The 55,616-nt window shown below is 64.1% G+C and carries 56 protein-coding genes and 1 other RNA gene (1 of these 57 running past the window's edge); 21 read left to right on the forward strand and 36 right to left on the reverse strand.

What is annotated here, in order from left to right:
- Positions 1 to 79 precede the first annotated feature (79 nt).
- Entirely contained in the window at positions 80 to 805 is a 726-nt protein-coding gene (locus QLQ86_RS09985; RefSeq protein WP_282737070.1) for a tellurite resistance TerB family protein, read from the reverse strand.
- A 352-nt stretch (positions 806 to 1,157) separates the two neighbouring features.
- Positions 1,158 to 1,254, reverse strand: an RNA gene (gene ffs / locus QLQ86_RS09990) — signal recognition particle sRNA small type.
- Between the two features lie 210 nt (positions 1,255 to 1,464).
- Here ffs and QLQ86_RS09995 point away from each other — a divergent pair.
- The 3 genes from QLQ86_RS09995 to QLQ86_RS10005 all read left to right on the forward strand — a co-directional run bounded on the left by QLQ86_RS09995 (position 1,465) and on the right by QLQ86_RS10005 (position 5,556).
- The gene (locus tag QLQ86_RS09995) at positions 1,465 to 2,688 is read left to right on the forward strand and encodes an ATP-grasp domain-containing protein (protein ID WP_282737069.1); all 1,224 of its coding nucleotides are present in this window, start codon (positions 1,465 to 1,467) and stop codon (positions 2,686 to 2,688) included.
- A 64-nt stretch (positions 2,689 to 2,752) separates the two neighbouring features.
- Positions 2,753 to 4,771, forward strand: a complete 2,019-nt coding sequence (locus tag QLQ86_RS10000) for a hypothetical protein (protein ID WP_282816859.1) — start codon at positions 2,753 to 2,755, stop codon at positions 4,769 to 4,771.
- Positions 4,772 to 4,788: 17 nt separating this feature from the next.
- Positions 4,789 to 5,556 (forward strand): TlyA family RNA methyltransferase, encoded by a 768-nt coding sequence (locus tag QLQ86_RS10005; RefSeq protein WP_282816799.1) that lies wholly within the window; start codon positions 4,789 to 4,791, stop codon positions 5,554 to 5,556.
- A 47-nt stretch (positions 5,557 to 5,603) separates the two neighbouring features.
- Here QLQ86_RS10005 and mscK read toward each other — a convergent pair whose 3' ends face one another.
- The gene (mscK, locus tag QLQ86_RS10010) at positions 5,604 to 9,008 is read right to left on the reverse strand and encodes a mechanosensitive channel MscK (protein ID WP_282816800.1); all 3,405 of its coding nucleotides are present in this window, start codon (positions 9,006 to 9,008) and stop codon (positions 5,604 to 5,606) included.
- A 205-nt stretch (positions 9,009 to 9,213) separates the two neighbouring features.
- Here mscK and QLQ86_RS10015 point away from each other — a divergent pair, with 205 nt between their 5' ends.
- From QLQ86_RS10015 to QLQ86_RS10035, 5 genes are all read left to right on the forward strand, one after another.
- Positions 9,214 to 10,260, forward strand: a complete 1,047-nt coding sequence (locus tag QLQ86_RS10015; RefSeq protein ID WP_282816860.1) for a phospholipase A — start codon at positions 9,214 to 9,216, stop codon at positions 10,258 to 10,260.
- An 82-nt stretch (positions 10,261 to 10,342) separates the two neighbouring features.
- Positions 10,343 to 10,675 carry a DUF883 family protein gene (locus tag QLQ86_RS10020; RefSeq protein WP_282737066.1) on the forward strand — a complete coding sequence of 111 codons (333 nt, stop codon included), beginning with the start codon at positions 10,343 to 10,345 and terminating at the stop codon, positions 10,673 to 10,675.
- The gene (locus QLQ86_RS10025; protein WP_282737065.1) at positions 10,675 to 11,070 is read left to right on the forward strand and encodes a phage holin family protein; all 396 of its coding nucleotides are present in this window, start codon (positions 10,675 to 10,677) and stop codon (positions 11,068 to 11,070) included. Before QLQ86_RS10020 ends, QLQ86_RS10025 begins: the two co-directional genes overlap by 1 nt.
- On the forward strand, positions 11,057 to 11,335 hold the full coding sequence (locus tag QLQ86_RS10030) for a YqjK-like family protein (RefSeq protein WP_282737064.1): 279 nt from the start codon (positions 11,057 to 11,059) through the stop codon (positions 11,333 to 11,335). Before QLQ86_RS10025 ends, QLQ86_RS10030 begins: the two co-directional genes overlap by 14 nt.
- A 75-nt stretch (positions 11,336 to 11,410) precedes the next feature.
- On the forward strand, positions 11,411 to 11,866 hold the full coding sequence (locus tag QLQ86_RS10035) for a CopD family protein (protein WP_282816801.1): 456 nt from the start codon (positions 11,411 to 11,413) through the stop codon (positions 11,864 to 11,866).
- A 12-nt stretch (positions 11,867 to 11,878) separates the two neighbouring features.
- On the opposite strand, the gene QLQ86_RS10040 is transcribed toward QLQ86_RS10035, so the two are convergent.
- Together QLQ86_RS10040 and QLQ86_RS10045 are read right to left on the reverse strand one after the other, a co-directional pair.
- Entirely contained in the window at positions 11,879 to 12,526 is a 648-nt protein-coding gene (locus tag QLQ86_RS10040; RefSeq protein ID WP_282816802.1) for a TetR/AcrR family transcriptional regulator, read from the reverse strand.
- A 64-nt stretch (positions 12,527 to 12,590) separates the two neighbouring features.
- Positions 12,591 to 13,772: a BaiN/RdsA family NAD(P)/FAD-dependent oxidoreductase gene (locus QLQ86_RS10045; protein WP_282816803.1), complete on the reverse strand. Its 1,182-nt coding sequence runs from the start codon at positions 13,770 to 13,772 to the stop codon at positions 12,591 to 12,593.
- Positions 13,773 to 14,198: 426 nt separating this feature from the next.
- Here QLQ86_RS10045 and QLQ86_RS10050 point away from each other — a divergent pair, with 426 nt between their 5' ends.
- Entirely contained in the window at positions 14,199 to 14,972 is a 774-nt protein-coding gene (locus QLQ86_RS10050; protein WP_282816804.1) for a helix-turn-helix transcriptional regulator, read from the forward strand.
- A 200-nt stretch (positions 14,973 to 15,172) separates the two neighbouring features.
- Here QLQ86_RS10050 and QLQ86_RS10055 read toward each other — a convergent pair whose 3' ends face one another.
- The 13 genes from QLQ86_RS10055 to QLQ86_RS10115 form a co-directional block, all read right to left on the reverse strand.
- Positions 15,173 to 16,432 (reverse strand): pilus assembly protein TadG-related protein, encoded by a 1,260-nt coding sequence (locus QLQ86_RS10055; RefSeq protein ID WP_282816805.1) that lies wholly within the window; start codon positions 16,430 to 16,432, stop codon positions 15,173 to 15,175.
- Between the two features lie 2 nt (positions 16,433 to 16,434).
- On the reverse strand, positions 16,435 to 16,887 hold the full coding sequence (locus QLQ86_RS10060; RefSeq protein WP_282816806.1) for a TadE family protein: 453 nt from the start codon (positions 16,885 to 16,887) through the stop codon (positions 16,435 to 16,437).
- A gap of 47 nt (positions 16,888 to 16,934) precedes the next feature.
- Positions 16,935 to 17,876, reverse strand: coding sequence for a tetratricopeptide repeat protein (locus tag QLQ86_RS10065; RefSeq protein ID WP_282816807.1), 942 nt, complete (start codon positions 17,874 to 17,876; stop codon positions 16,935 to 16,937).
- Positions 17,877 to 17,926: 50 nt separating this feature from the next.
- Positions 17,927 to 18,898, reverse strand: coding sequence for a type II secretion system F family protein (locus QLQ86_RS10070; RefSeq protein WP_282816808.1), 972 nt, complete (start codon positions 18,896 to 18,898; stop codon positions 17,927 to 17,929).
- A 12-nt stretch (positions 18,899 to 18,910) separates the two neighbouring features.
- A complete protein-coding gene (locus tag QLQ86_RS10075; protein WP_282816809.1) occupies positions 18,911 to 19,906 on the reverse strand; it encodes a type II secretion system F family protein in 996 nt (331 codons plus the stop codon).
- Entirely contained in the window at positions 19,897 to 21,261 is a 1,365-nt protein-coding gene (locus QLQ86_RS10080; protein ID WP_282816810.1) for a CpaF family protein, read from the reverse strand. The genes QLQ86_RS10075 and QLQ86_RS10080 overlap by 10 nt, the downstream gene beginning before the upstream one ends.
- A gap of 83 nt (positions 21,262 to 21,344) precedes the next feature.
- Complete coding sequence (locus tag QLQ86_RS10085; RefSeq protein WP_282816811.1) at positions 21,345 to 22,532, reverse strand: AAA family ATPase; 1,188 nt, start codon at positions 22,530 to 22,532, stop codon at positions 21,345 to 21,347.
- A 65-nt stretch (positions 22,533 to 22,597) separates the two neighbouring features.
- Complete coding sequence (locus QLQ86_RS10090) at positions 22,598 to 22,912, reverse strand: hypothetical protein (RefSeq protein ID WP_282816812.1); 315 nt, start codon at positions 22,910 to 22,912, stop codon at positions 22,598 to 22,600.
- A 41-nt stretch (positions 22,913 to 22,953) separates the two neighbouring features.
- Entirely contained in the window at positions 22,954 to 24,513 is a 1,560-nt protein-coding gene (locus tag QLQ86_RS10095) for a type II and III secretion system protein family protein (RefSeq protein WP_282816813.1), read from the reverse strand.
- Positions 24,514 to 24,617: 104 nt separating this feature from the next.
- Complete coding sequence (gene cpaB, locus QLQ86_RS10100; protein WP_282816814.1) at positions 24,618 to 25,445, reverse strand: Flp pilus assembly protein CpaB; 828 nt, start codon at positions 25,443 to 25,445, stop codon at positions 24,618 to 24,620.
- Positions 25,442 to 26,821: an AAA family ATPase gene (locus QLQ86_RS10105; RefSeq protein ID WP_282816815.1), complete on the reverse strand. Its 1,380-nt coding sequence runs from the start codon at positions 26,819 to 26,821 to the stop codon at positions 25,442 to 25,444. The genes cpaB and QLQ86_RS10105 overlap by 4 nt, the downstream gene beginning before the upstream one ends.
- Before the next feature lie 93 nt (positions 26,822 to 26,914).
- Positions 26,915 to 27,460 (reverse strand): A24 family peptidase, encoded by a 546-nt coding sequence (locus QLQ86_RS10110; RefSeq protein WP_282816816.1) that lies wholly within the window; start codon positions 27,458 to 27,460, stop codon positions 26,915 to 26,917.
- A gap of 73 nt (positions 27,461 to 27,533) precedes the next feature.
- The gene (locus tag QLQ86_RS10115) at positions 27,534 to 27,716 is read right to left on the reverse strand and encodes a Flp family type IVb pilin (protein ID WP_282816817.1); all 183 of its coding nucleotides are present in this window, start codon (positions 27,714 to 27,716) and stop codon (positions 27,534 to 27,536) included.
- A gap of 347 nt (positions 27,717 to 28,063) precedes the next feature.
- On the opposite strand from QLQ86_RS10115, the gene QLQ86_RS10120 reads away from it, so the two are divergent.
- Together QLQ86_RS10120 and QLQ86_RS10125 are read left to right on the forward strand one after the other, a co-directional pair.
- On the forward strand, positions 28,064 to 29,155 hold the full coding sequence (locus tag QLQ86_RS10120) for an efflux RND transporter periplasmic adaptor subunit (protein WP_282816818.1): 1,092 nt from the start codon (positions 28,064 to 28,066) through the stop codon (positions 29,153 to 29,155).
- A complete protein-coding gene (locus tag QLQ86_RS10125; RefSeq protein WP_282816819.1) occupies positions 29,155 to 32,268 on the forward strand; it encodes an efflux RND transporter permease subunit in 3,114 nt (1,037 codons plus the stop codon). Before QLQ86_RS10120 ends, QLQ86_RS10125 begins: the two co-directional genes overlap by 1 nt.
- Positions 32,269 to 32,338: 70 nt before the next feature.
- Here the strand turns inward: QLQ86_RS10125 and QLQ86_RS10130 are convergent, their stop codons facing one another.
- The 10 genes from QLQ86_RS10130 to cuyA all read right to left on the reverse strand — a co-directional run bounded on the left by QLQ86_RS10130 (position 32,339) and on the right by cuyA (position 42,342).
- A complete protein-coding gene (locus tag QLQ86_RS10130) occupies positions 32,339 to 32,764 on the reverse strand; it encodes a DUF3617 domain-containing protein (protein WP_282816820.1) in 426 nt (141 codons plus the stop codon).
- A gap of 162 nt (positions 32,765 to 32,926) precedes the next feature.
- Positions 32,927 to 33,487 carry a flavin reductase family protein gene (locus QLQ86_RS10135; RefSeq protein ID WP_282816821.1) on the reverse strand — a complete coding sequence of 187 codons (561 nt, stop codon included), beginning with the start codon at positions 33,485 to 33,487 and terminating at the stop codon, positions 32,927 to 32,929.
- 285 nt (positions 33,488 to 33,772) lie between these two features.
- Positions 33,773 to 34,828, reverse strand: coding sequence for a YeiH family protein (locus QLQ86_RS10140; protein ID WP_282816822.1), 1,056 nt, complete (start codon positions 34,826 to 34,828; stop codon positions 33,773 to 33,775).
- A 153-nt stretch (positions 34,829 to 34,981) separates the two neighbouring features.
- Positions 34,982 to 35,731, reverse strand: coding sequence for a cysteate racemase (cuyB, locus tag QLQ86_RS10145; protein ID WP_282816823.1), 750 nt, complete (start codon positions 35,729 to 35,731; stop codon positions 34,982 to 34,984).
- Positions 35,732 to 35,752: 21 nt separating this feature from the next.
- Positions 35,753 to 37,033, reverse strand: coding sequence for a TRAP transporter large permease (locus tag QLQ86_RS10150; protein WP_282816824.1), 1,281 nt, complete (start codon positions 37,031 to 37,033; stop codon positions 35,753 to 35,755).
- A gap of 5 nt (positions 37,034 to 37,038) precedes the next feature.
- Positions 37,039 to 37,599 (reverse strand): TRAP transporter small permease, encoded by a 561-nt coding sequence (locus tag QLQ86_RS10155; RefSeq protein ID WP_282816825.1) that lies wholly within the window; start codon positions 37,597 to 37,599, stop codon positions 37,039 to 37,041.
- A gap of 74 nt (positions 37,600 to 37,673) precedes the next feature.
- A complete protein-coding gene (locus QLQ86_RS10160) occupies positions 37,674 to 38,663 on the reverse strand; it encodes a TRAP transporter substrate-binding protein (protein WP_282816826.1) in 990 nt (329 codons plus the stop codon).
- A 31-nt stretch (positions 38,664 to 38,694) separates the two neighbouring features.
- Entirely contained in the window at positions 38,695 to 39,903 is a 1,209-nt protein-coding gene (locus tag QLQ86_RS10165) for a DegT/DnrJ/EryC1/StrS family aminotransferase (RefSeq protein WP_282816827.1), read from the reverse strand.
- A gap of 10 nt (positions 39,904 to 39,913) precedes the next feature.
- Entirely contained in the window at positions 39,914 to 41,230 is a 1,317-nt protein-coding gene (hisD, locus tag QLQ86_RS10170; protein WP_282816828.1) for a histidinol dehydrogenase, read from the reverse strand.
- A gap of 98 nt (positions 41,231 to 41,328) precedes the next feature.
- Positions 41,329 to 42,342 carry a D-cysteate sulfo-lyase gene (gene cuyA / locus QLQ86_RS10175; protein ID WP_282816829.1) on the reverse strand — a complete coding sequence of 338 codons (1,014 nt, stop codon included), beginning with the start codon at positions 42,340 to 42,342 and terminating at the stop codon, positions 41,329 to 41,331.
- A 213-nt stretch (positions 42,343 to 42,555) separates the two neighbouring features.
- On the opposite strand from cuyA, the gene QLQ86_RS10180 reads away from it, so the two are divergent.
- The 4 genes from QLQ86_RS10180 (at position 42,556) to QLQ86_RS10195 (ending at position 45,494) form a co-directional block, all read left to right on the forward strand.
- On the forward strand, positions 42,556 to 43,461 hold the full coding sequence (locus tag QLQ86_RS10180) for a LysR substrate-binding domain-containing protein (protein WP_282816830.1): 906 nt from the start codon (positions 42,556 to 42,558) through the stop codon (positions 43,459 to 43,461).
- A gap of 136 nt (positions 43,462 to 43,597) precedes the next feature.
- A complete protein-coding gene (locus tag QLQ86_RS10185) occupies positions 43,598 to 44,089 on the forward strand; it encodes a universal stress protein (protein WP_282816831.1) in 492 nt (163 codons plus the stop codon).
- 536 nt (positions 44,090 to 44,625) lie between these two features.
- Entirely contained in the window at positions 44,626 to 44,841 is a 216-nt protein-coding gene (locus tag QLQ86_RS10190) for a hypothetical protein (protein WP_282816832.1), read from the forward strand.
- A 2-nt stretch (positions 44,842 to 44,843) separates the two neighbouring features.
- Positions 44,844 to 45,494, forward strand: a complete 651-nt coding sequence (locus tag QLQ86_RS10195; protein WP_282816833.1) for a hypothetical protein — start codon at positions 44,844 to 44,846, stop codon at positions 45,492 to 45,494.
- A gap of 31 nt (positions 45,495 to 45,525) precedes the next feature.
- Here the strand turns inward: QLQ86_RS10195 and QLQ86_RS10200 are convergent, their stop codons facing one another.
- Together QLQ86_RS10200 and QLQ86_RS10205 are read right to left on the reverse strand one after the other, a co-directional pair.
- Positions 45,526 to 45,660 (reverse strand): hypothetical protein, encoded by a 135-nt coding sequence (locus QLQ86_RS10200; protein WP_282737054.1) that lies wholly within the window; start codon positions 45,658 to 45,660, stop codon positions 45,526 to 45,528.
- 41 nt (positions 45,661 to 45,701) lie between these two features.
- Positions 45,702 to 46,682, reverse strand: a complete 981-nt coding sequence (locus tag QLQ86_RS10205; protein ID WP_282816834.1) for a LysR substrate-binding domain-containing protein — start codon at positions 46,680 to 46,682, stop codon at positions 45,702 to 45,704.
- Positions 46,683 to 46,902: 220 nt separating this feature from the next.
- Here QLQ86_RS10205 and QLQ86_RS10210 point away from each other — a divergent pair, with 220 nt between their 5' ends.
- Both QLQ86_RS10210 and QLQ86_RS10215 read left to right on the forward strand, forming a co-directional pair.
- Positions 46,903 to 47,793: a DMT family transporter gene (locus QLQ86_RS10210; RefSeq protein WP_282816835.1), complete on the forward strand. Its 891-nt coding sequence runs from the start codon at positions 46,903 to 46,905 to the stop codon at positions 47,791 to 47,793.
- 562 nt (positions 47,794 to 48,355) lie between these two features.
- Positions 48,356 to 49,546, forward strand: coding sequence for a tyrosine-type recombinase/integrase (locus QLQ86_RS10215; RefSeq protein ID WP_282816836.1), 1,191 nt, complete (start codon positions 48,356 to 48,358; stop codon positions 49,544 to 49,546).
- Positions 49,547 to 49,629: 83 nt separating this feature from the next.
- Here the strand turns inward: QLQ86_RS10215 and QLQ86_RS10220 are convergent, their stop codons facing one another.
- A complete protein-coding gene (locus QLQ86_RS10220) occupies positions 49,630 to 49,908 on the reverse strand; it encodes a helix-turn-helix transcriptional regulator (RefSeq protein WP_282816837.1) in 279 nt (92 codons plus the stop codon).
- A gap of 723 nt (positions 49,909 to 50,631) precedes the next feature.
- Positions 50,632 to 50,826 (reverse strand): antitoxin Xre/MbcA/ParS toxin-binding domain-containing protein, encoded by a 195-nt coding sequence (locus QLQ86_RS20155; protein ID WP_407650080.1) that lies wholly within the window; start codon positions 50,824 to 50,826, stop codon positions 50,632 to 50,634.
- Positions 50,827 to 51,060: 234 nt separating this feature from the next.
- Between QLQ86_RS20155 and QLQ86_RS10225 the strand changes: the two genes are divergently transcribed.
- Positions 51,061 to 51,837: a contractile injection system protein, VgrG/Pvc8 family gene (locus tag QLQ86_RS10225; RefSeq protein WP_282816838.1), complete on the forward strand. Its 777-nt coding sequence runs from the start codon at positions 51,061 to 51,063 to the stop codon at positions 51,835 to 51,837.
- A gap of 161 nt (positions 51,838 to 51,998) precedes the next feature.
- Positions 51,999 to 52,133 carry a hypothetical protein gene (locus QLQ86_RS10230; RefSeq protein ID WP_282816839.1) on the forward strand — a complete coding sequence of 45 codons (135 nt, stop codon included), beginning with the start codon at positions 51,999 to 52,001 and terminating at the stop codon, positions 52,131 to 52,133.
- 228 nt (positions 52,134 to 52,361) lie between these two features.
- Here QLQ86_RS10230 and QLQ86_RS10235 read toward each other — a convergent pair whose 3' ends face one another.
- Positions 52,362 to 52,715, reverse strand: a complete 354-nt coding sequence (locus tag QLQ86_RS10235; protein WP_282816840.1) for a LexA family protein — start codon at positions 52,713 to 52,715, stop codon at positions 52,362 to 52,364.
- Between the two features lie 155 nt (positions 52,716 to 52,870).
- Here QLQ86_RS10235 and QLQ86_RS10240 point away from each other — a divergent pair, with 155 nt between their 5' ends.
- Positions 52,871 to 53,311 (forward strand): LexA family protein, encoded by a 441-nt coding sequence (locus QLQ86_RS10240; RefSeq protein WP_282816841.1) that lies wholly within the window; start codon positions 52,871 to 52,873, stop codon positions 53,309 to 53,311.
- Positions 53,312 to 53,319: 8 nt separating this feature from the next.
- Positions 53,320 to 54,636, forward strand: a complete 1,317-nt coding sequence (locus QLQ86_RS10245; RefSeq protein WP_282816842.1) for a Y-family DNA polymerase — start codon at positions 53,320 to 53,322, stop codon at positions 54,634 to 54,636.
- Between the two features lie 20 nt (positions 54,637 to 54,656).
- On the opposite strand, the gene QLQ86_RS10250 is transcribed toward QLQ86_RS10245, so the two are convergent.
- The 3 genes in view from QLQ86_RS10250 to QLQ86_RS10260 are tightly spaced (at most 54 nt apart) and all read right to left on the reverse strand, a layout consistent with a single transcriptional unit that may run on beyond the window.
- The gene (locus QLQ86_RS10250) at positions 54,657 to 54,827 is read right to left on the reverse strand and encodes a hypothetical protein (RefSeq protein ID WP_282816843.1); all 171 of its coding nucleotides are present in this window, start codon (positions 54,825 to 54,827) and stop codon (positions 54,657 to 54,659) included.
- A gap of 54 nt (positions 54,828 to 54,881) precedes the next feature.
- Positions 54,882 to 55,490: an SOS response-associated peptidase gene (locus tag QLQ86_RS10255; protein WP_282816844.1), complete on the reverse strand. Its 609-nt coding sequence runs from the start codon at positions 55,488 to 55,490 to the stop codon at positions 54,882 to 54,884.
- A gap of 25 nt (positions 55,491 to 55,515) precedes the next feature.
- Positions 55,516 to 55,616: the 3' end of a hypothetical protein gene (locus QLQ86_RS10260; protein ID WP_282816845.1), read on the reverse strand. The gene runs 1,192 nt beyond the window's last position; the window shows 101 of its 1,293 coding nt (coding positions 1,193–1,293); the start codon falls outside the window, past its right edge; it ends in the stop codon at positions 55,516 to 55,518.

The raw sequence follows: 55,616 nt of genomic DNA on the forward strand, positions 1-55,616 counted from the left end.
CGGCGCCCCCTTCTTGTACTTTTCCGGTCAGGGCGAACTCAAGACACGATGCCCCGACGACGACCCAGACAGTATCGGCCTACGCCGCCCCCAGCGCCTGGCGCTCGAGTTCCTGCCTCATGCCGTCGTCGAGCCCCAGCGCGCCACCCAGCTGGTCGAGCCAGGCCCGCTCCATGGGGTTCTGGGCGTCGGCCACCGCCACGCTGACCAGGTAGATCTCGCGGGCGGCCTGGGGCGAGTCCGCCTGCCGGGCCAGCGCCACGGCATCCAGTGGCGCCTCGAGCTGACGCTGTACCCAGTCGTGCAGCTCGGCATCCGCGCCCAGGCCGTCGATCTGCTCGGTGATCAGGGCGCGCTCGCGGTCATCGATGTGGCCATCGGCCCGCGCCGCCATGATCACTGCCTGCAGCAGCTCCAGGCTGCGCTGCTCCCGCGCATCGCCCTCCAGTTGCTCCATGGCATGGCCTTCCCGGGCGGTGTCGGCCTGCGCATCGCCCCGGGAGTTCTGCCAGGCCTTCCAGGCCAGCATGCCGACGCCGGCAATGGCGCCGTACTTGATGGCCTTGCCGCCCAGCTTGCGGCCACGCTTCGAGCCGACCAGCAGGCCCAGGGCACCGCCGCCGAGCAGGCTCTTCACGTCGACCCCGCTGCCCTGCCCCGACTTCCGGCCGCCACTACCGCCGAGCTGCGAGGAGAGGCTATCGATCATCCCCTGGACATCCAGGCCGCCGCCCGACTGGCCGCTGCCCTGCCGGCTACCGCCGGCCTGTTTCATGATCTGGTCGAGAATACGGCTCGCGTTCATGGTGGTTCACTCCCGGTGACAGGCAGGATAAGACCCAGAGGGCGGCTCTATGCTCTCGGGGACACGAGATTAGCACCCCGCGTCGCGAGGCAGGAAGCAGGTCGCGTCACGGTGGGCAGCGCGATGAGCAAGGCACCTCATTACTGACACCGCTGGGAACGAATCGGTCGACACGTCGTGACCCCCGGCTGACAGGAGGGGCTGATGATACCGAAATGGAATAGGCGCTGACGGGTGCGAATGATGCAGGGAGGGAGTCTGGCAGGCGTCAAGTGTCTGCGGATTGTCTTCTTGACGAAGCCGGTGGCGAAAAAAGCCTTTGAATCAATTGGATGCCTAGAAATGGAGGCGGCCCCGACAGCCACATCCCGGCACACGCGTCCACCACTACCGTTGCTCCCTTCCGGGCCTGGCGGGGTTTGCGGTCTAGCGTTGCGGGAGGACCGACGGGGCCACCACAGCAGGATGCCGATGGCATCGCTCGTTCGAGGTCGGTTCGAGCCGGCATCGAGCGGTGCGCACTATATCAACGCCCGGCCCCGGCCACAAGGGCCGAGGGCATTCAGCCTGGCTGGCCGGCGCCGCAAGGATGAGGAAATCGCTTTGCTCGTGTATGGTGAATGAACAATTTACGCCAATGCTTATCACGGAGGCGCACCATGAAGAAGGATCCGAACAAGGGCTATATTGCCCTGCTGGGCTGGAGCCTGAATGCCATCGAGGCCGCCGAGAACTTCGATCGACGCTATGTCGTGGTCGCCCCTGACTGGGCAGAGGAGTACTGTCAGAAACACGATATTCCCTATGTGCCCTGGAACTTCGAGCGCCTCAATGATCGCTCGATGGAGATCGCCGAGACCCTCAACGAGATGGGCGTCGACGTGGCCATCCCGATGTTCGAGGAGACCGTGGAGTGGGCCGGTGCCATCAACTCGGTGCTGCTCGACAACCCGCGCCTCTATGGCCAGTCACTGCTGCTGCGCGACAAGGCGCTGATGAAGCGTCGTGCCCAGCTCGGGGGCATCCGCGTGGGCATCTTCGAGGAAGCCCACGACAAGGAGGATGTCGTGCGTTTCCTCAAGCGGGTCAACCAGACCCTGCTCAAGCTCGACGGCGATCCCAACGACCCCATCCACCTCAAGGCGTTCGACAAGGCCGGCTGCCTGGGGCACCGGGTAATCCGCACCCCGGACGAGGTCGATACCATCCCCGACGAGGAATTCCCGGTGCTGATGGAATCGCACCTCGATGGCTGGGAATTCGCCGTGGAGGCCTGGATCCACGACGGCAAGATCGTCTTCCTCAACATCTCCGAATACGTGACGCTGGGCTACTCGGTATTCGTGCCGGCCTCGCCGGAACTCGAGAAGTACCGCCCCCAGATCACCGCCCAGATCGAGAAGCTGATCAAGACCTTCGACATCGAGTTCGGCCTGATCCACCCCGAGTACTTCGTCACCAATGACGGCGAGATGTACTTCGGCGAAGTGGCCTACCGTCCGCCGGGCTTCAAGGTCTTCGAACTGCTTGAGCGGGTCTATGGCTTCAATGCCTATCAGGCCTCTATGCTGGTGTTCGACCCCAAGTCCACCGACGAGGAGGTAAAGGCCTTCTTCCCGAAGGAGGTGGTAGATGCCGACGGCTACGCCGGCTGCTTCGGGGTCTATCCGCGTCGCCGCGTGGTCAGCAAGCTGGAGATTCCCGAGGAGGTCGAGGACGACCCCTACTTCGAGTCCCACGAGCTGACGCCGCCCATGGAGGAAACCGTCACCAAGCGGACCGCCTTCGGTACCCACTGGGGCCTGGTCTACTTCAAGGGCGACGAGGCAGCGCGCATGAAGGAACTGCTCAAGCACATGGAAGAGCTTGATTTCTATGTCTGACACAGGCGTCATGGAAAGTGTGACAGCCTGACGACAAGGAGTCGGCGTGACTACGCCTCGAGATATGCAAGACGCCAGTACGCCGCAACCGGCCAGCGACAAGCTCGCTGGCCTGCTCAAGAAACTCGATGAAGCCATCACCCTGCTGGCCGAGTCACGCGAGTTCGCCAAGCCGGGCAAGCTGCCCAGGGTCCTGGATACGGCTCGACGGGTCATGCTGCAGGAGGGCGGCTGCGAAGCCATCGAGCAGCGGGCGCGGATTCTCGAGGAGGCGGGGGTCTTTCTCGGCTCCGACTGGGAGACCCCTCAATACCTGGTACCGTCACTCACCACCCATGCGCTGAAGAGTCCCGACGCCAATGTCGTGGTGATCGAGGCGATCAGCGAGCTACGCATCCTCGCCGTGGCCAAGGGTGACTACCTTCACCCTCTGCTCTCCGAGGAGCAGGCCCACCATTACCTTACCCAGGTGATGGCGCTCAATCTCTGGCTGCTGTTCGGCGCGCCCACCGAGGCCGAGCGGGAGACCCAGGGGCGTCTGGCACAGATTCCCCGCCACCTGTTCCACCACCTGGCCGAGCGCATCGGCTATGAACACGTGATCGACCGGCTGATCGCCGAGATCTGGCGGATCCTGCAACAGCGGCCGATCCAGGTGGACACGATCAAGCAGATGATTACCCAGATCGCCATCTGCCAGGCCAATCCCGAGATCGACCTGGGGTCCAGCGGCCAGGGGGCCGACCGCCTGGTCAGCTCCCTGTACGGCCCTACGCTCGCGTGCCGCGAGGATCCCGGCATCGAGACCTACCGCGAGCGCCTGTCGAGCATGGACTGCGGCGCCCTGCAGTACGAGGCCACCGGGTTTGCCCGGGCCATGCACGATACCAGCCTGGTCTCGCCCTACCACGCCGTGTTGCTGCGCTACCTGCTCGACCACAGCGACCACCTGCTCGCCGAGGCCCTGGGGCTCTCGTCCACCGGGCGTGACTGCCTGCTCTGCTATCGCGAACTGGTCCATGCGTTGATCCGCGGGGCGGTGTATCCAACCACGCCCCAGGCAGTCTACGGGCTGGCCCTGATGCTCGAGCGCGGCATCCTCTACCAGCCACCGGTGGCTCCGGCCATGTGGCGCCAGCTGGGGCTGAGGCTGTCGGACTGGTCCGAGGCGAGGCTCAACCTGGCCTTCGGCGACAGCGCCTCGCCGCGTGCCCGCCTGCTGGAAGGTGTGCTGTGCATGCTCGGCCTGCCACTGGGCGTGGGACAGGGTAACAACCCGACCTGCCAGTCCGCCCGTGCCCTCTCCATGTGGGCCTACAATGACCCGGACTACCTGCTGCAGATGGTCACCTGGGCGGCGCGTGACGACGAGATCATCATGCACTTCGAGGGCATGCCCCTCTCCTCCATGGCCAGCCTCTCCGGGGTGGCCAAGGAGCTGCCGATGGACCTGGACCCGGTCTCGCTGCTGGTCGTGCCGCATCTGGATCGCATCTATGCCGAGATGGGCCGGCGCTGCAGCGACCGCGAGGGCGACCCCCACCGCTGGGTCAATCCGGAGTTCCACGGCTGGTGGTCGGGACGCGGCTTTCGCATCAACGTCGACGTGGCCACCGGCCAGTTGCACGACCTGGACGACTTTCTGCGCCACTTCTATGCCAGCTATCACCCCTACTACAACGGCAACCAGCCGCTGATACATCCCCAGCCGGCCGGCATTGCCGTGACCGACAGCGCGGCCCGCTTCATCGGCTGGCATGCCATCACGCTGCTGCGCGTCACGCTCGACCCCAGCGATACCATGCGCGTCTACTTCTACAACCCCAACAACGACAGCGGCCAGGACTGGGGCGATGGCATCAAGGTCAGTACCGCCGGCAGCGGCGAACGCTTCGGCGAGTCCTCGCTGCCCTTCGAGCAGTTCGCCTCGCGCCTCTACATCTTCCACTACGACCCGCTGGAGCGGGGCGAGCTGGCCAGGATCACCCAGGAGGAACTCGACCGGGTAACCGGTTACATCCACCGCAGCTGGGGTGCCGACCGGATTTCCCCGACCGAGCTGCAGGCCGACGAGGGGCCGTAAGGCCCCCTGACCCGGCCATGCAACGCCGCCTCGACCAGTTGCTCGTCACCCAGGGCCTGGCACGTTCCCGTACCCGCGCCCAGCGCTTGATCCGCCATGGTCGGGTGCGCCTGGCCGACTCCGGCAAGGTGCTCACCAAGCCGGGGGAGAAGCTTGCCGACGAGACTCGACTTGACGTAGACGGAGACCCCGAGGAGCGCTATGTCTCCCGGGCGGGCCTCAAGCTGGAGGCGCTGATCGAGGCGCTCGAGCTGACGCTCGATGACCGCCTGGTGCTCGACGTCGGCCAGTCCACCGGCGGCTTCACCGACTGCGCCCTGCGCTTTGGTGCCTGCCACGTGATCGGGGTGGAGGTCGGCCATGACCAGCTCGACCCGTCACTGCGTGACGATCCCCGCGTGACCTGCCTGGAAGGGCTCAATGCGCGCGCCATGGCCGGCGAGCCCCGACTTAAGGCGGCCTTCGATGGCCTGGCCGCCGCGGGCCCTGACCTCGCCGTGATGGATGTCTCCTTCATCTCACAGACGCTGATCCTGCCCGATCTCGCCGCCCTGCTGCCGCCAGGCGGCGAGCTGCTGAGCCTGGTCAAGCCACAGTTCGAGCTGGGGCCAGGCGGCGTCAACCCACGCGGCCTGGTAATAGACTCCGGCCGTTATGCCGAGGTGGAGGCGCGTTTGCGCGACTGCTGCGCCGGGCTCGGCTTCGAGGTCCTGCACTGGCAACCGAGCCCCCTGCTCGGCGGGGACGGCAACCGGGAGTTCCTCCTCCACGCCGTAAGGCGCTGACAGCGGCGCTCTCCTTCATACAACCCCTTGGTACCAGGGCCTGCCGCTTAACGTCCGGCGTCGCTCCCACCGCCATCACCGCCATCGAAATTCCCCGGATCACCACCGGCCCCGGGCGGAGGATGCTCGGGGGGAATCACCGGACCGGCAGAGACGCTCTGGACCCGGTTCGTCTCGCCGCCGGCACGGTGCAGCCAGACATCGAGCTGGTTGAAGGCGATGTCGAGGCCGTGCTCGGCGAACAGCTCGCCTACCCGGCAGTTGATCTCGTCGGTGGCAAAGAGCCGGTCGCCGAGGCTGTTGACGAAGATGCGCAGTTCGAAATCCAGGGTGCTATCGCCGTAGCTCATGAAGAACACCTGAGGCTCGGGGTCGATCAGCACCCTCGGATTCTCGTCGGCGGCCTGCCTCAGCAGGCGATGCACCAGGCGATGATCCGAACCGTAGGCGACCCCGTAGCTGAGCACGACCCGGGTGACCGTGTCGGAGAGCGACCAGTTGATCAACTGGTCGGTGATGAAGGTCTTGTTGGGGATGATGATCTCCTTGCGGTCGAAATCGGTCACCGTGGTGGCACGGATGCGGATCTTGCTCACCGTGCCGGTGAGGTTGCCCAGGGTGATGGTGTCGCCGATGCGCACCGGCCGCTCGAAGAGGATGATCAGCCCCGAGACGAAATTGGCGAAGATCTCCTGCAGGCCGAAGCCCAGGCCCACACCCAGCGCCGCCACCAGCCACTGCAGCTTGCTCCAGGAGACGCCCAGGGTCCCCAGGGCAGTCACCACCCCCCCGCCGACGATGGTGTAGGCGAGCAGCGAGCTGATGGCATAGGCGCTGCCCTGCTTGAGCTCCAGGCGGGAGAGTACACTCACCTCGAGCAGCCCAGGAAGGTTGCGCGCCATCATCAGCGTCAGCACCACTACCAGCAGTGCGGTGATGATGTCGGCCACCGAGACCATGCCCGCCACCGTCTCGCCCTCTCCTGGCTCGATGAGGGTGACCTGTTCCAGGTAACTGAAGACGGAGAGCAGGTCGGACCACACCAGGTAGAGCACCAGGATGAAGCCGATCAGCAGGATCAGCTTGGAGAGGCGCAGCGACTGCTGGTTGACCTGCTCCATGTCCAGGGGAGGCTCCTCGACCACCTCCAGGCCACCCTCTGCGCTCTCCTGGGCCTGGGCCCGCCGCCGCGCCAGGGCCCGGCGATAGGCCAGACGGCGGGCCGCCACGGCCAGGCCACGGATCACCGTGGCTTCAACCAGGATCCAGAGTCCCAGCAGGTAGAGAGTGATCACGAAGCGCCCCAGCAGGCTGAGCGCCGTGTATTCGAAGCCATAGACGATCAGCCCGGCCAGCACCAGCGGGACCAGCGCGATGGCCAGGCCGAGGACCAGCCGGAACAGCTTGACCCCGAAGAAGGGCACGTGGGCCAGGATCAGCTTGGTCAGCACCAGGCTCATGGCCAGCAGACCGCTCAGCAGCAGACCCAGGGCCAGCGGCCGCTGGTTCAGGTCGACCCCGGCATCCCGGGCCAGGGGACCGATCAGCAACACCGGCACGAGGGCCACCCCCAGCCACCGAAGCCAGCGGCGCAGGGCCGCGGCATAGCCGGGAGGCCAGAAGAAGTGGCGGGTGGCCACCCCGCCCTGGAACAGCAAGTTACGCGCCCAGGCAATCACGGCCCAGGCCAGTGCCAGGTGGAGCAACGCGTGCCCTGTGCCTTGAGCCACCCCCTCGGTGCCCACCAGCAGGGCCAGGCCTACGGCCAGCACACACAACGGCCCGAACAGGGCCAGCAGGGCATTGAGGGCCACCGCCTGGGGGGTATGCGCCTGGGAGTCACTCTTGAGATGGCCGACCTCCTGATGCAGGCGTGTCAGGCGGGCGCGGATCCGCCGTCGACCGGCGACCAGCCCCAGCGCCGCCAGCAGCACCGGCAGGCCGAGCAGAGCCTGGGCATCCGGTAGCCGCCAGTTCACCGGCAGTGCCGCGCGCCACTCTCCCTCGCGCCACTCCATGGCGAGGTTCTCCGGCAGGTTGCCCAGCCAGGCAAGGCCCAGGGGCCGGCTGTTGGCGATCCAGAAAAGCTGCTCGTTGATAGTGGCACGCAACTCCTGGCTGGTGGCCAGCAGCTGCTGCTGGTTGAGCTGCAGGTCGATAGCCGCGCTGAGCATCTCGCCATAGGCCTGTTCCAGCTGGTCGACCAGCTCGCGACGGGCCTGGTAGAGCTCGAGCAGCGAATCGACCAGGGCCGGCGAGGCTTCGGCGTCGCCCTCCTCGATCCGCTGGCGCGCCAGCTTCTCGCCCTCGCGCAGCTGTTCACGCTGTCGGCCTAGCTCGAACTGCTTGAGTCGAAGATCGGCGATCTCGTCCTGCAGGCCGCGCCGTTCCTCCACCCGGGGCAGCGTCTGGCGTTGCTCGCGCAGGATCCGCGACAGCAGCATGCTGCCGCGGATGGCGTCGATCTGTTCGTTGAGGCTGCGCTGCAGTTGGCGTACCCGGTCGAACTGGCGACGCACCTCCAGGCCCTCCCGGACCAGGCGATTGGCACGGTCGGTGGCGCGCAGCAGCTCCAGACTCATGGTACGGTTGATCTCCCGGGCCTGGCGTACCACGGGATGGCCGATGACGCCCTCCCCCTCGTCGTCGCTGACCGCCTCGGCGATGGCCTGTTCGGACTCCTCGCGACGGCGTCGATCGATGATGCCCTGCAGCATGGCCAGCCGGGCCTCCTGGCTGGCGACCTGGCGCTCGAGAAGGTCGCGATGCTCCTGGTCCAGCTCCCGCAGGCGAGTGTTGGTGGCCAGTTCACGCTGATGAAGCTGCAGGGTCTGCTCGGCCAGTTCGCGTTGGATGCGCAGCTGCCAGCGACTCGGATCATCCTCGGCGACCTGGCTGTCGTCCAACTCCTCCAGCCGTCGCCGACTCTCGTCGGCCTGCTGCATCGCCTCGCCGATGGCCTGCTGGGCCCGATCCGGCAGGGTCTGGGCACTCAGCAGCCTCGTGGAGACCTCGGCTAGACGATCCCGGAAGCCCGACAGGGCCTCCTCGGCCTCCTTGCGGCGCTCCTCCAGCGCCTCGAGGGAGAGGGCTTCCAGCTCATCGAAGGTCTCTTCCTGGTCCGCCCGCTCCATCTCGCGCAGCTCGCGCTGCAGGCGCTCGAGTTCCTGGGGCGCCTCCTGGACGCGCGTCTCGAGGCGGGACAGCTCCTCCCTCACCGCCTCGAGCCGCTGCAGGGCCTCGAGGGCGGCATTCAATGCCTCGATCTCCTGCTGCGCGCCCTCTCCGGCGGTCTCGCCCTCTGCCGGCTGGCGCTCCTCCAGGCGCGACTCGATCTCCTCACGCGAGGGCAGTTCCGGAGGGGGCTCCTCCAGCGGGGCGACGTCCTGGGCCAACGTGGGGGAGGAGGTGGCAATCCCCAGCCACCCCAGCCCGCTCAGGAGCACGAGCATCAGGACGCGCCGGAAGGCAACGCTCAAGCGGCAGTGATGTTCAAAGGCATTCAATGGGCGGCCTCGGTTATGATGGACCCGTGCACGATTCTCGGCCCGCGGGGCCTGCATGGCAATGCTGCCCTGTCGCCATGGCGGTACAGTTGACTTGCCACACTGGCGTGATAGAAACGGCCTTTTGACCCTTACCAGGTGCCTGACCATGATGTCTGCCCGATTTCCGCTCCTCGCCGCTGCCCTGACGCTGGCAGGCCTGAACGCGACCGCCATGGCCGCCGAGCCGTTGAGCGAGGCCGAGCGCGAGGCCATCGAGGCCCGCATCGCCGCCCTGCAGGAGGAGATGGGGGAACTGCGTCGACAGCTGACCGCCGCCGATGGCCAGGGCACCCAGGCCGCCGCCCTCGTCGAAGAGGCCGCCGACCAGGAACTCGAGGAGGCGGTGGACGAGCGACGCCAGCTCGAACGCGAGTCCGCGCAGAACCCCTTCGCCATCACCACCCACCGGCGCAACTACTGGTTCCCGCTGAGCTACAACGCCAGTACCAACGACGAGATCTTCCGCACTATCAGCGACCGCAGCTCGCCTGACCGGGCGGAGATGAAGTTCCAGTTCAGTGCCAAGTTCAACCTGGTGGATGACCTGTTCGGCGACTACGGCGGCGACCTGCACTTCGCCTATACCCAGCGCAGCTGGTGGCAGGCCTTCAATGCGGATGCCTCCTCGCCCTTTCGCGAGACCAACTACGAGCCGGAAGTCTTCATCGATTTCGAGAACCGCTGGTCACTGCTGGGCTGGACCAACATCAACAACCGTCTGGCGTTCAACCACCAGTCCAACGGACGCTCCGACCCGCTGTCACGCAGCTGGAACCGGCTGATCCTCGAGTCCACCATTGTCAACGACGACTGGGCCCTGACCCTGGCGCCTCACTGGCGCATCCCGGAGTCCGAGGACGAGGACGACAATCCCGATATCCACAAATACCTCGGCTATGGTGACATCACCCTGGCGCATCGGCTCAACGGCGACAACGAGCTGAGCCTGATGCTGCGCGGCAACCCCAGCGACAGTCGCATGGGCACCCAGGTGGACTACTCCTGGCCCCTGTTCGGCAGCATCCGCGGCCATGTGCAGTATTATTACGGCTATGGGGAGAGCCTGATCGACTACGACCGGCGCAATCACCGCCTGAGCCTGGGGTTCAGCCTCAATCCGCTGTTCTCCGCCGGCAGCCTGGAACCCCAACGCTGACCCGGGCCAAGGTCGGATGCATTGAAGTCGCCCCGCCGACTGCTATGCTGAGCCTGTCATTCACCGTCAGAGGAAGACCCCGATGGCCAATAAAGCGCCCCGTGCCAGCGAATCCACCCAGCAGCTCAAGGAAGACCTGCACCACCTCACCCAGACCATCGAGGAGCTGGTCAACGCCACCGCCGATGACTCCCGCAGCAACATCAAGGAACTGCGCGACCGCGCCGAGAAGCGCCTTAAAGAGACCCGCGAACGTCTCGAGAGCCGCGGAGAGCGCCTCTACGGCGAGGCCCGGGATAATGTCACCCAGCAGGCCGAGGCCTGTGACCGCTACGTCCACGAAAACCCCTGGACCAGCATCGGCATCGGCGCTGGCGTGGGGGTTGTCGTCGGCATGCTCATCGGGCGGCGCTGATGTCGGCGAGCCAGGGACCGGCTCAACGCCTGTTCGCTGCCGGTAAGCGGCTGCTCGGCAGCCTGCTCGACATCGGCGAGACGCGCCTGCGCCTCGCCGTGCTCGAGCTCGAGGAGGAACGCGCCCGGCTGATGGGCCTGATGATGCTGGCCGGGCTGAGCCTGATCCTGCTGCTGCTGGGCATCGGCGTCCTCACCACCCTGGTGATTGTTGCCTTCTGGGAGACCCATCGGCTGGCCGCCATCGGGGTGAGCGCCCTGGTGCTGCTGGGCAGCGGGAGTCTGCTCGCCCTGAGGGTGATGCAGCTGGCACGGCGCCGTACCCTGCTGGCCGGCACCCTGCGCCATCTGGCCAGCGACCGCGAGCTGGTGGAGACGTCGCGTGAATCGCGCTGAACGCCGGGCCCGCAAGGCCGAACTCGAACACGCCATCGAGCAGCAGCGCGTGGACCTGCTGGTGGCTGCCAGCCGCTGGCAGTCGGCGAGCCGGTCCATTGACCGGGGATGGCACACCCTGATGCGCTTCAGGACCCCGCTGCTGGCGGTGGGGGGGCTGCTGCTCTACCGCGGCGTGCGACGCCCCGGCGGTGTCGTGCGCCTGGTCGGCCGCCTGACCACCGGGGCACTGCTCGTCAAGAAGGCGCGCCGGCTGCTGCGCTGACCCTTTGTAGGCTGACCGGCGGCACGGCCCCGCCGCATCCCCTGCCACGCCCTAACCGCCCGAAGGAACCCAGCCATGTCCCTTGCCATCACCCTGCATCTCCTGGCCGCCACGATCTGGGTCGGCGGCATGTTCTTCGCCTGGATGATCCTGCGGCCAGTGGCCGTGGAACTGCTGGAGCCTCCCCAGCGCCTGACCCTCTGGTACCGCGCCTTCCAGCGCTTCTTCCCTTGGGTCTGGGCCGCCGTGGTGGTGCTGCTGGCGACGGGGCTGTGGATGCTGTTCGGGGTGTTCGGCGGCATGGGCAGCGCCGGTGTCCATGTCCACCTGATGCTGGTGTCGGGGCTGGCGATGATGGCGATCTTCCTGCACATCTGGTTCGCCCCCTACCCTCGCCTGGGCCGGGCCGTGGCCGGCGAGGACTGGCCCGCGGGCGGTCAGCAGTTGGGGCAGATCCGCCGGCTGATCGGCATCAACCTGATCCTGGGCCTTGCCACCGTGGCCATCGCCTCCGGTGGGCGCTTCCTCTGATCGCGGCAGGCCCTAGAACATCGCCTCGACCGGCGCCTTGACGTGACCACCCGGCACCCACTTCATCCAGCCCTCGCCCCGGCTCAGCTGCTTCGCCAGGAAGCGTCGGGTACGGGCCTGGTTGTCGCTGTCGTCGCGAGCCCAGACCGCCAGGGTGGCCACGAACAGGGCCGTCAGGGCCACTTCCTCGACCTGGGCGCGGCGACTGCCGTAGCGGGCCTCCAGTCTGGCCGCCTCGCGCACCCACTGGATGGTCCGTGACAGATCGAAGACCATCGGCACCCAGGTATGCAGGTGCGGCGGGTGTGCCTTGTGGCACAGCATCTCGACGGTGACTCGGCGATGGGCCGCAAAGGCCTCGAACCAGGCCCGCAGGCAGTGTTCGAGGCGCGAGCGCTCGGGCCACGCGGCGAACCCCTCGGGGGGCTCGTCCAGCATCGCCAGCCAGCCCCGGCGAAACCAGGCATTGGCCACCGCATCGAGATCCCGGTACTCGGCCAACAGCCGACTCGTGGACAGCTCGAGGCGGGCGGCCACCTCGGTCAGGCGCACGGCCCCCCAGCCATCGACCTCGCCCTGGCGAATCGCCTCCATCATGATGCGCTCGCCAAGGGGTGTCTCGTCGCCCTGCGCGTCGCGGTGAACAGACGTCATGCTCATGTCGGCCCTCCCCACTCTCTCCTGCCTGAGAGCAGCATAGTCTCGGAACAGGGAAGGTGTGGCGCTAGAGTGCGTTGCCGCAGGCCACGCCGGAGGCCCAGGCCCACTGGAAGTTGTGGCCGCCAAGCTCGCCGGTGACGTCGAGCACCTCGCCGATGAAGCGCAGTTGGGGCAGTGCCGGGACGGCGAAGGTCTTCGACGAGACGGCCCGAGTATCCACACCCCCCATCGTCACCTCGGCGGTTCGCCAGCCCTCCGTGCCGGCAGGCTTGACCTGCCAGGCCTGCAGGGCCTCGGCCCAGGCCTGAAAGCGGTCATTGCCGTACTCGGCGAGCCCCCCGTCGTCGTCATGCCATTCGACCAGCGCCTGCGCCAGGCGCTTGGGCAGACGCTCCCCCAGCCAGGTGGAAAGTCGCCGCCTGGGCGTCTCGCGCCGGGCGCGGCAGAGCGCCTCGAAGGCATCGACGCCCGGCAGCAGGTCGATGGAGAGAGTGTCCCCGGGCTGCCAGACACTGGAGATCTGCAGCATGGCAGGCCCCGAGAGCCCGCGATGGGTGAAGAGCATCGGCTCGCGGTAGGTCTTCCCGCGGCAGGTCGCCGCCACCTCGCAGCTGACCCCGGCCAGTGCCTCGGCCCGCGCCTTCCATTGCGAGGTCAGGGTGAAGGGCACCAGGGCGGCCCGGGTCTCGGTGACCGCCAGCCCGAACTGGCGGGCGATGTCATGGCCGAAGCCGCTGGCCCCCATGGTGGGGATCGACAGTCCCCCCGTCGCCACCACCAGGGCCCCACAGTCGATGGGCCCCAGCGAGGTCGCCAGCCGCATGCCCTCACCGCGCCGCTCTATGCCCTCGACGGCGGTCTTGAGACGCAGCTCCACCCCCGCCCAGTCGCACTCGGTGAGCAACACGCGCAGGATCTCCTTCGAGGAGTCGGCGCAGAACAGCTGCCCCGGGGTCTTTTCCACGTACTCCACGCCGTGGCGCTCCACCAGCTCGACGAAGTGCTCGGGGCGGTAGCGCTTGAGCGCCGAGATACAGAAGGCGGGATTCTCCGAGGAGAAGTTCGCCGGCCCCGAGGCCAGGTGGGTGAAGTTGCAGCGCCCCCCGCCGGACATCAGGATCTTCTTGCCCGCCTTGTTGGCATGGTCGACCACCAGCACCCGCCGTCCGGCGTAGCCGGCGGTGAGTGCACACATCAGCCCGGCGGCACCGGCACCGATCAACACGACATCGGGTTGGAGGGGCATGTGGCGTCACCATCGCTATCGACAACAGGGCTGGCGATTTTAACAGAGTGGTGCGCCCCGCGATCGGCAACCCCCACATTCAAGTATGAGAAATCCCATGTGACAAGAAATAGTCATTTAGCCCATGCCCGGAAGAAACAAAAAAACACTATTTTAAAAATTAAAACTACACTCAGACACAAAACGGCAATCATCAGGCGCACCAAGCACATAACGTTATAAAACGAGTGGAATGTAACGCCAAAGACATCCGCGTCACCGGCGGAATGGGGAACACAGGGGATCTTCGTCATGCAGGCTCATGACTATGTTCTGGTTGTGGTACGTAATCTTCAGAAATCTCATGAAAGCGACTACCATCGCGCCCTACGTCAACAGGGTTACCATGTCGAGTTAGTCAGCGCGGGAGAGGACCCGATTCCGGTCATGACGGCCCGGCCGCCCATTGCGGCCTGCTACCAGTTCGATTATCCCGACCTGCAGGGACTGGCGGATCTGCGCCTGGCCAAGCAGCGGGTTGCCTCGGTCCCGCTGCTGATGGTGACCCAGGCCCACTCGGAGAGCCTGGCCGTCTGGGCCTTCCGCAGCCGGGTGTGGGACTATTTCGTGCAACCCGTGGACCTCGCCAGGTTCCTGGAGGTCATGAAGACGCTCTACCAGCTGAGGGTTCCCCGGCATAGCGCCAAGGAATCCCGGCAGGCCATGGAGGTCCACAACCAGATTCCCGCCGAGGCGCGAATCCGCTTCCCGGCGCCCGGCGACCAGGAGGCGCGCCTCGACCTGGCCATCACCTTCATCGAACAGCACCTGCACAGGAAGATCGCCCAGGCCGAGGTGGCGGAGCGCTGTGGCCTGAGCGCCTTCCAGCTCAGCCGGCTGTTCAGGAAGCTCACCGGCAGCACCTTCCAGGACTATCTCCTCAGGCGCCGCATCACCGAGGCGCAGCGCCTGCTAGCCAACCCCAGGGTATCGGTCACCGATGTCTGCTTCAGTGTGGGCTTCCGCGACCTCTCCTACTTCACGCGTACCTTCCAGAAGCATGTCGGCCAGACCCCGACGGCCTATCGCCAAGCGCTGACCGTCAAGTATGGCAAGCTCGTGCCCGTCGCCGGGGGCGACTCGGCATGCGGCAAGTTGAAGGGGCACACCGATGGGCACCTGGCCATGATGCAACACCATGCCCCCTGCCTGGCACGATGACGAGCACCCGGCAGCCCCCATCAGCCTCTTTCTCGAGGCGCTTCCTGGATGACCCTTGACCTCGGGCTTTCCCCGCGTGGAACGCCCACAAGAGAAGAGATGTATTGCCTCGACAAAACGTTGACACCCATTTTCGATAAGACAAACAAAAAGGGCGCTGGCTGCAAGGCAGTAGCCAACGCCAAGGGGGCTCGGGCCGTCTAGTCCACCAGAACGGGTATTCGCGCCAGGATGCCGAAGTTCTCGCCCCCCGTCTGGCCCTTGGGTTCGTGATAGTCGCAGCTCGGCAGGAAGTAGATGCTCATCTTCCGCCAGTCGGCCGGCGCACCATCCTGACTCTGCAGCGAGAAGTGATCGACGAAGTCATCCCAGCGCACCTGGCCATCGGTACTCGCGTTCTCCCAGTTACCGGGCCATTCGACGCCTTCCATATCCGACTCCAGGCCCATTCGCTCGGGAGCAAACTCGTCGATCTTGTTCTCCTGGGCGTTGCTGACGGCCCACACGATATGCACCGTCACGGTTCCCACCAATCGGTTACTCGGTGCCACACCATCCTCGCAGTCTATAACCGGCAGGGTCAGGGACCAGGTCGTTTCCCGGTTGGTCTCATCGACCCAGCGGTCATAGAATGCCTGAAATGCGGTCTGGACCTGGCCGTTGTTGGTGGCGATGTCATCGCCGTAGTACATCTCGTTTTCGTTGCCATCGCCCTCTACCAGGTTCCGCAACTCGTCAGCATTGGTGGCCCCATTCTGGTCGTGCTCGAAGTTGGTCCAGCCACCGGTCTGGTCACCATCGGGAATGAAGCGGCCCATGTGGCAGGAGAAGTTGCCATCAGGATCCTGGAGCGCCTGCTTGCATATCGCGATTGGCTGATCCACGTCCTCGGGGCGTAGCGTGCCGGTAAAGCCGATATAGGCCACCGAGCGTGCCATTACGTCATAGCCCTCGAAGCCCAGCACCCGGCCGAAGAAGGCCTCCACCTGGGTCTGCTGCCGGGCCGTGACCACCTCCACCGCATTGATAAAGGGCTCGAAGGGATCGTACTGATCGAGCTCTGCGGTCGACTTCTCGGACAGATTGACCGGCGTCAGGGAGTCGTTGGGCGTAAAGGTGCGGTTGGCGAAGCTCCAGTGGCCGCGCAGTGCACTGATCACCTCCGCCGAGTCGCTCTGGCTGTTATTGGCCTGGGCCGCATCCGTGGCGATCTGGTTGGCGCCCGGATTCACCGAACTGCCTTCCTCGGTATAGAGAAACCTGGCCCCGGCCAGGGAGCCGGCATCGGCGGCGTTGTGCAGCTCGTTTCGCGCCACGAAGAGATTGCCCCCGTCGACCGACAGGGCCGTGAAGGCCAGCAACATGAAGAGCGCCAGGGTGACCAGCACGATGGAAACACCGCCCTGCCGGGCGGGGGCTCCATGACGCCAGCCGGCGCGTCGAGAGGAGTGAGTTTTCATGGCTATTCCGCTCGCATGGTGGTGGTGGCAGAGAGTTCCAGGATCCCACCCAGGGTACCGACGAAGCCGGGCAACAGCAGGAACTGATAGGGGTAATCGACGGTGACGATCACGTCGCTGCCAGGCGGCATAGTGGGATCGGAGCGCGTGATGCTGATCGCCATCTCCGCCGGCCCCCCCAGGGAGATCAGGTACTGCTCGGCATAGTCACGGATCGCCTCTTCGATGGCGGCGTCCTCGGCGGCCACATCCCGAGGGTCAGGCCGAAAGAGGATCCCTTTCCTCGCCCCTTCGCGGCTGGCGTTGGTCAAGGTCGCCTTGTCGTACAAGGCGACACTGAACTCGATGATGCCGAACAGCAGAAGGAACAGCAGTGTCGCCGAGATGGCGAACTCGACGGTTTCGCTCCCCTGCTGTCTGCGCAGCGATGCCCGCTGCCATTTCTGACCTTTCATGATCCGCTCCTCCGCAACCTGGCGATCCGTGCTTGCCACTCATGCCATCATTCGAGTCGATCAGCGCCGTTGCGCCGCAACAGGCTGTCGAGGTTGCGGGCATTCTCACTGGCGGTAACGTAGTAGGCCGGAGACAGGCGCATGGCTTCCTGGAAGAAGCCCATGGCGTCCATGTAGCGCCCCTCGAGCATCGAGATATAGCCGATATCGTTGTAGGCCTTAGCGCGATCGCCGTTGCGGGCCACGGCCTCGATGGCCGTCTCATGATCGCCTTGCCGGGCATAGACCAGTCCCAGGTTACGCCAGGCTAACTCGTAGTTGGGGTTGGCGCTGACCGCCCGACGCAGCGACTGGCGCGCCCCCGCCCAGTCGCCACCGAGGTAGCGCGAGTAGCCCAGGTTGTTGAGCACCAGCGGCGTGCCGGGGGCCACGTCCAGCGCCTTCTCGAAGTGGGATTGGGCCAGGCCATGTTCGCCGCTCATGTCGGCGATCACTCCCAGGGCGTTGTACGCCTGCCAGGGGGCCTTGCCCCGTGTGACCAGGGGTTCGAGATGCTGCCGAGCCCCTTCAAAGTCGCGCTGTTCGAGCAGGGCGATCCCCAGGGCGGTTCCCGCCCCCGCATGGTCGGCATCGATCTCCAGTGCCCAGCGATAGGCCTTCTCGGCCAGGTCGTGGTTGCCCCGGCCATGGTGGATGATGCCGACACGGTAGAGCGGATTGGCCTGGGGACGCTTCTCCATGCGCAGCCCGCGCAGATACTCGAACAGCGCCCGGTCCGGGTCGCCGGCGCGCAGGGCGGCATTGCCGTTGCGGTAGGCCTCCTCCGGCGAGGCGACCGGGAAGGCCGTGCCGTACTCGACCGAGGAGCCGCCGTTCCCCAGCGACGCATAGGGGTCCGAGCCGGCCTGCTGCTGGGCGGTGCTGGCACAGCCCCCCAGCAGCAAGGCCAGGGCCACACAAGCGATAAGAAGTTGCTGTTTGGGTGTCATGACATGTTCTCCCCGAATGCAGGTTATCGTCGTTATTGAGGTGTACCGGCTCAACGACCGGCCAGGGCCGCCATTGCCCCCAACAGTGGGGGTCCGAGGGCGACCACGAAGAAACTGGGAAAGACGCAGAAGATCAGCGGAAAGAGCATCTTGGTGCTGACCTTGGCGGCCTTCTCCTCGGCCTCCTGGGTGCGCTTGTCGCGCAGCTCCACGGCGTAGATGCGCAGGGTCATGGCGATGCTGGTGCCGAAGCGCATGCTCTGCAGCAGGGTGGTGACCAGGCCGCGAATGTCATCCACGCCGGTGCGCTCCTCCAGGTCGCGCAGGGCGGCCTTGTTGTCCATGCCGGCCCGGGTCTGCAGGCCGAACATGTGCAGCTCCTCGGCCAGTTCCGGATGGCTCACCTCCAGGTCGCGGGCCACCCGTTGGATGGCTGCCCCCAGGCCCAGCCCCGCTTCGCTGCACACCACCAGCAGGTCGAGCGCATCCGGTAGCCCACGACGCAGCAACAGGCTACGGCGCTTGATAGTCCGCTCCAGCCAGAAGCGCGGCAGCAGGTAGCCGGCGATGGCGGCGGACACCACCAGCATGATGCTGACGGCGGGCTCCAGGCGCACGAAGGGCACCACCAGGATCAGCAGCAGCAGCGGCGGCACCACCGTGCACAGCAAGCGCACGCCGAAGAACAGGTTGACTGCACCGGGGGAGCGCTTGCCGGCACGGCGCAGGTCCCGGGCGATGCGGCTCCTCGCCTCCTCCTCGGTGGGGACCAGGCGCTCGCCCATGGGCCCCAGCCACTGGCCCAGCCCCGACGCCGCGTCGGGGGTGCCCGTGGCGGCGTTGGCCTCCAGGTGGCGCAGGCGTCGGCGCAGCGGGTCGGAGATCCCCATCACCACCAGCATCACAGCAATCATCAGCGCGAAGATCGCCAGGCCGAGCATGGCGGCAAAGCCCAGCTGCACCGCCTGGGGGTCGTCGAGCAAGTCACTGAACGGCCCCAGCCCTACCATCAAGCTTTCCATGTCGCGCCCTCCTCAGACCTCGATGCGCACGATCTTGCGCATCCATAGAATCCCGATGACGACCATCACGAAGGCCCCCACCACCAGCTGCCGCCCGATCGGGTCCTGGGTCAGCATGGGAATGAAATTCGGCGAGACCAGGGTCAACACGCCGGCCAGAACGAAGGGCAGCAGCGAGAGGATCCAGGCGGCCATCCGCCCCTGGGCCGAGAGGGTGCGCACCTTGCGGTGGAAGCGGAAGCGGTCGCGCACCACGGCGGCCAGGCCGTCGAGCAATTCGGCGAGGTTGCCGCCGGTCTCCTTCTGGATCAGCACCGAGGTGACGAAGATCATCACCGTCACGCTCTGCACCCGCCGCAGCAGGCCAAGCATGGCGCCTCTCACGTCACCGCCGTAGTTGATCTCCATGAAGGTGGTGCGAAACTCGCCGGCGATGGGCTCGGCCATCTCCTCGGCCACCAGGTGCATGGCATCGCTGAAGGGGTGCCCGGCACGCAGTGCCCGGGCCATGACGATCAGGGCATCCGGCAGTTGCTCCTCGAAGCTGGCCAGGCGCCGGCTACGGGCCCGGGTCAGGCTCAGGAAAGGCCAGGCTGCCACGCCCAGGCCCAACAATACGCCCAGCAACGGCTGGGGCAGCAGGAAGAACCCCGCCACCCCGGCAATCCCTCCCAGACAGACCGAATAGAGCACCACCCGGTAGGCCGGCGTCTCGCGGCCGGCCTGCTCGACCAGTTGCTGAACGCGCTCCATGCCGGGCAGGGCTTCCAGCGCCCGCTCCAGGGGTGACAACTTGCGCAGGTACTTGCGCCGCACCAGGGAGATCTCACCGCGCTCCCCCTCGGCGGAGATTGCCCGCAGGCGCTTCTTGAGCCGCTTCTGGGCCTGGCGGTTCTCGCCGAAGGCCGGCACCAGGAAGCTCTGCACCAGCAGGAAGGCGGCGATGAAGACCATGCCGATGACTATCGTCCGGTCGGAGAGTTGGATGTCCAGCCCGATCAGATCCATGATCGCTGCCCTCCGCTGTTCTGGAAGATCCCCAGGCCCGGGTCGAGCCCGCGGCGCTTGAGGTGGTCGTGGAAGCCGGGCACCACCCCGGTGGCCAGGTAGCGGCCGACCACCTTGCCCTCGGCATCGACGCCCTCCCGCTCGAAGCGGAAGATCTCCGACATGGTGATGATCTCGCCCTCCTGGCCGTTGACCTCCTGCACGCTGACCAGGCGGCGCACGCCGTCCTCCTGGCGCTCGATCTGCACCACCACGTCGATGGCCGAGGCGATCTGCGAGCGCAGCGCCTGGGGAGGTAGCTGGTAGCCGCTCATGGCCACCATGTTCTCGATCCGCGTCAGCGCATCGCGGGGGGTGTTGGCGTGGATGGTGGTCAGTGAGCCGTCGTGGCCGGTGTTCATGGCCTGCAGCATGTCGAAGGCCTCGCCGCCGCGCACTTCGCCCACCACGATGCGGTCGGGACGCATGCGCAGGCTGTTGCGCACCAGGTCGCGCTGGCTCACCTCGCCCTTGCCCTCGATGTTGGGTGGCCGGGTCTCCAGGCGCCCTACATGGGGCTGCTGCAACTGCAACTCCGCCGAGTCTTCGATGGTGACGATGCGCTCATCGTGGGGAATGAAGCCCGAAAGCACGTTGAGCAGGGTGGTCTTGCCGGCGCCGGTACCGCCGGAGACCAGCACGTTGAGCCGCGCCTTGACCACCTTCTCCATGAGCCGGGCTATCTCCAACGAGAGGCTGCCGTACTCGACCAGGCTATCGGCGTCCAGGCGTTCCACCGCAAAGCGACGGATCGACAGCATGGGGCCGTCGATGGAGAGAGGCGGAATCACCGCATTGACCCGCGAGCCGTCCTTGAGCCGTGCATCCACCATGGGCGAGGACTCGTCGATGCGGCGCCCGACGCTGGAGACGATGCGGTCGATGATGGTCATCAGGTGAGCGTCGCTGTCGAAGCGCAGCTCGGTCTGCTCCAGCTTGCCCCGCCGCTCCACATAGATGGGTGTGGTGCCGTTGACAAGGATGTCCGACACCGTCCCGTCGGCCAGCAGCGTCTCAAGCGGCCCGAGCCCCAGCACCTCGTCCTGCAGCTCGGTGACGATGCGCTGGCGCATCGCAGCATTGAAGGGCAGCGTTTCCTTACTCATCAGCGACTCGCAGACCTGCTGCACCTGCGACCGTGCCTCGCGCTCCTCCAGGGTGCTGAGCAGGGTCAAATCCATCACCTTGACCAGCTGGCGGAACAGCCGCTGCTTGTACTCCTGTTCGGCCTGGGATAGCCGCCCGGGCCCACGCCCCCCCCAACTCGAACGTGGCTCGGGGTCTCCGGTGGGGGTCATGCGTTCACGCAGATTCATCGCCTCTCTCCTTGTTGTTCTGCCTTGCTCTTGCGCGGTCCTCCCCCTGGGGGGTGTATGCGTCGATCAATGCCTCCCAGCGATCAGTGCCTGCCCGGCAGGGCCCAGCCAAGCAGCGAGCGCTTCCTGGGCGGGCCGGCGCTGGACGGCGGCGCATCCAGTGCCTCGACCAGCGCCTTGAGCTGGCGGGTCAGCGGCGACTTGGGGGCAATCTCGCGCAGCGGGCTGCCCACATTGATGCTATGGCAGGCCTGCTTGAAGTCGTTGGGCAGGGTGCGCAGCACCAGCCCCGGCAGGGCATCGCCGATGGCCTCAAGGTCGATGTCGCTGCGCTTGTCGTAGCGGTTGACCACCACGCTGACCCGGGATGGCAGGAGGCCGAGCTCATGGATCAGGATGTCGCGCAGGCGCTGGGCATCGTGCAGATCCGCCATGCCCTGCTGCAGTACCACCAGCACCTGGTCGGCCCGCTCCAGCACACAGGCGATGGCACCGTTGATCCAACGCGGCAGGTCGACGACCACCTCGTCATTGGCTTGGGCGAGCACCTGTAGCAACTGCTCGACACGGCCTTCCGGCACTTCACCGAGGCTCAGGTGGTCCCCCGGGGAGGAGGCCAGCAACCCCAACCCGCTGTCGTGGCGCCGCAGGTAGGCCTCGAGCGCCAGGGTGTCCAGGCTGTCGGCCGACTCCAGCGCCCGCACCAGGCCATGGTCCGGCACCAGGTTGAAATAGAGCGGCAGCGAGCCGAACTGCACGTCCATGTCCAACAGCACCGTGCTGCGCCCCTTCCTCGCCAAGCGGTGGGCCAGGTTGGCCGCCACCAGGCTGGCCCCCGAACCACCCTTGGCGTTGATCACCGCGGTGGTACGTGCCACCCGGGCGGAGTCCTGCCGCCGATCGCGGGCCAGCTCGCGCAGGAACTGCAGGATCTCGCCATCGTCAATGGGCGGGGAGAAGAAGTCCCGGGCGCCGGCGCGCATGGCCAGGCGAATCAACTCCACGTTGCCCTTGGGCCCCACCACCAACAGCGGTGGGCGTTCGCTGGTCGGCCGCTCACACAGCGCCGTCAGTTCGGCCTCCCAGAGATCGCCGACCAGTAGTATCAGGGCGTCGGGCAGGGGCGAGACGCCCTCCAGGGGGTCGACGGTCCCGTTGACCATCAGCCGGGAACTCACCTGGATGTCCCCCTGGCTGCAGAGCAGCGACTCCAGGGCCTTCAGTTCCTCCCTGGTCCTTCCCGCCAGCAGTATTTCGAGCCGTTTACGCATTACATCACCTGCTTGTCATCGAAAGTCCTGATCATCGAAAGTCCTGTTCATCGACAGGCACGCCATCAGGGCATCGAGCTGCTCGGCGCCTGACCATCACCGCGGGCCGGCTGGCGATAGCCGTGCATGGCCTCCGACGCCTTGTCACCCTGCAGCGGCGGCACCTCGTCGCCGGGCTCATAGGTCTGGACCGCCTTGGTATGGCGCACGCTGTCGCCGAAGGGCGGCAGGTCGGCGCCCGGCCGGGGAGCCACGCAGCCGGCCAGTAGCAGGGCAGTGACGAGGGCCAGCAGCCAACGGCCAAGGGGTAGCCCGGTCGGCGATTCCCTCCGGGCAGGCAGGGGATGGAAATCAGGGCGGTATAGATGTGGACGGAACATGGTGCGCTCTCCCGAGTGGTTGCAGCGAAGGCGGTAAGCCATCAGAGGTCGTGGCCGAACTGGCCTTCGGTTCCGCCCTCCGAGCGGTTCGACATCAGCTCCAGGTCGAAGCTGGTGGGACGCGGCCGGTGGTTGCCGCGCTCCTCGAGAGACTGGAAGCTGCCCAGCAAGTAGAACTCCAGGTCGCTGGGCGGCACGAAGGAGCCGGTGGGCAGGCGCACCTGTTCGGGCGCGAAGGAGCGCGCCAGGCGCGGGGTGACGAAGATCACCAGCTCGGTCTGCTCCTTGATGAACTCCTGGCTGCGGAACAGCGCCCCCAGCACCGGCACCTCGCCCAGGCCCGGCAGCTTGGAGACGTTCTCGCGCAGGGTCTCGTTGAGCATGCCGGCGATGGCGATGGTCTGGCCGGTGGCCAACTCCACGGTGGAGCTGGCGCTGCGCTTGGCCAGCGCCGGCACGAAGAACTGGGTACTGACCCCGCTACCCACGCCGACCTGCAGGCTGTTGGCCGGCACCAGGTCAGAGACCGAGACGTCCACCTTGAGGTTGATGGTGCCGGAGTCGAGTACCACCGGCAGGAAGCCCAGCCCCACACCGAACTCCTTGTGCTCGATGGCCACCTGGCCGTCCCCCTGGGGCACGGGAATGGGGAACTCGCCACCGGCCAGGAACTGCGCCGGCTGACCGGTCAGGGTAGTGAGGTTGGGCTCGGCGAGGATCTTGGCCACACCCTCGCGGCTGGCCGCATCCAGCACCAGGTTGAGCAGGTAGTCGCTGCGCTGGTAGCTGGCGAAAATGCCGGTATCCTCGATGGTGGCGGTAGCGGGCGAGAACTCGGACACCACCGGGCCGATGGGTGTGCCGCCGCCGAACACCGGAATCCGGGCACTCCCCAGGCCATCCCCCCCCTCGAACACGGCATCCGGGAAGCTGGCCCCGCCGCTGACGCCGCCGATGCGCAGTGCCGAGGAGCCGACGTTGAAGACGTTGAAGTTGGCTTCCAGACGCTTGACCAGCGAGCGCGACACCTCCGCCACCTTGACGTCGAGCATCACCTGTTGGGCGCCCCCCACCTGCATCAGGTTGAGCACCCCCCCTTCGCCACCGGCATAGCGATTGGCCAGGCGCAGCGCGGTTTCCAGCCGCTCGGCGCTGGAGACCTCACCGCTGAGCACGATGCCCTCCTGGGCCGAGCGCACCTGGATATTCTCCCCGGGCAGCAGGTCATGCAGGTTGCTCTTGAGGGTCTCCAGGTCGTGAGTCACAGTGACGTTGAGGGTACCCTCGACGCTTTCCGAGCGGTCCCAGAGCACCACATTGGTGGTGCCGGTGGACTTGCCCAGCACATAGATCTGGCGCGAGCCCATCACCACGATATCGGCGATCTCGGGGTTGCCCACCGAAACCACCCCGACCGGCCGGGGAAACTGCAGCACCTGCGCCTTGTTGATGGCCACGGCCACCGCTACCGTCCTGCCCTCCTGAGGCATGGAGACGTTGCGTTCGTTGGTCTGGGCCGAGAGCTGCGACGCCCACCCCGCTGCCAGCAGTGCCAGGAACGCCAGCGCCAGCCATTTCACCCATTCGCCTTGCGTGATCATGTCGACTCTCCCCGTGTTGCCTGTTCTTCTTGCTGTGTTTTTTATGCCGTTCTTGTTGCGGTTTTTGCGGTGATCGATCCCGTCGTGTCGGTCGATCCTGTGTTTCAGTTACGAACGCTGACCATGCTGCTCTGGGTGCCGCGGATCACCTGCACCTGGCGCCTGACCGGTGTCCGGGTGGCGGCGCGTGGTGCAGGCGATGCCGACGCCACTGCCTTGGGTTCCTCGACATTGAGCTGCGCACGCTGGGCCGCCATGAGATCCGATGGCTCTTCCTTCTCCAGGGGGTTGCGCAGGGTGAGCTGCACCTTGCCCTCCTGGGTGGCCTTGACCAGGGTCTCGGCCTCCCGGGTCGCCACCTCCAGGGTCACCGCCCGCACGATCACCGGGCCGTCGCGCTCCTGGCTGGCGATCTGGTCCACCGCCAGCACCTTGAGGTTATGCAACACCGTCTTCGACTCGACGTCGTTGCCGCTGCCGTTGCGCTTGGTAGAGAGCACATCGACCCGGTTGCCCGGCAGCAGGAAACCGGCCACGCCCACCACGTCGTCGACCCGTACGCTCATGGCGCGCTTGCCGGGGTCGAGCAGCGCCGCCAGGGCGCTGCCGCCCAGGTGCTCGGAGACCCGGCCCTCCAGCACGACCTCGCCGGGGTAGATGACCTGGTTGCTGACCCGCCCCACCACGCTCTCGACATCGTTGAAGCTGCTGGGCGGCACCACGTCCCGAGGCATGGTCACCACCTTGAGGTCGGAGGCCTGCACGGTGGTGCCGAAGGGCACCTGCAGGGCGGCCACCACTACCTCGGTAGCATCGGCGAGGGCCTCGTTCTCACCGCCCTGCTCCTGCATCCAGTTCATGGCCACCACGGCGGCCCCCAGCGCCATCATCAGCGAGAGCGCGAACATAGCGAAGATCCCCTTACGTTTCATTGTGCATTCCTCCGGTTGGCGGTGACGTCTTTATTCGATTCTCTCGAAGTTTCGGAGAAGTCGCCGAAGTAGGTCTGCCAGGCCCAGGCGAGGGTCTCGCGATCCGGGGCCTCGCCGCCCCGATAGGCGAGCTGGTCTCCGGCGAGGCTCAGCAGGTCGCGGGGGTGACAGGCGAGCAGCGGCACGCCGTAGCGACCGTGCAACTCGTCGATCACGAACTCGCCGAGGGCCGGCTCGAAGGGCAGGTCTTGGGCCCCGCACTGCTGCTGCCAGATGGCCAGGTAGGCAGCGCGCGACAGCGGTGAAAAGCGGATCTTGTAGCCGATGCGGCGCAGGAAGGCGGCATCGGCCAGGGTGAGCGGGTCCAGGTTGGTGGAGAACACCAGGGCCACGTCGAAGGGCACGCTGAAGTGGTAGCCGTTGGAGAGCGCCAGGAAGTCGCGACGCTCCTCCAGGGGCACGATCCAGCGGTTGAAGAGTTCGGTGGGGGTCATGCGCTGGCGCCCCAGGTCGTCGATCACCAGCATGCCGTTGTTGGCCAGCAGCTGGACCGGCGCCTGGTGGATATGGGTTGCCACGTCGTACTGGATCTCCAGGCGCTCCATGGTCAGCTCGCCACCGGAGATCACGCAGGGCCGGTGGCAGCGCACATAGCGAGGGTCGTGGCCCTGGCCGAGATAGAGCTGCGAGGCGGGTGTCGCCTCGGGGTCGTCCAGCGCCTGGTGCACGGCGGGGTCATAGCAGCGCACCGCCTTGCCGCCGACCAGGATGGCGTGGGGAATCAGTACCTCGCCCTCCAGCAGTCGCACCAGGCGGCGGGCGATATAGCTCTTGCCGGTGCCCGCCTCGCCATGGATGAACATGGCGCGCCCGGAGTGCAGCCCGGGGCCCAGCTGGTCGAGCAGTGCCGGGTCGATCACCGTATCGGCGAAGGCGGCCATTACCGTCTCGCGGCGAATGGCCACGTCGCTGAGCGCCTGGCTACGCACCCGGGCGCTGTAGGCCTCCAGGGTGACCGGTGCCTTGCCGCTGTAGCCATCGCGGTTGAGCGCTTCCAGTGCCGAGGCGCGGCCGCGGTCGGTCAGCCCGAAGCGCAGCACGCCGCCGCTGCCCTGGCCGCGCACCTCCACCCGCCCCTCGTCGCGCAGGAAGCGGCAGATCTCCTCCACCACGCTGCCGGCCAGTGCCGTGCCGCGGCTCAGCTGGTGAAGATCCAGCACGCCCTGCTCGAAGAGCTGCTTGACCAGCAGGTCGCCGAGATAGAGCACCGAAAGCCCAGTCTCCGCCACGCTGCCGGGGCGCGGGGCATCGAGGGCCGCCTGCTGCCCACCGTGACTGGGCTCGCCGGTTCCGGGCTGAGTGGCATCCATCGGCATGGCGGGGGACTCCTTGGGTTTCAGTCAGTACATTTTCTTACACTAAGTAACATCGTAGTCGAGAAATCGGGTCATGCTCGTACTAGAGTCGTACTAGACGAAGGGCCATGGCCAGGTCATCCAGGCGGTGGTGCCGATGGCGATCGACACCGCAAAGGGAAACTTGCGGCCCATTACTTCTCCTACTACCGGCGGGATATAGAGCGGCCTCCCGGTCGTGACCAGGGTCCTGAACATCAATGAATAGCGACTCCAGGGCGAGATGGCCCGGGGTTGAAACAGTGAGCTGGCGACAAAGCCCAGGGCGATCACCCCACCCACCAGGATGCTGGCCAGTGCCGCCTGGAAGACGCCAAAAGGCCCCAGAAAGGTGCCCACCGCGGCCATCAGCTTGACGTCACCGGCACCGGTAACGCCAAGCAGATAGCCCGGCAGCAAGATGGCCAGTCCCACCAGCAATCCCGTGATGGCGGCCAGGACACCGCTCGGGCCTGCCAGCACTCCCTGCAGCAGGATTCCCATAACGGCCCCGGCCATTACAAGACGATTGGGGATGCGCCGTTGATACAGATCCCATGCCGCCGCACTCCAAATCAGCAGCAGTACCAAGCCTAAGAGCAGGAAAGGTTCAGCGCGCATAGAGGATGCTCTACCATGAAAATTTGGATGGAAAGGACGCCGAGCGAGCTCGGCGTCCTTGATCTTCGCCCTATCAGGGAGTACCACCTAACGCCGTCAAAAGGCTATTCAAATGCGTCTGCACCTGAGTACCAATACCGGTAAATACCGCAGCCCCGACAGCAACGATCAACCCGGCCACGAGTGCCCATTCCACCACCTCGGTCCCTTCTTCTTCCTTCCAGAAACGCTCGATACCCTGCATCAGCTTGTTCATTACAGTTCTCCCATGGATTGCGTAATTGAACCCGTGTTGGTTCGTTCAGGAGCGTCGGGGGAGTCCCTGCGCTCACGTGACTGAGCATTGCCGTTACCATTCAGTTACGCTTGGAGTATCTTGCAGCATCCTAGGAGTATCTTGCGCCGCAGCACCAATGTGGCGCCGGAGGCCCATGGCGGCGGTGATTGCCTCACCATGTACAACTCTTGTACATTGACGGTGATAGACGCCGCCAGCTTGTGCATTGTTGTCACACTCTCTCGCTGCCAGGCGTTTAGGCTTCAGGGAAGCGACCCGACGGACCGGGCGCCCGCTCATCGCTCACCGACAAGAACGACCACTCCATGATCCCATCGCGTACTCGCCTGCTCCTGCTGCTCGGCTTAGCAGCAGTGATGCTTTCCCCGATGCTGGCCGCGCAGCAGCCCACCGCGGTGATCGCCGCCCGCGCCAGCATGGCGGCCTGGTCCGACCCCCTCGATGCCCTGGGCACCCTGCACGCCGACGAGAGCGTGACGCTCTCGGCCACCGTCACCGACACCATCCGCGAACTGAACTTCCGCGATGGCGACACCGTCGAGGCCGGCCAGTTGCTGGTGCGGCTGGCCGATGACGAGGCCCAGGCCGACCTACGGGCCGCCCAGGCGCTGCGTGACGAACGCCGCAATGCCGTGAACCGCCTGGCGCAGCTGCAGAATCGCAACCTGGCGCCGCGGGCCGATGTGGAGGATGCCCGATCGCGGCTTCGCCAGGCCGAGGCGGAGATCCAGGCCCTGGAGGCCCGGCTGGCCGACTACCGCATCATGGCCCCCTTCGACGGCGTGGTGGGATTTCGCGATGTCAGCGTCGGCGCCCTCGTCTCCCCGGGCACGGAACTGGTCACCCTGGACAAGCTGGACACCATGAAGCTCGACTTCACCCTGCCCGAGCTCGCCCTGGGGCAGGTGGCGCCAGGCCTGCCACTGACCGCGGTCAGCGGCGCCTTTCCTGACACCACCTTCGCGGGCGAGGTCGCCACCATCGGCGCCCGCGTCGACCCGGTCAGCCGCAGCGTCACGGTGCGTGCCGCGCTCGAGAATCCCGATCACCGCCTGCGACCCGGCATGTTGATGCGGGTCGTGGTCGAGCGCGCCCCGCGGGAGACCCTGGTTATGCCCGAATCGGCGCTGATTCCCCAGGGAGAACGTCAATTCGTGCTGGTGCTGGACGAGGCGGACCAGTACCGGGTCGAACGGCGTCGGGTGGTCATCGGTGCCCGACGTGAGGGCGAGGTGGAGGTGCTCGAGGGACTCGAGGCCGGCGAACTGGTGGTGGCCCATGGCACCGAACGCGTACGCGACGGCCAACCGACTCGCCTGCTGGGGGTCCTCGATGACGAGACCAGCATCCCCGAGCTGCTGCGCCGTGGGCGTGACGCCGCGGAGGCGAACGGCTGATGCGTCTCTCCGACGTTTCCGTCCAGCGGCCGGTGCTAGCGGTAGTGCTGGCGGCCCTGATCGTGGCCTTCGGGCTGCTGGCCCTGCAGCGCCTGCCGCTGCAGGAATACCCCTCCATCGATCCGCCGGTAGTCGGCATCGACACCCGCTACCCCGGTGCCTCGGCCAGCGTGGTCGAGACGCGCATCACCCAGGTGCTGGAGGATCGCATCTCCGGCGTCTCCGGCATCGAGGTGATCTCCTCCTCCAGCGAGGACGGCCGCTCCAGCATCAGCGTGGAGTTCGGCCTGGACATGGACATCGATGCGGCCGCCAACGACATCCGCGACCGCATCTCGGGCTCGCTGGACAACCTGCCCGAGGAAGCGGACCCGCCGGAGGTGCGGAAGGCCGATTCCAGCTCCGACGTGGTGATCTGGCTGTCGCTGTCCGGTGAGGGCTACTCCATGGCCGAGCTCACCGACTACGCCAACCGCTACCTGGTGGACCGCTTTTCGGTGCTGCCCGGGGTCTCCCAGGTCAGGATCGGCGGGGGGCAAGAGTATGCCATGCGGGTCTGGCTGAATGCCGATGCCCTGGCGGCCCGCGACCTGACCGCCGGTGACGTGGAGGATGCCCTGCGCGCCGAGAACGTGGAACTGCCCGGCGGGGCCATCGAGTCGCGGGAGCGCCAGTTCATCGTGCGCCTGCCACGCAACTTCGCCACCCCCGAGGACTTCCGACACCTGGTGCTCGACCAGGGACGCGACGGCTACCTGGTGCGCCTGGGCGATGTGGCCCGAGTCGAGATCGGGGCCGTGGAGGAGCGCACTATCTTCCGTGGCAACGGCACCCCCATGGTGGGGCTGGGCATGATGAAGCAGTCCACTGCCAACGTGCTGGAGATCTCCAAGGGGGTACAGGCGGAGATGGGGCGCTTGCAGGATACCCTGCCAGAGGGCATGAAGCTGCGCCTCAACTTCGATTCTTCGGTGTTCGTCTCCGGCGCCATTTCCCAGGTGGTGCAGACTCTGTTCATCGCCATGGGCCTGGTGGTGGTGGCGATCTTCCTGTTCCTCGGCAACCTGCGCACCACCCTGATCCCGGCGGTCACGGTACCCATCGCCCTGATCGGCACCTTCGCCGCCCTGGCGGTGATGGGCTTCACCATCAACCTGCTGACCCTGCTGGCGCTGGTGCTGGCCATCGGGCTGATCGTCGACGACGCCATCGTGGTGCTGGAGAACATCCACCGCCGCATGCACGACCACGGCGAGACCCCGCTGGTGGCCGCCTTCCGCGGCACTCGCCAGATCGCCTTCGCGGTGATCGCCACCACCCTGGTGCTGATCGCGGTGTTCGTGCCGCTGAGCTTCCTGCAGGGCGACATCGGCCGGCTCTTCTCGGAGTTCGCCCTGACCCTGGCCGCGGCCGTGGCCATCTCCAGCCTGCTGGCGCTGACCCTGACGCCGATGATGGCCTCCAAGATCCTCAAGGCGGACATGCACGAGGGGCGACTGGCCCATGGCGTGCAGTGGGTGCTGGAACACTCGCGCTGCGTCTATCGCCGGCTGCTCGAGCGGGTCCTCAAGCTGCGCCTGCTGGTCCTGGCGCTGTTCCTCGGCATCATCGGCGGCATGGTATGGCTGAACGGCGAGCTGCCCAACGAGTACACTCCCAGGGAGGACCGCGGCAACTTCTGGGTGCTGGTCAACGGCCCGCCAGGCGCCACCTACGACTACATGCTCGACTACATGGACGAGATCGAGGCCCGGCTGCTGCCCATGGTGGAAGCCGGGGAGATCGAGCGCGTGGTGGTCCGCGCGCCGCGCGGGTGGGGGAACATCGAGAACTTCAACAGCGGCTTCGTGATCGTCAACCTGGCCGACTGGGGCAGCCGGCGTTCGGCCTGGGCGATCATGGACGAGGTGCGCCAGACGGTCGGCGACCTGCCCGGGGTGCGTGCCTTCCCGGTGATGCGGCAGGGCTTCGGGTCAAGCGTCGAGAAGCCCGTGCAGTTCGTGCTGGGGGGCGGCACCTATGAGCAGCTGGCCGAGTGGCGCGACACCCTGATGGCGCACGTCCGTGAGGACAATCCGCGGCTGACCGGCCTGGACAGCGACTACGAGGAGAACCAGCCCCAGCTGCGCGTGGACATCGACTACACTCGCGCCGCCGACCTGGGGGTCACCATCACGGAGATCGGCCGGACCTTGGAGACGCTGCTGGGCGGACGCAGCGTGACCCGCTACGTGGACGACGGCGAGGAGTACGACGTGATCCTCGAGGGGGAACCCGGTGCCCGGCCCAGTCCCTCGGCCCTGGAGAATATCCGGGTGCGCTCGGAGCGCACCGGCGAGCTGATTCCCCTGGGTAACCTGGTCTCTCTCACTGACTTCGCCGGGCCGAGCACCCTCAATCGCTTCAACCGCATCCGCGCCATCACCGTGCAGGCCGACCTGGAAAGCGGCTATCCGCTCGGCGAGGCTCTGGCCTACCTGGAAGCCACGGTGGACGAGATCCTTCCCCCCGAGGCCCAGACCGACCTCAAGGGGGCCTCCCGGGACTACCAGGAGGCCAGCGGTGCTACCAGCTTCCTGCTGGGGCTGGGCATCCTGGTGGTCTTCCTGGTGCTGGCCGGGCAGTTCGAGAGCTTCGTGCATCCCTTCGTGATCATGCTCACCGTGCCCCTGGCGATCTGTGGTGCCCTGCTGGGGCTCTACCTCACCGGGCAGTCGCTGAACATCTACAGCCAGGTGGGGCTGGTGATGCTGGTGGGGCTCGCCGCCAAGAACGGCATCCTGATCGTGGAATTCGCCAACCAGCTGCGCGACCAGGGCGTGGCCTTCCACGAGGCCCTGGTGGAAGCTGCCGTGACCCGGCTGCGCCCCATCGTGATGACCGCGGTGACCACCATGGCCGGCGCTGTGCCGCTGATCGTCTCCAGTGGCGCCGGCGCCGAGACCCGACTAGTGATCGGCACCGTGATCCTCTGTGGCCTGGCCGCTGCCACCCTCTTCACCCTCTTCGTGGTTCCGGTCGCCTACGACCTGCTGGCGCGGCGCACCGGTTCTCCGGGCGACGTGGCACGCCGCCTGGAACGGGAGTTGGGCGAGACGCCCGCCGGCTATTGACCGGGCGGGCAAACCAACGACGAAGGCCACCCCGCGGGGTGGCCTTCGTCGTTGGAGTCGGGACGAGGATTCAGCAATCCCCGATGCGTCGTCCCTCCATGGTCGTGGTCATCTTCATCTCACCTACGGGCGAGTCGACCAGGATGTCGACGTTGCCCTCTACGCGCTCACCGAGGAAGTCCATGCGGCCGATAATATCGGCCTCGCCGTCCTCGGCACGGCAGACCATGCGGTAGTCCAGCCCGTCGACCGTGACCTCGTGCTCGAGCAGCTCGCAGCCTTCTTCTTCCTGGATGAAACTGAACTCCTCGTCGTCGATGTCGCCCTGGGCTATGCACTCCTGATGGGTCTCGGTCTGGTCGGGGATCGGCAGGTCACCCTGCACGGAGGTGTTGCTGGTGAACTCCCACTGGCCCGGCTCGATGTTCGGAGACTCGGCAATGGCCGCCAGCGGCAGCGCGAACAGCAGGCCGGCAAGAAGGGGACGGAACGACATGGAAAATCTCTCCCTGGTGATGGGTGGCATGCCACGCCCTCGGCATGAAGCCCAGCATAGCCCAATCGACGTCCATGCCCAATGCGGCCCCGCTCGGGAGAGGCGACGGGGCGAGCCCCTTACCCCATGCCGGAGCGGATGCTGCCGATGGCGATGGTCCCCTCACAGCATCTGCGACAGGAACTGGCTCTGCCGGTCGATGATCTCGCCGGCGACCATGAAGACACCGTCGCCCGTATAGTGCAGCGTCTCGGGATAGGCCGGCGTCGCCCGGGCCTGGGCCGCCACCACTTCCCAGATGAAGAAGTCATGGCGGTCGACCAGGCTGTCATCGACGAGTCGGCACTCGAAGTGGGCATGGCACTCCTCGATCAGGGGCGCCTCCACGGCCATTGCCGGGGACGCGGTCAGGTCGAAATGGCCGAACTTGTCGATCTCGGCGCCGCTGCTGTTGCCGATCCCGATCACCTGGTCGGTCAAGGCCGTGGTCGGCAGGTTGATGACGCACGTCCTGCTACGGCGCACCAGGTCGAAGCTGTGATTGCCGGAGGAGATGACGCAGCCGACCAGGGAGGGCGAGAAAGCCATCACGGTATGCCAGCCCAGTGTCATGATATTGCGCTCGCCCCGCCAGGCCGAGGAGACCAGCACGATGGGGCCAGGCTCCAGGTAACGGCGCACCCGGTCCAGCGGCACGGCAACCTTCTCGACATCGTCACGCATCGGCTTCTCCCCCTGGAGTGGAAACGAGAACTCCGGCCCCGGCGCCCTTCTCCGGTGACCCTCCCCCGCTACAGTCTGGCCACCACGGCGCGGCCCTGCCAGCGCGATGGCGCCCGCCACAGATCCAGGGTCCAGACCGGCGGGCTATGCTGAAAAAGGTACCTTCAAGGGAGACGACGATGCTCGAACTCATGCCCGGGGCAGCGCCCCACGTTGTGGCGCTGCGTACCAGCGGCCAAGTCGATGCCCACGACCTGCGGCAGCATTCGACAGCTCCAGCAAGCGTCAGGTACCTAGCCCCCACAGTATTACCGCGCCCAGCACCACGACCAGCAGAAGCACGGTCTCGAGAGCCATCAGGATCACCGGCTTCCACCCCACCACCGCCAGCTTCTGGAACGATGTCTTGATGCCCAGCGCCGCGATGGCGGTGACAAGGCACCAGCGGGACAGGGTAGACATCCCCTCGTTCACCGTCTCGGGAATGAATCCCAGGCTGTTGATCACCACCAGTACCACGAAGCCTACCAGGAAGCCCGGCAGCATCGGCACCTTTGTCGTCGCTCCTTCCTCCTGGCGCGACGCGCGAAACAGCCACATGAAAACCATGACCGCCGGCACCAGCATGGCAACCCGCACCAACTTGACCAGCGTCGAGATGTCACCCGTCTGCTCCGAGATCATGTAGCCGGCTCCCACTACCTGGGCCACGTCGTGGATGGTGCCCCCCAGGAAGATCCCCGCCTGGGCATTGGCAAGCTCCAGAGCCCCGGCGATCAGCGGATAGGTCACCATCGCCATGGTCGAGAGCGTGGTTACCCCAACCACCGTAAGGATGGTGTTACGCTCGCTGGTCTGATCGCGAGGCATCACCGCCGACAGGGCCAGGGCCGCCGATGCACCGCAAATAGCGACGGCGCCGCCGGTCAAGAGTCCAAGGTCGCGGGTCAGGCCCAGCACTCTGGCCAGGACTGCTCCCACGACGATGACCAGCGCCACAGATCCCACCACAGTGAGCACGGGACCAAGTCCCAGGTCCCCGACCTGCTCCAGCGTCATGCGTGCTCCCAACAACGCCACCCCCAACCGCAGCACGGTGCGAGCGGCAAACTCGATGCCCTCACGGCAACGCCCCTCTTCACTCAGGAAGTGCAGTGACATGCCGAACAGCAGGGCGTAGAGCAGCGTCGGCCCACCATAGTGATCGGCGATGAAGGTGGTAGCCAGGGCAATGGTGACGCACACCAGCAGGCCACGGCCGATGGCGCGGAAGCTGCCGAGCCGCAGGACGACACGAGATCGCCATTCCGCAGACGACATGTTGAAGATCTGGGGTTTCATTTGCCTTCTCTCGTGATCCCGTTCGCTAGACGAGCAACCTGACCCCTCTCCGACATACGCCAGACGGGTTGGAAGGATACTCAACGAATCGAGAAAGAATGAGTTGCGGTCGCGGGTCACCATGCCCAGTCGGCTGGACTTCTCGGATGACACTTAGGGTTTAGGGACGTCTGCTCCCTCCGCGGCGGCCACCACCTGCTCGGCCAGGACCTGGACGGTATCTATCACGGGCACAGAGACATCGAGCACATCCTGGATGACCGAGAGCTCGGTACAGGCCAGCACCAGCACATTTGCCCCGCGGGCCTTGAGGTCGTCGGCGGCACGTGTTAAAGCAGCAGGCGTGTCTGGATGTCGCCCCTGCCCCCGTTTAACGGCGCGAATCACCTCAAGCACCGAGGCTTCGTCATCGGGATACACCAAAGAGAGACCTCGCGCCTCAGCGAATCCCTCATAGAGACCTATTTTGCGTAACGCTGGCGAACAGAGCATGCCGACTTTGGCACCAGGAATCCGACGGGCGATGGTGTCCAGCGTCAACTCGACGATGTGCCAGACCGGGATAGCGACGGCGTCCTGGGCGTACTGCCAATAGTAGTGAGCGGTGTTGCACGGCATCACCAGGAAGGCGGCGCCGGCCTGCTCGAGACGACGCGCCATGTCAGCGATGGCCGGGCCCGGGTTCTCGCCGTCCCCATCGATCAACGCCTTGATACGTGATGGCACCTTGGGGTTGTTGTCCACCAACAGGTGCACATGATCGATATCATCCTCGGCGGGGGTGGCATCGATGACCCTCTGCATGAAGGCGACGGTCGCATCGGGCCCCATTCCCCCCAGCACCCCGACCATGATATGCCGGTCCGGATGGTGAGCATCAGAATCGTGGTTGTGAGTCGTCATCGGTTACCCATCCATTCATTATCAATAGCCAAGCACTGTGGGCAGCCACAGAGAGATCTGAGGAAAGAACGCCAACAAAAGATCAATCACCACCATGGAACCAACGAGCGGAATGGCGCGTACCGAAATGCGTTCGATGGACACGTTGGCGATACTGGAGCTGATGAACATGTTCTCTCCCAAGGGCGGGGTGGAAAACCCGATGCCGAGGCTGACCACCAGGACGATACCGAAGTGGATCGGATCTACGCCCAACTCCACCATCACGGGCAGTAGCACCGGGGTGACGATCATTATGGTGGCAAGGATCTCGATGAACATTCCCACGATCAGCAGGAAGCCGATCACCAGCACCCAGACCAGCCACAGGCTGTCGGTGATCTGAAGGATGCCCTGAGCAATCATGGCCGGGATATGATTCTCGACCAGGATTCGACCGAAGGCGGTGGCGGTGAACATGATGATGAGCACTCGCCCGGTCAGCCAAGTGGTATTCTGAAAGGCCTCATTGAGCCCACGAAGCGACGATTCCTTGTGGATAAAGATCCCGACGAAAAGGGCATAGAAGATGGAGACCACCGCTGCTTCAGTAGGTGTGAACATTCCCGAATAGATACCGCCCAGGATCACCACTGGAGCCATGAGCGACCAGAACCCATCCTTCAGGACCTTAATGATGCGTTTCCAGTCGTAACCCGTGCCTTCGGTCTGATAGCCGTTTCGTTTAGCGGTGATGTAGTTGGCCACCATCAGCCCCATTCCCAGGATCACACCAGGGATCACCCCTGCAATGAACAGCGCAGAGATGGATTCATTGGCAGTTACGCCGTAAATTACCAGCGGCATGCTGGGAGGGATCACAACCCCGAGCCCCCCAGCAGTAGCGGTGATTGCCGCGGGATAGCTACGACCGTAGCCTCGCTCAATCATTGCAGGAATCACCAGCATCCCGACAGCGGCCGTCGTAGCAGGCCCGGAACCGGAAATGGCACCAAAGAACATGCAGGCCATCACCGCTGCCGCGCCCAGCCCACCGGCCGCAGGCCCTGCCAACTCTTCAGCGATATAGATCAAGCGTCGGGCAATACCTGCATCCCCCATCAAGGCGCCCGCGAGAATAAACGAGGGAAGTGCCATGAGGGGAAACGAATTGATAGCAGAGAAGGCCAATTCAATCAACGAGCTGATATCATCCCCGTTGAGGATGTAAACCGCCATGGAGGCAACCCCGAGGGCCACCACAATAGGTGCACCGAAAAGTAGCAGTGCCCCGAACATGGAAAACAGTAGCGTTGCGGCCATGGTGCTTACCTCTTTGGCTTGTTCGAGGAGGAGTCCACGCTGGCATGGGAATCCCCATCAGTAATCTTGCTGACTTCTTGTTGCTCCACATCACCAGGCTCGATGCCCTTGACCAATTTCATGTACTGGACTTGCAGGACACGAAAGGCCATCAGCACGAAGGCGATTGGAAAGACAAAGTAGACATAGGCAAGAGACCAGCCAAGGGCAGGAGAGTGATACGGGAAATCCAGCAGCAGACCAATCAGGCTAAAACTATTCCACGCCAGTACCAGGCAGAAACCCACCCAGATCAAGTCGACCAGCAGCAACAGCGTATTGGCGACTCGTTTTGGCAGCAAGTTGATGTGAATCTGCAACCGGTTATGTGCACTCAGGTGAGCCGCATGGGCGGCCCCAAGGAATACGAACCAGATGAAGGCGTAGCGAGCCAACTCCTCGATCCATGCCGTGCCGATGCCAAGCGTCACACGCATGACCACCTGAATGAACAGCAGTACGACGAACACCCCGAGCAGGAAGCGGCAGGCGTAGTCTTCGATATGATTGAGCAGCTTTGCTAACACGAAAGCCTCCTTCCCCGGCGGAGTGGTGAATGGAGAGGATTAAGCCGGGTGACGGATCGTCACCCGGCCTGGTCTCATTCGTGACCCAATGCCTTTTGCATTTCCTCGAAGGCTTCCTGGCCACCAATTTCGTCATAGAACTCAGGCCAGACCTCTTCCTTTGCAATCCGAATCCACTCATCCTCATCTTCCAGGGTCGACACCTCGACACCTTCGGCTTCCATACCCGCGCGAGCCTTGGAGGCTTCGGTCAGCTGGAACTGCAGCGCATAGAGCTGAGCTTCAAGACCGGCCCGGTCGATGATCGCGCGTTCTTCGTCGCTAAGCTTCTCGTAAGTCCTGACGCCCATCACGATCGGCTGAAGCGAATACTGATAGTGCACTTCAGTGAGGTAGTCCTGTACTTCGTGAAACTTCATCGTGTAGTTGACGATGTAGGGATTGTCCTGACCGTCGATCACACCCTGCTGAAGTCCAGTGAACACCTCTGGCCAGGACATACTGATCGGGCTGGCGCCCCAGGCCTTGTAAGTGGCCAGCATGATCTCGTTCTGCGGCAAGCGAATTTTGAGGCCCTGGAGGTCGTCTAACGTGGTAACCGGACGCTCGGAGTTGGTCAAGTAGCGGAAGTTGGAATAAAGCCAGCTTACGATATGTACACCTGCCTCCTCTTCGGCGATCGCATTCCAGCGGTCCGCCAGCGGCCCCGTGGTGGCCTTGACTGCATCGGCGTGGCTGCGGATCGCGTAGGGCATGGTCAAGGCACCGAGGCGCGGGGCATAAGGGGTCAAGTTGCCCACGCCGATCAGGGCGAAATCGAGCTTGCCGATACGGGTATCCTGGATCATTCCCGTCTCGGAGCCGAGTTGCCCACCGGGAAACAGCTCGACCTGCATCTCGCCCCCAGAGAGTTCTTCGACCAGTTCCTCGAAACGCTGTGCCAGCGCCCCCTGGTCAGAATCCATCGGATCCCCCATGCCGACCTTGAAAGTGGTCTCTGCCTGGGCGGCATGCGCGGTCAGGGTGGCAAGAACAGCGGAGGCCAAGAGAGTTTTCTTGAACATTGTTGTCACTCCAATCTTTATCGGGTTGGTACTACGCGGTGGTAGTCTTGTCGGTTGCCTGATCCATGGCGTCGCCCATCAACTGGGCGATGTCGTCACAGTCCCCTTCATCAAAAGTCAACGGAAGCCTCAAGTCACATAGCGTGGCCAGTATGCGATCTGCATTCGGCAGAGGACGGGGCGCGGAGAGATAGCCCCAGCTGTCGTATCGGCTGGTGTAATCCTCCGGCAACGCCTTGCCGTACCACTTGAGTGGAATGCCGCGCGCCTCACAGCCGGAGACGAACCGTGCGATCTCCTCGTGGGCAAGGGACGGCAGCTTGAACTGGATCGAACTGCCGACGAAGCCCTCCTTCTCGTCCCGTGGAATAGTCAGGACCGGAGCCATCTCGGCAAGGCCCGCTTCCAGGCGACGATAGAGCGTATTCCAGCGCTGCCTGCGAGACTCGAGCTCGGCCAGCTGCGGGCGCAGGATCGCCGCCCGCAGGTTGTCCATCCGCCCGCTCATGTTCGGCGTCACCAGACGCGTCTCGCTGAAGGTCTCTGCATCCGGTGCCGCCAGGTGACGGTCGTAGAGCATGTAGGATCCTGACATGATCACGGCGCGTCGCATCACCTCGGGATCCTCCGTGCTCAGCAGACCACCCTCGCCGGAGTTGAGATGCTTGTAGGTCTGGGTGCTGAAGCAGCCCACCTTGCCAAAGGTACCGCTCGGGTTGCCGTCGAAGGTGGCCCCCATCGTATGGGCACAGTCCTCGATCAGGGTGATCCCATGGGCCTCACACACGGCCATGATGGCGTCCATGTCGCCGATATGGCCGCGCATGTGCGAGAGCATGAAGAAGCGGGCTCCTGTTTCCTTCGCTGCAGCGTCGAGGTCATCGGGATCGACGGTGGTATCCTCGAGGATGTCCACCAGCACGGCCTCGCCACCCGCCGCATGGATGCTGCCCGGCACCGGTGACAGCGTGAAGGCGTTGCACAGCACTGCATCCCCGCGCTGGAGCCCACAGGCACGCAGCGCAAGCTGGAGGGCATACCCCCCGGAGGCACAGGCCAGGACGTAGGGAACTCCCAGGCTATCGGCAAATTCATTCTCCAGCAGGGCGGTCTCTCCCTTCTCCCCTTCGACCAGGTTGTAGCGATGCAGTCGACCAGTGCGCATCACCGCCACCGCGGCTTCGATCGCGGCCTCGGAGATCGGCTCCTGCTGGGTAAAGGATTTCGAGAAACGGCGCATGTGACCTGCCTCAGTAGCGCTGCTGGTGGTAGACGGGGAAATCCCACTGCTCGTCGGGGAAGTACTTGGTCAGGCGCCAGTCGCAGGCGCGTGCGTGGCCTTCCATCCCCTCGACGCGGGAAATGCGTGACCCCACGGCACTGAAGGTGCGATTGGCTTCCTCGCTCAGCTGCTGGGTGGTCAGCACCTTCATGAACTTGTGCACGTTCAGGCCACCGCTGTAACGACCGGCGCGCTTGGTCGGCAGAATGTGGTTCGTGCCCGAGCACTTGTCGCCATGGGTCACGGTGCTACCCTCGCCGAGAAACAGCGAGCCGTAGTTGCTCAGGTGCTCCTTCCACCAGCCGAGGTCCTCGCACAGCACCTGCAGATGCTCGCAGGCGTAACGATCACTGACCTCGACAATCTCCTCGCGACTGTCCCCCAGGATCACCTCGCCATGATCGCGCCAGGCAGCATGGATCACGTCGGCATTGGGCATATCGTCGGCGACCTTGGGCACCAGCTCGATGACCCTGCGCCCCAGGGCCTCGCTCGTGGTGAACAACCACACCGGCGAATTGGTACCATGCTCGGCCTGGGAAACCAGATCGACGGCAATGGACATGGGATCCGCCGTGTCGTCGGCGATGACGGCAGATTCGGTCGGACCGGCAAAGACGTCGATGCCGACCTGCCCGAACAGCAGGCGCTTCGCCTCGGCCACGTAGGCATTCCCCGGGCCGACCAGGATATCGGCCTCACGTCCTCCGAAGAGGCCGAAGGCCATGCTCGCCATGGCGTGGACGCCGCCCATCTCGATGATCATGTCGGCACCGGCGACATGCAGGGCATACACCACGGCCGGGTTGATGCTGTCACCCCGGGGCGGTGAACAGGCCACCACGTGAGGTACTCCGGCTGCCTTGGCCGTTGCAACACTCATCAACGCCGAGGCCGCATGCGCATAGCGCCCGCCCGGGATGTAGCAGCCGGCACAGCCGACCGGCAGCACCCGCTGCCCGAGCAATACGCCGGGCTCGGTCTCGATCTCGAAGGAGATCAGGCTATCGCGCTGCGCCTCGGCGAAGCGGCGGATCTGTCGGTGTGCGAAGTCGATGTCGTCCTTGACCGACTGGGGAACGCTGTCGATGAGACGCTGGCGCTTCTCGTCGCTCAGGACAAAATCGCCCGTCCAACCGTCGAACTTCTCGGCGTACTCACGCACGGCCTGCTCGCCACGCTCGCGAATATCGTCGAGCATCTGACGCACCGCAGTGGTCACCCGTTGATCCTCGGCTGCGACGCCTTCGGCGCCCTCGGCAGACTTGAGATGTCGAATTGTCATTATGTTCTCCGCAATGGAGCTAACGGCTTGTGTTACTGGTGGAATCCCCTGGGATGCGGCCCCGGGGAGTGGTGCCTTCTGGCGGCATAGGCCGGACATCACGCCTGGTAGTCGGGGAACCCGAAGGCATCGGGGTAACCGAACAGCGCGACACTGCCCCCGGTGTGAAGGAACACCACGTTTTCGCCTTCCTTGAACTGGCCCTTGCGGATCAGATCGATCAGGCCCGCCATGCCCTTGCCGGAGTAGACCGGGTCGAGCAGGATGCCCTCATGACGGGCCAGCAGCGTGACGGCCTCGACCATGCTCTCAGTGGGGATGCCGTAGCCCTCACCGACGTAGTCGCAGTTGGCTACCACGTGCTCGCGGGAAACCACACCACTGAGGCCTAGCTTGGCTTCCGTCTTCTGGGCCAGCGCGAAGACATTGGCCTCCTGCTTGTCCCTGGGTGCTCGGACACCAACGCCGAGCACCGGGATGCCAGAGTTGCAGGCGGCCAGGCCGGTCACGAGGCCGGCCTGGGTGCCGGCGCTGCCGGTCGCGTGCACCAGGTGGTCGATCTGCAGGCCCATATCATTGGCCTGGGCCAGCAATTCCAGGGCCGCATTGACATAGCCCAGGGCGCCGATCTCGTTGGAGCCGCCACCGGGAATGATGTAAGGGGTCTTGCCCTCGCCCTTCAGCTGCTCGGCCAGGGTTTCCATCTCGGCCGCCATGTCGGCACCGCCGGGGCGCTTCTCGACGGTGGCACCGTGCAGCTGGTCAAGGAAGACGTTGCCGTTGTAGTTGTAGGCGGGGTCGTGGCTTCCGGTGCGATCCTCGAGAAGGATGTGGCACCCCAGACCCAGCTTGCAGGCTGCCGCCACGGTCTGACGGGCATGATTTGACTGAGTCGCACCTTGAGTGATGATCGTGTCTGCACCTTTCTCGAGGGCATCGGCCATCAGGAACTCGAGCTTGCGAGTCTTGTTGCCGCCGGTGGAGAGCCCCGTACAATCGTCACGCTTGATCCAGAGACGCGGACCACCCAGAAGACGGCTCAGGTTGTCCATGGGCTCAAGAGGAGTCGGCATGTGGCCGAGCCGGACACGGGGAAAGCGGGAAAGGTGCATACGAGCCTCCAGGCGAGTAATTTGTTGCATAAGCGTGCTCTCGGAATGACCGTCGTTGATAGTCTGGCGAACCACCGTCCGCCTCTGACCGGTCTGTCTCAACACTAGTACGGGGCGCTTGGCACGAACCAATGCCAAGATACTCAGCGGCGATTAAATTATTGCATATCACGCAGATACCACTTCCACATCGGGCTTCACCGGAAGATTCAGATGAAAATTGAGTGGATTGAAGACTTTCTTGCGCTGATTGAAGCAGGCACGTTTTCCCAGGCCGCCGAGTTGCGGCACGTCACCCAGCCGGCTTTCTCCCGTCGTATCCGGCAGTTGGAGGAGTGGCTGGGCGTTGAACTGATCGATCGCCACTCGGCACGACTGTCGCTTACGTCCCATGCACAAGCCTATGAAGCAACCATGCGAGATTGGCTGGCTAGTCTCTACGCCATGCGCAGTCGCATCCGAGCGGATGCAATACATGGTCCACGAGCAATCCTCACCACACAGCACACGCTCACTGTTAGCTATCTCCCCCGGCTATTGCGCTATTTCCGCCAACGCGCCCCCGAAGCGCGCCTGCAGGTCCGTTCATCGGATCGCAGTGACTGTATCCGCAACTTCCAGCGAGGTGAGGCTGACTTGCTGTTATGCAGTGAACTGGAGGGCTCTCAGCTGTTCCTTGATCGCGAGGAGATAGAGCGCGTTCCGATGGGGACGGAGCAGCTGATTCCCGTATGTGCCACTGACCGGCTGGGGCGTCCCCTGTTCGATCTCGAGAACAGGACACACCTGCCGCTGATCGGGTATGACGTGGACAGCTTCCTGGGCAGCGTCCTGGCCAGCCCTTACCTGCACAATCTCCAACGTCGTTACGATACCGAACTGGTCTGCGAGACCTCCTTCACGCTTGGCATACGCGAGCTGACCCTCGCAGGTCTGGGTATCGGCTGGCTGCCAAACGGTCTGATCGAGGAGGACCTGATAGCGGGCAAACTGATCTCCCTGGTGGATATGCTGGGAGGTCCCAGGCTGGTCGTCGCCTGTTACCGGCAGCCCGACGTCGATACGACATCAGTGGATACGCTATGGAAGCTGATACATGATCGACCACCGATGGTATGACCGAGAACATCTCGCTGATGGCCCCGACTACCTACGACGGTCGGCACGGATTGCCGTGTACGCTAAGCTAGATCTCACCAATCACCACTGATACCACTGCGCGGAGCACCGCTGCCGTGCCTACGGAGGAAGCATCATGAGCCATGGTATCCGTCGCATCTTATGCTGCGTGGGACTGAGAACCGACAGCGATAAGGTGCTGTCACACGCCGTGGGACTTGCCGTTGCCACCGGAGCCAAGCTTGACGTCCTGCATGCAGTCAAGTCCCTGTCCGATGATGTCGTGAACACCCTCAGGGATAACATTCCGGACCGGGGAATACTCGAGAGCCTAAGGGAACGACGCCTCAAGGAGGCCGGCGAGGTACTTGATGAACAGATCGAGACCTTCTGGTCACGACATCCCGACCTGCGTGAGGAGTTCGGGGATGGGGAAATGACACGCAGCGTACTGGAAGGCTATCCCGCTTCGGTGATCACCGACTTCGCTACGCGCGCCGGCAGTGACATGATCGTGCTCGCGGCCAACAAGCGTAACTTCTCGGCCACCTATGCCGGCAAGATCACCAAGGGCGTGATCAAGCGTTCTCGGGTTCCAGTAGTCGTGGTGCCGCCTTGCCATGACTGACGCTCTGCAGGGGTCTCCACCCCATCAAGTCGTGCATGTTGGGGGCAATACCTAAGGGGGCCTAAGATTCAGAACGTCAAGATCTGCAGTGGATGTTTCCCTCGGGCACCAGTTGCCAAGCCTGTTGGCTCAACCTCCGTATGCGGCTTCTGGTCGGCCAGGCCTATCCAACTGGTCTAATGGAAGGCGGCCCAAAACCCAAAACGAGTGGGAAGGTCAGCGAACCACATACGGTGTAGATCATCAGGACAGCGCTATTGACACGGCTCATTCTCGCTGGCAACTTAGTTCTTAGCGCCGATTTGAATCTCAGCTTGCGGGCGCTCTACAAATGCCGCTAAAGCGACGCCAGAGGCCCGCTTTAGCACATGCAAAGCGGGTTTTTTTGTTGATGGGCCTTCGGGCCACCGCCGATTTAAGCACCAACTTGCGGGCGGGATAGAAATGCAGCTAAAGCGGCGTGCGACTCCACTCCCCTGGGTCGGCGCTTGCCGAACCACGCTTTCCAAGGCACACCAGGGGAAATGGAGACGATCATGACGCACCGCACCACCGCCTCGCACGACCCAACCGCCGTTGACGACGTCGCCGCCTTATCGGTGTCGCGTCGCGATACCCTGGCCGCCCTCCTCGCCCAGGACGAGATCGTGCGACCGGAGCTGACCAATGCCGCCATTCTCGGGGCGCAGCGCGCATCCCGGGGCCCTCGCCCTGCCGACTGCGCGTCCCACACGCTCTCGGGGAGGCCATGACCATGAACCTGCAACAGGAACTGCTGCTCAGGACCCAGCACCTGTCGGACGCCGATGTGCTGCGTGGCATGGGCTACACGACGGCCGACGAGACGGCCCTGGGGCATCTGCACGCCATCCGGAAGAGTCCCTATCTCGGCCTCGAGAAGACGCACCGCGATGCCCGCTACGGCGAGCGCGGCTTTCTCGAGGCACTGTGCCGCTGTGCCGGGCTCGACGAGGCCAACGCCGGGCCCGCCATCGAGACCCTGGAGAAGCGACTCGCCGAGGACCGCGCGGCCTTTCGCCACTGGTTGTTCGCCGAAACCGACTATGTGCGTGGCCCCGGCACGCCGATCTTCGCCATGGCCTTCACCGAGCACTTCCGCCGGCTGAGGTTCCCGCTCGGCTTCTGGCGACTGCCATGGGAGGCACGGCTGGCGGCCGCCTGCCAGAAGGTCCGCGACCACATGCAGGAGAGCGGCGGCAAGTTGGTCACCTGGGGTGAGATCAAGCGCTATCATTACTGCTACGCGGAGAAGCGCAGCATCGTCATTTCCACGGCGGGTGAGGTGATCGGCGAACAGGAGGGCTTCGATCCGCCACGCGCCACCTTCGGGCTGGCGGGCAGCGACGAGAACCTGCCGGACCGATTCGTGGAGGACGACGAATAGGACCGCTCACTCCCAGGGGCGGATAGTGCGTTCAGAAGGCGACGTCGAACACCAGCGGCACAATAGGGCAGAGCGCGACGATGATCGCCGGCAGGCCGATCACGTTGCGCCGGATCGCCGCCCGGATGATGTTTCGGATCGGCAGATCCCCGGTGGCGAACGCCACGTCAGGTTCAGGAGGTGCCTTCCCTCACCTTCCCTACAGGCCTACAGGACCCGGCGTGTCCTGCCCCTCTGGGACGATTCAGCGGGAGGCTGCTGCACGTGCCCTGCCGCTGCCGCTTCCGCCTTGGTCCAGGCGATGAAACTCTGAACCTGCTGGGTACCGATGGCGTCACGGGTCGCAACGATATCGTAACCGATGCTCGTCTCCACGATGTCCGGAAATGCACGCACCAGAAGCCCTGCCGCGACCAGATCGCTCAGTATCGGCAGGCTACCAAGGACGACCCCTTGTCCCGCAATAGCCGCCTGGACGGCCAGGTTGTAGTCGCTGAAGCTGACCCCTCGTCGAGCATCTATGTGTCCGGCTCCCAGCGTCTCGAGCCAGGGCTCCCACCCCACCCACGCCCGAGTTGCCGTGGCCCAGGTCAGGGCTGAGGTATCCCAGTGAATCAGGGTGGCGCGAGAGAGGTCGTCCAACTGGCGCAATCCCTCATGGCGCGAGGTCAGCGATGGACTGCAGAAGGCACAGAGCTTCTCGTCGAACAGCCGGTAGGCCACATCCCCCTTCTCCGGAGCGACGCCGAAACGAATCGCCACGTCCGCCGCGCCCCTTTCAAGATCCGCAAGGCGAAGTGAGGAATCGATCAGCACATCGATGTCGGGATGCATGGCGCGGAACCGCTCGAGCCGGGGTACCAGCCAGGCAGTGGCGAAGGAAGGTTCGGCGGAGACGACCAGGCGTTGAGGGTTACGGTAGTCCCTCATCTGGCCAACCGCCCGTTCGATCTGCAGGAAGCCTGCCGTCAGTGATTCCAGGCCAACACGGCCGGCCGGCGTCACCTTCAGGCCGCGCCCACTGCGTTCGACGAGTGCTATGCCCAGGTGCTCTTCCAGCTTGCGCACCAGTTGCTTCACCGCCGCCGGCGTGACATGGAGCTCGTCGGCAGCAGGCACGAAGCTCGAATGGCGAGCAGTAGTCTCGAAGGCGCGAAGCGCATTGAGAGAAGGCAGAGGGCGTTTCATAAAAGAAACTTTATCTAACCTCTATGTATAGATCAAATACATTGCATGATGCCCTTTATTAAGGAAAATAGCTGACATCGCTCGCATCAAAGGTAAGAAAAGTTACGTTATGGCCGTTTCGGCGATAACGGCTTCCGCGCAGGAACACACTGACTCGCCATGGTTCGGCTAGCGCGAAGCAACTCGCCCCCGCCCTCACGCAATAGCAAGGCCATGTCTCATGCAACCCGATCAGCACACGCTTCTCGCCTCCGCCATCGTTCTCGCCACGGGGGTGCTATGGGGGTTCTACTGGCTACCGGTTCGCGCCCTGGGAGAGATGGGCCTGGCGGGCGCCTGGGGGACAGCCGCCATCACCGCGGGCACGGTGGTACTTCTTCTGCCCTTTGCCGTTCGACATCGCCGCCAACTGGCCCGAACCCGACCGATCGCCCTGCTCTCGGTCGCCTTGGGCGGTGCCGCTTTCGCGCTCTACTCGATCGGCTTCCTCTATGGACGAGTCGCGATCATCATCCTGCTGTGGTTTCTCAGCCCGGTGTGGAGCACGCTGATCGGCCGCTTCCTGATGGGTTGGCCGACGCCCCGCCTGCGCATTGTCGCCATTGTCTTGGGCCTGGCAGGACTGGCCATCATGCTGGGGGCCGACGGCAATCTACCGCTGCCTCAGGGAGCAGGTGAGTGGATGTCATTGATGGGCGGTATCCTCTGGTCTTTCTCCACCACCGGCATCCGCGCCCGATCCACCATTACGGCCCTGCCCGCCGCCTTCATCTTCGCCCTCGGCGCGGCAGTGACGGCGCTGGTTCTCGCCCCGACACTTGAGCCGGTGCCCAGCCTTGTCTCGAGTCAGGCTTTCACGATCACGGGGCTGGCACTGCTGACGGGTGGCCTCTGGTGGGGCTTGACCCTTGTGGCATTGATGTGGGCGACGGTCCGGCTTGAGCCGGCACGCGTCAGCATCCTGCTGATGACGGAGGTGCTGGTGGGGGCGCTCTCCGCAGCCCTCCTCGCCGATGAGTCACTGACAGGCTTCGAGATCGCGGGAGGTGTCATCGTGCTCTTCGCGGGCCTGCTTGAGGTCATTCCCGCGCGCAGCCCCAGAGCGGCATGACCTGTCCAGGACTTGCAACCGACGGTTCCTGACCTGGGTGGGGCAATGTATTCCGAGGGTTGCGGCATAGCGTCACGGCACAGGATCCCTCATGTCTCGAGACGGCCGATTGATCATGCGACGCACCCTTCTGACCGGCCTTGACCGACGTGATGCTTCGCGAAGGCCTGCGCTCGATGGGGACAGAAGCCGCCTTTCATTCCAGGCTACCAACATGTCCTGGATGCGACGGCCCCCCGGTAGGACCCGGTTCCGGCCAGGCGACCGCGAGGCGGACCAGAATCAGGCAGAAAGTCATGCGCATGACCTTGGCGCACCCTGAAAAAGAAAGAGCCGCTGATGTCTCAGCGGCTCTTTCGATATTCGTGGCGGAGGGGGAGTCCGCTGACCTGGAAAACAGCAAAGTCCAAAATGATCCAGTTATTCATTGTTTTATATATGTTTTTTTAATTTATTGTCCAATGACATCCAAAGACGTATCGCTAATTGCGGCGACAAAGTATGGGCTGGAGTATGGGCTAAGGTATGGTACGCTGATCCCTCGAATACTTAGGAGATGGCCATGGGCAAGCTCACCACACGCGGGGTGCAGAAGCTGGTCAGGGAGGGCAAGCCCGGATTGACCAACGATGGCGAGGGCCTGTATCTCAAGATCGGCAAGAAAGGGGGAGCAAGCTGGATCTATCGGTTCCGGCGAAATGGCAAGCTTCGCGACATGGGCCTTGGTAGCTATTCGGACGTCAGCCTTGCTGAGGCGCGTGCTCGTGCCGGGAAAAACCGCAGCCTGGTCAAGGAGGGTCTTGACCCTCTTGAGGCGAAGGTAGAGGACGCACAAGCAGACGAGACGACACCCACCTTTACCAGTTGTGCCGCTCGCTACATTAAATCTCACCGTCGCAGCTGGCGGAACGCCAAGCACGCGCGGCAGTGGGTCAGCACTCTGAAGGCCTATGCCCGACCCGTGATCGGCTCCATGCCAGTCGACGAGGTCTCCACCCAGGACGTCCTGAAGATCCTGTCGCCAATCTGGAACAACAAGACTGAGACGGCCAAGCGTGTGCAGGGGAGGATCGAGAACGTCCTCGACTACGCGGCGGCGCATAACTACCGGGATCCTGTGAACCCTGCTCGCTGGCGAGGCCACCTCGACAAACTTTTGGCTAAGCCATCCCGCGTCAAAAAGGTGACCCACCACCCCGCCATGCCATATGACGTGGTTCCAACCTTCATGGCTGAACTCCGGGGCTACACGAGCATCTCCGCCAAGGCGTTGCAGTTTCTGATACTGACAGCGACACGAACCTCAGAAGTGCTTCGTTCGGAGTGGCCCGAGATCGACCTCGAGAATGAGACTTGGACGATCCCAGCCGACCGGATGAAGGCACGTCGTGAGCATCGGGTGCCGCTGTCTCGGCAGGCGATGGAGCTGCTGACCCAGCTGCCAAGGGTGAATGGCAATCCGTATGTCTTCCCCGGAGCTCGCCAGGGTCGTCCCCTCTCCAATATGGCCATGCTGCAGTTGATGCGCGGAATGGGCTATGGCCCGGATGGCGAGCGTGGTGACTACGTGCCCCACGGTTTTCGCTCGAGCTTTCGTGACTGGACAGGCGAGGTCACCAGCTACCCCCGTGATGTGGCCGAAATGGCGCTTGCGCACACCATCGAGAACAAGGTGGAGGCAGCTTACCGCCGAGGTGATCTGTTCGAGAAACGGCGTGCGATGATGCAGGAGTGGGCAGATTCCCTAGCTTAAACTGCTGACTGAGGCATCACTAATATACCCTCACCCAACCTCATTAACCGGCGCTGATCAAAATTCAAACAGCACTGCCGACCTCAACGACGAAGATTGGCCTGACGCGCCAACCACTCATCGACTTCAGACTGCAGCCAACCAACTGACCGTGTGCTCAGTTTAACTGGCTTGGGAAACAAGGGATCATAGGCTTTCGATTTTGGGTCGAGCTTGTTGTAGATCGTTGATCTTGATAGACCTATCTTGGCGACAACGTCCCGAACCCTGAGCATTGTGCCAGGTCCTACAGTTTGAGGTTTTGTCGCGCCCGAAAGAGCTGGCGCGGCAAGCCTGTGTTTCTCGATCGTATGATCGGTCATCAATTACCTCTTTTACCCGCGGTTTCGCTATCAGTCCAAGCCCTCGCTGGTTCCTCGACTGTAACTCAACAGGAGGCCAATACTAAAGGAACGCACCTTCCGTTTCGGTGAGGACCAGCACCTACGGTAGAACTATGAACATCCTGAGTTTTTACCCACCCCATAATATCTTTCAGGCGGATATAATTGATTGCATACGGCGAATTAACTCAAGCTCCAACCACCTAAAAAAAGCACCAGTACTACGGATTTTTCGTGCGGCAACAGGTAGAACTGGAATCAAACCAAGGAAAAATAGTTTCATTGAGAAATTCGCTAAACTTCGAGCGGCCCCAAAACTGTAGGAGAAAGAGCCTAAACAACCTCATGGCGAACGAATACTTTTCCATCATGCACAGAATACCCCAAAAGAAAACACAAAAACTTCTGATCACTCACTGCAAAACATGACGACATGATAAAACACTTCAAGGAAAGTTGACGTCTAAACTAACGAGTGTCGAGGCCTGCTTTTCGGGCTTTCAGCCCAGCAGCATTTTTCAGTAAAACTTAATAAAGACACCAACACTAGATGGAAGTGGCCCATTTTTTCGCAGGAGGTTACCAGTCACTTGGATTATGCCCCGCGGTATCCAACCCTGGCCTTGTCAGCCAATTAGCGAGGACCCTTGGTGGTGCATAGGTAGGCCGCCGGCGGCCATGGGGTTTCTGGGCTTACATCAGTCACGACGCGAACCCATGATGTAGCTGTTCCAGCAGTTCCTCCGCAGCAGCGTAGCCCTGCGGCGTTGCGCTAGCCTCAAGGGCGCTGACACCACCCAGCATCCCACGCGGTTTGCGTAACCACCTAGTGGCCTTCTCCCGACTACCGAAAATTTCTTCGACAAGTAAGGTGATCCGGTCTTGAGCATTGATCATGGTGCCTTCAACCCTAGCCTCCTCGTCACCCAAAAAAGGGGCACCGAGCTATTGAGCCCAGCCTCACCCAGCGGCAGCGTAAAGAAGTTGAGTGATTGACCCAGCCTACTCAGTGACCGCCAGCTTCGCCAGAGTGCTCTGCCCGTCAGTCGTGACCAAGAGAACATTGAAGCTCAAAGTCGCCCTCAAGTAGCTTTGCCAAAAAGCCCATTTGACATTCAGCTGGCGCCACGAGTGCCAGGGCCGCTTCAGCAGGCCACCGGTCCGCTCGCCCTGGGCTGGCAGGACGTCGGCCTGGTCGAGCGCGGCACCTTCATCGTTGACGAGGTCGAGCACTCCGGCGCCCCAGATGTCGTCGTCATCCGCGCGTGCAGCGCCGACATGCGCCGCCAGCTACCCGGCAAGCGCTCCCAGGGCTGGCACAAGCTCAGCCTCGGCGACATCGTCACCACCATTGCCCGCCGCCACGACCTCACCCCAGCGGTCGGCAACACCCTGCCGGGCATCTATGTGGAGCACGCCGACCAGACCGACGAGAGCGACCTGCACTTCCTCACCCGCCTGGCCGAGCAATATGACGCCATCGCCACCATCAAGGCCGGGAGGTTGCTGTTCATGGCCGCCGGCCAGGCCAGCACCACCAGCGGCCGGGCCATCGCCCCGGTCACCCTGCGCCGCCACCACGGCGACGGCCACCGCTACGTGGAGGCCGACCGCGACGCCTTCACCGGCGTGCTCGCCTACTGGCACGACCCGGACGCCGCCGAGCGCCGCGAGGTCATCGCCGGCAGTGACGAAAACCTCAAGCGCCTGCGCCACACCTACGCCAGCCGGGATGATGCCGCCAACGCCGCGCGCAGCGAGTGGCAGCGGATCCAGCGCGCCGGCGCCGAGTGCTCGTTGACGCTGGCCGAAGGCCCCCGACCTCTACCCCGAGACGCCTGTGCGCCTCGCCGGCTTCAAAGCCACCATCGACGCCGTGGCGTGGCTGGCCACCGAGGTCACCCATGACCTCAACAACACCACGTATGCCACCCATATCGAATTGGAAATCCGAGGTTAAGGCGGCTTCCGCACAAATCATGCTTGTCTTTGACTGTCTTTGACACTATATATGGATACATCGACACCTTGTCGATACTACATATTGTGCTCGAATGGAGACCTCCCAAATGGCTACCGTCAACAAAAGCGCAGTGACAGGTAAGTTCGTCAAGGATACAACCGTAAAGAAAAGCCCAAAAACCACCTATAAACAGACCGTTAGCAAGAAAGGTGGGGCTGGCAAAGGAAAAAAGGGCAAGTAAGGAAGGCAACCTCGACAGGCAGGCAGTGATGAACAGGCTGCTATCTACCAGATGAAGCCCCCGCCATCCCTGGCAGGGGCCGCTTCATCACCGCATGACGCATTCGCATCTATCCTTGGCGACCTGGCCACAGGCCGCGACCACTTGGCGTCATAGCTGCAGCATGGACGTCGCCGGCCTATCGCACACTACGCCATCAACAACACGCGATGTCCGTTTTTGCCTACATCACCATGCATACCGCCTCGCCTGGCTCACCACCACGCCACGCACGTCGCTCTGGCGGGCCGTGAACGAGCCGCTGCTATCCGTCGGGGGGATCAAGCGGATCTGCCCGCCGATGCGGTGGCTCTTGAAGAGCCGCTGCTCCCCTTCCACCTCCACGATCACCAGGTCGGCGTGCTGTGCGGGTTTCTGCTCGTCCACCACCAGCAGGTCGCCCTCCATCAGTGGACCAACCACACCGGCCTCCTCGCTGACCTCCACCAGGTAGCACGAAGGTTTGAAGCGCTTCAGGTCATAGCCCTCCAGCGCGGGGTGCGAAATGCCCGCACACAGCGGGCCGAGGTAGTTCACACGCATGTCGTCCCTGCCTTGTTGCTCTCTCATCGCTCAGCCCCGCCATGCCAGGCTCTGGCCGCTGATCGCCACGCTCCCGCCTTGCATTAGCGTTTGCCTTACAGAGCGCTCCTGCCGAATACTGTACATATAGACAGTATTTGACAAGAGACCTTCCGATGCGCGACCCCGAGATCCACTACCCGCTGCCAGCCCCGCCGCTGCGGCCGCTTCCGTTCCCCCTCACCACCATCCGTGCCGGTATTTCCGGCTTCCCTTCGCCAGCCGAGGACTACGTCGGCCGCACGCTGGACCTCAACGAGCGGCTGGTGAAGCGCCCCTCGGCCACTTTCTTCATGAGCGTGAAGGGCGACAGCATGGACGGCTTCGGCATCCAGGATGGCGACACCCTGGTGGTCGATCGCTCTATCGATCCACGCCCAGGGCACATCCTCGTCGCCCTGGTCGATGGCGAAGTGATCGTGAAGCGCTACGAGAAGCGCCACGGCAGGCCGTTGCTGTGCTCCGGCAACCCACGCTACGCCCCCATTCCCCTCACCAACCTGGATTGCCAGGTGTGGGGCGTGGTGCGCTCGGTTATCCACGAGTACCCGGTGTGAGCGGTGCCATGATTGGCTTGGTGGACTGCAATAACTTCTACGTGAGCTGCGAGCGGGTCTTCCAGCCGCGGCTCGAAGGCGCACCGGTGGGGGTGATGTCCAACAACGACGGCTGCGTGATCGCCCGCTCCAACGAGCTCAAGGCCCTGGGCGTGGAGATGGGCACCCCCGCCTTCGAGCTGCAGCCCCTGGTGCAGCGCGGGCAGATCCGCCTGCTCTCCTCCAACTACGAGCTCTACGGCGACATGTCTGCCAGAGTGCGCGAGGTCCTCGAGGAGTTCTCTGCCGGCGTCGAGCCCTACTCCATCGATGAGATGTTCGTGCGCTTCGATGGCTTCGACCACGCCACCACGCTCGCCCTGAGCCGCACCTTGCACCACAAGGTGCGGCAATTCACCGGCATCCCCGTGTGCGTGGGCGTGGCCCCCACCCGCACGCTGGCCAAGCTGGCCAACCGCGCCGCCAAGAAGCTGCCGGGTTACCACGGTGTGTGTGTGCTCACTTCCGAGGGCGACGAGACGCGAGAGCTACTCCAGCGTACCGCCCTGGGCGACGTATGGGGCGTCGGCCGGCGCCTGGTCGAGAGGCTGGCCATCCAGGGCATCGAGACCGCCTGGGATCTCCGCCAAGCTGACCCCAAGGCTATCCGCCGGCGCTACTCCGTTACCCTCGAACGCACCGTGCGCGAGCTCCAGGGTACACCCTGCATCGAGCTCAACGATGCCGACCGGCCACGCGACCGCATCATGACCTCGCGCTCCTTCGGCCGCCTCACCGGCGAACTGGGCGAGGTACAGGCCGCCATCCGCCAACATGCCCAGCGCAGCGCAGAAAAACTCCGCGCCCAGGACAGCCACGCCCGCGCGGTTTACGTATTTCTCAAGACCAACCGGCACCGGGCAGATCTCGCCCAATACTCCCCGAGCGTGGTGGTCGAGCTGCCCTTCCCCACCGACGACAGCCGCTCCATCCTCGCTGCCGCCCAACAGGGTCTTGAGGCGATCTATCGCCGTGGGTACCGCTTCATGAAGGCCGGGGTGATGCTGCTCGACCTGATCGACGCCAACCGCCAGCAGCTCTCGCTGCTTGATACACCCGAACGGCAGGCCGAACACGACAAAGGCCGCCAATTGATGGCGGCCCTGGACGAGCTCAATCAGAAAATGGGGCGTGGTACCGTCACCCTTGGCCGGCCCACCGCCGGCGCCGCATGGCACCTGCGCAGCGCGCACCGCACGCCGCGATTTACCACGCGGTGGGGAGAGGTGCTACAGGTAGGCGAAGGCCACAAACTCAAGCGACCTGACCAGTGGCCAGGGCGCTAATAGCAATCGCTTTATACGGGTCAGCCACCAGCAAGGCGGATGATGGCGAATATCAATGCGGCAACAGCCACGATGGTGCCGACATTCCACTTGATAATGCTGGCCTCAGTTTTGGCAAGCGCTTCCTTCGTGGCCATGGTCTCTTTGACGACTGCCACTTCCTGCTCCAGATTCCGTATGTGCTGTTCCATCGCCGGTGGCTCCTTCTGAAGTAGGTCAGCAGCGTAGCACCGTGCATGCGTGCCCTACGGCTTCAAAAGTTCAATCAAGCTCGCTTCATCGTTTGTCGGCCAGTTCACCCGCGTGCTCACCGGCCAGTGTGTGATCAGTTCAGCATCCAGGTGATGTACCACCTGGCGGATCGTCTCGCGATCGGTAAGCTGCGGATCGAGCCAGTGCTCCAGGCTCTCGGCATCAAGGGCCAGCGGCATGCGCGGGTGGATCTCGTTGGCTACACCGCGTGCTGGCTCGGTCAGGATCGCACAGCCTGGCTTCCCATCGGCCCGCTCCGCCCAGATCCCCGCCAGCCAGATCGGCTCACGGTCCTCACGGCAAAGGAAGTGCGGCTGCTTCTTGCCATCTACCGGCAGCCACTCATACCACCCGTTAGCAGGCACCAGGCAACGGTGATGGGCGAAAGCCCCCTTGAAGTAGTTGGAGGTGGCCACCTTCTCGACGGTGGCGTTGATCGGCTCTGGTGCCTTCTCGCCCGCCCAGTGCGGCCGATAGCCCCACCACACCTCGTCCATCACTAGCGGCGCGTCATCGTGGAGATTACGTACTGCAGTGATATAGGTGCCCGGCGCCACGTTATAGCGCGACTGAAGCTCTCGAGGTTTTAGTGGCAGGCGCAAGGATTCCGAGAGCTTGGGGAAAGTGCTATAGAGAGAAAATCGACCGCACATAAATGATTGTCTCTCCAAACCACTCAAAGAGGCTTGCAAAGCGTCCCTCTTGAGAAGTGCTGGGTAAATCACCAA

This window comes from Halomonas rhizosphaerae, from assembly GCF_030012485.1.
GTDB classification, from domain to species: Bacteria; Pseudomonadota; Gammaproteobacteria; order Pseudomonadales; family Halomonadaceae; genus Halomonas; species Halomonas rhizosphaerae.

Coding starts and splice junctions, on each gene's coding strand:
- QLQ86_RS09985 (WP_282737070.1), bottom strand. CDS start 805: ATGAACGCGAGCCGTATTCTCGACCAGATCATGAAACAGGCCGGCGGT.
- QLQ86_RS09995 (WP_282737069.1), top strand. CDS start 1,465: ATGAAGAAGGATCCGAACAAGGGCTATATTGCCCTGCTGGGCTGGAGC.
- QLQ86_RS10000 (WP_282816859.1), top strand. CDS start 2,753: ATGCAAGACGCCAGTACGCCGCAACCGGCCAGCGACAAGCTCGCTGGC.
- QLQ86_RS10005 (WP_282816799.1), top strand. CDS start 4,789: ATGCAACGCCGCCTCGACCAGTTGCTCGTCACCCAGGGCCTGGCACGT.
- mscK (WP_282816800.1), bottom strand. CDS start 9,008: ATGCTCGTGCTCCTGAGCGGGCTGGGGTGGCTGGGGATTGCCACCTCC.
- QLQ86_RS10015 (WP_282816860.1), top strand. CDS start 9,214: ATGTCTGCCCGATTTCCGCTCCTCGCCGCTGCCCTGACGCTGGCAGGC.
- QLQ86_RS10020 (WP_282737066.1), top strand. CDS start 10,343: ATGGCCAATAAAGCGCCCCGTGCCAGCGAATCCACCCAGCAGCTCAAG.
- QLQ86_RS10025 (WP_282737065.1), top strand. CDS start 10,675: ATGTCGGCGAGCCAGGGACCGGCTCAACGCCTGTTCGCTGCCGGTAAG.
- QLQ86_RS10035 (WP_282816801.1), top strand. CDS start 11,411: ATGTCCCTTGCCATCACCCTGCATCTCCTGGCCGCCACGATCTGGGTC.
- QLQ86_RS10040 (WP_282816802.1), bottom strand. CDS start 12,526: ATGAGCATGACGTCTGTTCACCGCGACGCGCAGGGCGACGAGACACCC.
- QLQ86_RS10045 (WP_282816803.1), bottom strand. CDS start 13,772: ATGCCCCTCCAACCCGATGTCGTGTTGATCGGTGCCGGTGCCGCCGGG.
- QLQ86_RS10050 (WP_282816804.1), top strand. CDS start 14,199: ATGACGGCCCGGCCGCCCATTGCGGCCTGCTACCAGTTCGATTATCCC.
- QLQ86_RS10055 (WP_282816805.1), bottom strand. CDS start 16,432: ATGAAAACTCACTCCTCTCGACGCGCCGGCTGGCGTCATGGAGCCCCC.
- QLQ86_RS10060 (WP_282816806.1), bottom strand. CDS start 16,887: ATGAAAGGTCAGAAATGGCAGCGGGCATCGCTGCGCAGACAGCAGGGG.
- QLQ86_RS10065 (WP_282816807.1), bottom strand. CDS start 17,876: ATGACACCCAAACAGCAACTTCTTATCGCTTGTGTGGCCCTGGCCTTG.
- QLQ86_RS10070 (WP_282816808.1), bottom strand. CDS start 18,898: ATGGAAAGCTTGATGGTAGGGCTGGGGCCGTTCAGTGACTTGCTCGAC.
- QLQ86_RS10075 (WP_282816809.1), bottom strand. CDS start 19,906: ATGGATCTGATCGGGCTGGACATCCAACTCTCCGACCGGACGATAGTC.
- QLQ86_RS10080 (WP_282816810.1), bottom strand. CDS start 21,261: ATGAATCTGCGTGAACGCATGACCCCCACCGGAGACCCCGAGCCACGT.
- QLQ86_RS10085 (WP_282816811.1), bottom strand. CDS start 22,532: ATGCGTAAACGGCTCGAAATACTGCTGGCGGGAAGGACCAGGGAGGAA.
- QLQ86_RS10090 (WP_282816812.1), bottom strand. CDS start 22,912: ATGTTCCGTCCACATCTATACCGCCCTGATTTCCATCCCCTGCCTGCC.
- QLQ86_RS10095 (WP_282816813.1), bottom strand. CDS start 24,513: ATGATCACGCAAGGCGAATGGGTGAAATGGCTGGCGCTGGCGTTCCTG.
- cpaB (WP_282816814.1), bottom strand. CDS start 25,445: ATGAAACGTAAGGGGATCTTCGCTATGTTCGCGCTCTCGCTGATGATG.
- QLQ86_RS10105 (WP_282816815.1), bottom strand. CDS start 26,821: ATGCCGATGGATGCCACTCAGCCCGGAACCGGCGAGCCCAGTCACGGT.
- QLQ86_RS10110 (WP_282816816.1), bottom strand. CDS start 27,460: ATGCGCGCTGAACCTTTCCTGCTCTTAGGCTTGGTACTGCTGCTGATT.
- QLQ86_RS10115 (WP_282816817.1), bottom strand. CDS start 27,716: ATGAACAAGCTGATGCAGGGTATCGAGCGTTTCTGGAAGGAAGAAGAA.
- QLQ86_RS10120 (WP_282816818.1), top strand. CDS start 28,064: ATGATCCCATCGCGTACTCGCCTGCTCCTGCTGCTCGGCTTAGCAGCA.
- QLQ86_RS10125 (WP_282816819.1), top strand. CDS start 29,155: ATGCGTCTCTCCGACGTTTCCGTCCAGCGGCCGGTGCTAGCGGTAGTG.
- QLQ86_RS10130 (WP_282816820.1), bottom strand. CDS start 32,764: ATGTCGTTCCGTCCCCTTCTTGCCGGCCTGCTGTTCGCGCTGCCGCTG.
- QLQ86_RS10135 (WP_282816821.1), bottom strand. CDS start 33,487: ATGCGTGACGATGTCGAGAAGGTTGCCGTGCCGCTGGACCGGGTGCGC.
- QLQ86_RS10140 (WP_282816822.1), bottom strand. CDS start 34,828: ATGAAACCCCAGATCTTCAACATGTCGTCTGCGGAATGGCGATCTCGT.
- cuyB (WP_282816823.1), bottom strand. CDS start 35,731: ATGACGACTCACAACCACGATTCTGATGCTCACCATCCGGACCGGCAT.
- QLQ86_RS10150 (WP_282816824.1), bottom strand. CDS start 37,033: ATGGCCGCAACGCTACTGTTTTCCATGTTCGGGGCACTGCTACTTTTC.
- QLQ86_RS10160 (WP_282816826.1), bottom strand. CDS start 38,663: ATGTTCAAGAAAACTCTCTTGGCCTCCGCTGTTCTTGCCACCCTGACC.
- QLQ86_RS10165 (WP_282816827.1), bottom strand. CDS start 39,903: ATGCGCCGTTTCTCGAAATCCTTTACCCAGCAGGAGCCGATCTCCGAG.
- hisD (WP_282816828.1), bottom strand. CDS start 41,230: ATGACAATTCGACATCTCAAGTCTGCCGAGGGCGCCGAAGGCGTCGCA.
- cuyA (WP_282816829.1), bottom strand. CDS start 42,342: ATGCACCTTTCCCGCTTTCCCCGTGTCCGGCTCGGCCACATGCCGACT.
- QLQ86_RS10180 (WP_282816830.1), top strand. CDS start 42,556: ATGAAAATTGAGTGGATTGAAGACTTTCTTGCGCTGATTGAAGCAGGC.
- QLQ86_RS10185 (WP_282816831.1), top strand. CDS start 43,598: ATGAGCCATGGTATCCGTCGCATCTTATGCTGCGTGGGACTGAGAACC.
- QLQ86_RS10190 (WP_282816832.1), top strand. CDS start 44,626: ATGACGCACCGCACCACCGCCTCGCACGACCCAACCGCCGTTGACGAC.
- QLQ86_RS10195 (WP_282816833.1), top strand. CDS start 44,844: ATGAACCTGCAACAGGAACTGCTGCTCAGGACCCAGCACCTGTCGGAC.
- QLQ86_RS10205 (WP_282816834.1), bottom strand. CDS start 46,682: ATGAAACGCCCTCTGCCTTCTCTCAATGCGCTTCGCGCCTTCGAGACT.
- QLQ86_RS10210 (WP_282816835.1), top strand. CDS start 46,903: ATGCAACCCGATCAGCACACGCTTCTCGCCTCCGCCATCGTTCTCGCC.
- QLQ86_RS10215 (WP_282816836.1), top strand. CDS start 48,356: ATGGGCAAGCTCACCACACGCGGGGTGCAGAAGCTGGTCAGGGAGGGC.
- QLQ86_RS10220 (WP_282816837.1), bottom strand. CDS start 49,908: ATGACCGATCATACGATCGAGAAACACAGGCTTGCCGCGCCAGCTCTT.
- QLQ86_RS20155 (WP_407650080.1), bottom strand. CDS start 50,826: ATGATCAATGCTCAAGACCGGATCACCTTACTTGTCGAAGAAATTTTC.
- QLQ86_RS10230 (WP_282816839.1), top strand. CDS start 51,999: ATGGCTACCGTCAACAAAAGCGCAGTGACAGGTAAGTTCGTCAAGGAT.
- QLQ86_RS10235 (WP_282816840.1), bottom strand. CDS start 52,715: ATGCGTGTGAACTACCTCGGCCCGCTGTGTGCGGGCATTTCGCACCCC.
- QLQ86_RS10240 (WP_282816841.1), top strand. CDS start 52,871: ATGCGCGACCCCGAGATCCACTACCCGCTGCCAGCCCCGCCGCTGCGG.
- QLQ86_RS10245 (WP_282816842.1), top strand. CDS start 53,320: ATGATTGGCTTGGTGGACTGCAATAACTTCTACGTGAGCTGCGAGCGG.
- QLQ86_RS10250 (WP_282816843.1), bottom strand. CDS start 54,827: ATGGAACAGCACATACGGAATCTGGAGCAGGAAGTGGCAGTCGTCAAA.